Below are 56,746 nucleotides of genomic sequence, written 5' to 3' on the forward strand. Positions count from 1 at the left end.
AAGGGCAAGCTGAAGACCACGACCAAGGCCACGGCCGACGGCTACTTCCGCTACTCCTTCGCGGGCAACTCGGCCACCTCGGCGGTCGACTCCAAGGCCGACTTCGTCGACGTGAAGTAGGCGGCACCGGACCTGCCCCGGCGCGGAAGAGCGGCGGCCGGCCTCTTCCCTGGGAAGTCCGGGGCGGCCGCCGCCACGCCGCTCACAGGAAATCCAGATCTCCGTGCAACCTTCTTCAGGGATCAGGGATCTGATCATGTGAGTCAGACAGACTCCACGATCATTGGGCCGGCGCCGAGGACGAACCGCGAGGAACGGCCGGCGCCGGCCCCTTTCTCCACCTGGGGAACGCATGCGTATACGAGCCACTGTGGCCGTCGCGACCGGCGCACTCGCCCTGACCGCCCTCGCCGTCCCGGCCGCCCAGGCCGACGACGTGTCCGGAGACACCAAGATCTCCAACGTTGTGGTGAACGGCGGCAAGCCGGTCGTGGTCGGCGCTACGGCCGCCAAGAGCGTCACCGTCACGTTCACCGCCACGGACGACTCCGGCATCGACTGGGCACAGGCGATCCTGTTCCACGGCCCGAACGTCGACAAGGCCGACAGCGGGGCGGTGGCCAACAGCAGCGACGGCACCGCCAAGTGCACCAAGGTGGACGCGACGACGTCGAAGTGCACCTCCACCTTCACCCTCCAGCCGCGGTACAACCTCATCAACAAGGTCGCCGGCACCTGGAAGGTGTGGGCCGTGGCCGCCGCCAAGGACGGCGACTACCTCCAGAAGGACAACGCCAAGAGCTTCAGCGTCCAGCGTCTGTCCAAGCTGACCACCGGCGCCAAGCCCAAGCCGGTGAAGAAGGGCAAGAGCGTCACCGTGACCGGGAAGCTGTCGCGGGCCAACTGGGAGAGCGGCAAGTACTCGGGCTACAGCGGTCAGGCGGTGAAGCTGCAGTTCCGTAAGAAGGGCACCACCACCTACAAGACGCTGAAGACCGTCAAGACGAACTCCACGGGCAGCCTCAAGACCACCACGAAGGCCACCGTCGACGGCTACTACCGCTTCAGCTTCGCGGGCACCTCCAACACCCCGGCGGTCAACGCCCCGGGTGACCTGGTCCGTGTGACGAAGTAAGCCACTCGCCGGGTAGCCGGCCCGGACTCTCCCGGGCCGGCTTCGCGGTCCGGCGCCGCCGGGCACAGACACGCCGCTCACAGGAAATCCAGATCTCCGTGCAACCTTCTTCACGGATCAGGGATCTGATCATGTGAGTCAGACAGACTCCACGATCATTGGGCCGGCGCCGAGGACGAACCGCGAGGAACGGCCGGCGCCGGCCCCTTTCTCCACCGGGGGAAACGCATGCGTATACGAGCCACCGTGGCCGCCGTGACCGGCGCCCTGGCCCTCTCCGCCCTCGCCGTGCCCGCCGCGCACGCCGTCGGTCCCTCCACCTACCGCGCGGACATCGCGAAGGTCTTCCAGGCCGCCCAGACGCCCTCGACCGCCAAGGCCGGGATCAGCGCCCGCGTCGCCGCCGACGAGGGCATGCCGTACGACCTGGACGTCACCTTCTCCAACCTCAAGGTCGCCAAGGCCCTCAAGGTCGGCACCGCCGGCCACGTGGCCACCACGATCACCTACACCATGAAGTTCGGCGCCGACGTGGACGTGCGCGCCAAGGACTTCTTCACCGGCCCGTACCTCTACAAGGGCTCCTTCGACAGGCCGCAGAACGTGCTCTTCGGCGACGCCCCGGCCAGCTGCTCCGTCACCTCGGCGACCACGGCCAACTGCAAGGGCAAGATCGACATCTACCCGGCTGACGGGGAACTGCGGAACGCCGACGCCGGTTCCTGGCGCGCGGGCGCCGTGGCCGTCGCGTACAACGGCCAGGACCTCGAGTCCAACGACATCGACTGGAGCAAGGTCGGTATCGCCGAGAAGGGCGGCCTCGGCACCACGCTGGTGCAGCGCAACTCCAAGCTGACCACCGGCGCCAAGCCCAAGCCGGTGAAGAAGGGCAAGAGCGTCACCGTGACCGGGAAGCTGTCGCGGGCCAACTGGGAGAGCGGCAAGTACTCGGGCTACAGCGGCCAGGCGGTGAAGCTGCAGTTCCGTAAGAAGGGCACCACCACCTACAAGACGCTGAAGACCGTCAAGACGAACTCCACGGGCAGCCTCAAGACCACCACGAAGGCCACCGTCGACGGCTACTACCGCTTCAGCTTCGCGGGCACCACCACCACCCCGGCGGTCAACGCCCCGGGGGACCTGGTCCGCGTGAAGAAGTAAGCCACTCGGCCTCCCGGTCGCAGCACTGGGTAGTGCTGCGACCGGATAGGTTCACCGGCTCGCGACGCCCGGCACGGCTCCCCCAAGCTCTTCGAGCAGGGGGGACCCCCAGCCGCGTTGTCGCATCACCCGAGTACGTCCAGTACGAGAGTCATGCTCCGCCTTGCGATGTTCCCCCACTGCCTGAACGGCGTGGGAGGTGCCCCCAGCACCGGACGCCGCGAGCTTCCCGGCAAACCTTTCCGGTCACAGCATTAGACGGGAAAGCGGCGGCCGGTCCATTTCCACAGGAACTCCAGGACGGCCGCCGCCACCACCGCGATGCCCACCGCGAGCCACGGCATGGCCGTGCCCTCCAGCTTCAGGGCGAAGAAGTCCTGGAGCGCGGGCACGGCCATGACGACGAGGAACGCCGCGCCCATCGAGGCCACCAGCGCGATCCGCCACCAGGTGTAGGGGCGGGCGACGATCGCCAGGACCCACATCGAGACCAGGAACAGCGTCAGCGTGGCCGCGCTGGTCTCCGCGTCCAGGGCGCCCGGGCCCGTGTAGTGGTGGCGGGCGACCAGATACGTCACGAAGGTCGCCACGGCGGCCACCACTCCGCCCGGTACCGCGTAGCGCATGACCCGCCGTACGAAGTGGGGCCGGGCCCGTTCCGTGTTCGGGGCGAGGGCCAGGAAGAAGGCCGGGACGCCGATGGTCAGCGTGGACAGCAGGGTCAGGTGGCGGGGCAGGAACGGATACTCCACCTGCGAGCAGACCACCAGCACCGCCAGCAGCACCGAGTAGACCGTCTTCACCAGGAACAGGGTCGCGACCCGGGTGATGTTGCCGATCACCCGACGCCCCTCGGCGACCACGGACGGCAGGACGGCGAAGCTGTTGTTCAGCAGCACGATCTGCGCGACCGCCCGGGTGGCCTCCGAGCCCGAGCCCATCGCCACGCCGATGTCGGCGTCCTTCAGCGCCAGCACGTCGTTCACGCCGTCGCCGGTCATCGCGACCGTGCGCCCGCGTGACTGGAGCGCGCCCACCATGTCCCGCTTCTGCTGCGGGGTGACCCGCCCGAACACCGTGCCCTCGTCCACGTCCCGGGCCATCTCGTCCCGCTCGGCGGGTAGCCGGCGGGCGTCCACGGCCGTGCCGTTGAGGCCGACCTTCGCGGCGACCGCGCCGACGGACACCGCGTTGTCGCCGGAGATGACCTTGGCGCGGACGTCCTGCTCGGCGAAGTAGCGCAGGGTCTCGGCGGCGTCGGGCCGCAGCCGCTGCTCCAGCACGACGAGCGCGGCGGGCCGGACGGTCCGGGCCACCTCCGGGTCGTCCAGGTCGCGGGCGGCGCGGGCGAGCAGCAGCACGCGCAGGCCCCGCTCGTTCAGCCGCCCGGTCTCGGCCAGGGCGGGGGCCTCGGCGGGCAGCAGCACGTCCGGGGCGCCCAGCAGCCACGTACTGGAATCGCCGTCGCCCTCGCTGAAGCTGGCGCCGCTGTACTTGCGGGCCGAGGAGAAGGGCAGCGACTCCACGCAGCGCCACTCCTCGCTGTCCGGGTAGGCGGAGATGATCGCCTGGAGGGAGGCGTTGGGGCGCGGGTCGGACTCGCCGAGCGCGCCGAGGACCTTGCGCACGTACGACTCGTCGTAGCCGTCCAGAGACCTCAACTCGGTGACGTCCATGCCGCCCTCGGTGAGGGTGCCGGTCTTGTCCAGGCAGACCGTGTCGACGCGGGCGAGGCCCTCGATGGCGGGCAGCTCCTGCACGAGGCACTGCTTGCGGCCCAGCCGGATCACGCCGATGGCGAAGGCGACGGAGGTGAGCAGGACCAGTCCCTCGGGGACCATGGGGATGATGCCGCCGATGGTGCGGGCGACGGACTCCTTGAGGTCGTTGTTCTTCACCACGAGCTGGCTGATGACCAGGCCGATCGCGGTCGGGACCATCATCCAGGTCACGTACTTGAGGATGGTGGAGATGCCGGTGCGCAACTCGGAGTGGACGAGCGTGAAGCGGGAGGCCTCCTCGGCGAGCTGGGCGGCGTAGGCGCCGCGGCCGACCCTGGTCGCCTGGAAGGCGCCGCCGCCGGCGACGACGAAACTGCCGGACATCACACGGTCGCCGGGCCGCTTGACGACGGGGTCGGCCTCGCCGGTGAGCAGGGACTCGTCGATCTCCAGACCGTCGGTCTCGACACAGGTTCCGTCGACGACGACCTTGTCGCCGGGGCCGATCTCGATGAGGTCGCCGAGGACGATCTCGGAGGTGGCGATCTCGACGGCGGTGTCGTCGCGGCGCACCGTGGGGCGGGCCTCGCCTATGACGGCGAGCGAGTCGAGGGTCTTCTTCGCCCGCCACTCCTGGATGATGCCGATGCCCGTGTTGGCGATGATCACGAAGCCGAACAGGCTGTCCTGGATCGGGGCGGCGAACAGGGTGACCACCCACAGGACGCCGATGATCGCGTTGAACCGGGTGAAGACGTTGGCGCGGACGATGTCGGGGAGGGAGCGGCTGCTGCGCACCGGCACGTCGTTGATCTCGCCGCGGGCGATGCGCTCCGCGACCTCGGCCGAGGTGAGTCCGGTCGGCCGGACGGCCGGGAGGGGCACGGGGTGCACCGGGTCAAGCTCTGCGCCCGCGTCGATATGCGTCATGCATTCGACGGTACGTGCGGTTGTGCGGCTTCACTCGTCGAGGGGGCGGAAGATCCGACCTGGGGAGGAGAGGCCTCGTACGACGGTCGTACGGGCGGTGCACGACGGGACGGCCGTCCCCGGGGACCGGGCCCAAGGGGCGGCACCGGACGTGGTCGGGCGACGCGGCGGTCAAGCCGGCCGTGGTGGCGGAACATTGTGCAATGCAGAACTTCTCCTTGCAATGCACGGCGCATGCCTATGATGCTGCGTGCAATCGGCGCAAGGCCCAGCACGCCGATCTGGCAACCTACGACGACTCACGGCAGTTCGCGGACGGTGTGGACCACGTGGTGATCGGCGGCGCGTTCGCACTCCGCGACGGCCACCTGCGCAACGCCACGGCCGGCCGCGCGATTCGACGAGGAGGCTCGTCTTGACCGACCGGCTCGCCCCCACTCCGGGCGCACGCAACAACTCGGCCTCGCTGCGCCGGGCGCTCGGGATCCTCATCAGGCTCGGCGACGACGTCGAGGGCCGCGGCTGCACGCTCACCGAGCTGGCCGCACAGCAGGGCCTGAGCAAGTCCACGGTGCTGCGGCTGCTCCAACCGCTCATCGACGCCCGCTTCGTCCAGGTCCTGCCGAGCGGCGCGTACCGGCTCGGCTGGCGCAACGCCCAGCTCGGCCAGGTGTACCTGGCCGGGAACGACCCGCACCGCGACACCCGCGACGTGCTGAAGGGCCTGTCGGAGGCGACGAGCGAGACCGTTCACCTGGTCACGGCGGACTTCCCGCACGTGGTCTACGTCGACAAGGTCGACAGCCCGCTTCCCGTGCGGATGGCCTCGCGGGTCGGCAGCACCCAGTCGGCGTACTGCACCAGCGTCGGCAAGGCCATGCTGGCCCACGCCGATGACGCCGTGGTCGACGCGGTGATCGCGGCGGGCATGGCCCCGCGCACCGGGAACACCATCACCGACGGCGACGCGTTGCGCGCCGAGCTCGCCAGGTCCCGTGCCCGCGGCTGGGCGATCGACGACGTCGAGAACGAGGCGGGGGTGCGCTGCGTCGCCGCCCCGGTCTTCGACGTGACCGGAGCCGCGACCCATGCGATCAGCGTGTCGGCGCCCGAGGAGCGCATGCCACCGGAGCGGGTCTCGCAAGTGGTGCCCCTGGTGAGAGCGGCGGCCCGCGACATCTCGCAGCGGTGGGGAGGCCGCGGATGACCACGGCCGCCCCGGTGACGGACCCGGCCGGAGCCCGCTCGCGCGGCGCGGCACAAGCTCGACCGGGTCCCGCTGACCACACCCGACCAACGGCGTGTCCTGCCTCGTCGAAGGCGACCAGGCAGTCCGCCTCCAGCACCCTGTTGTGAGAAGGAGCTGTTCCGTGGCCCAATCGGCGGCCCCCCTGCCCCTGCCCGTGGCCCTGACCGAGACCCGTGTCGTGGCCGTCCTGCGTCCCGCGACGACCGAGCACCTCGCCACCACCGTGGCCGCGCTCATACGCGCCGGAGTGCGAGCGATCGAACTGACCGCCACCACCCCGGATTTCCCGGCGGTCCTGGAACGGACCGTCCGGCTGTTCTCGGCCGACGCGGTGATCGGCGCCGGCACCCTCACCGACGAGGCCCTCACCCGCGCCGCGATCGACGCCGGAGCCGCGTTCGCCGTGTCTCCCGGCCTGGTGGACGAGCTGCCCCGGATCGCGTCCGCACACGGGGTGCCGAGCATCGTCGGCGCCTGGACGCCGTCGGAGGTGATGCGGGCCCACGCCCTCGGCGCGGACGCCGTGAAGATCTTCCCCGCCGCGGCCGGCGGCCCCGGCCACCTGCGCAGCCTGCGCGAACCGTTCCCCGGCATCCCGTTCGTCCCGTCGGGAGGGATCACCGTGGAGACCGCCGGCTCGTATGTGGCCGCCGGGGCGGTCGCGGTCAGCCTGGGCGGCGCGCTCACCGGCAGCGCGCTGCGCGACGGCGACGTATCGGTGCCGGCCCGGCGCGCGGCCACCCTGTTCAAGTCGATCGAGGAAGCGGTGTGAGCGCGATGGGTCCCGAAGTCGTCACCCTGGGCGAGTCCATCGGGCTGCTCACCCAGTCGGCGAACGTGCCGCTGATCCGGCAGCCGACCCTGCGGCTCGGCTTCGGCGGCGCCGAGAGCAATGTGGCCATAGGGCTGGCCCGGCTCGGCCACGCCGCGCACTGGATCGGCCGGCTGGGCACGGACGAGGTCGGCGAGCTCATCGCCCGGGAACTGCGCGCCGAGGCCGTCTCGACCTCGATCGTGCGCGATCCCGCGCCGACCGGCCTGATGCTGAAGAACCGGCAGGCCTCGGGCCGGGTGCAGGTCAGCTATTACCGCACGCACAGCGCCGGCTCCCGCCTCGCGCCCGCCGATCTCGACGAGGCCGTGATCGGCGGCGCGAGGATCCTGCATGTCACCGGCATCACGCCGGCCTTGAGCGCGTCCGCGTCCGACGCGGTGCGCAGCGCCGTCACCATCGCCGAGGAGCACGGTGTCACCGTCTCCTTCGACGTCAACTTCCGCTCCCGGCTGTGGCCGCGGGACCGGGCCCGCCCGGTCCTGAGCCATCTGCTCGGCAAGGCCGGCATCTTCTTCGCGACCACCGAGGAAGCCCTGCTGTTCACCGACGAGAAGGACCCCGAGGGGCAGGCGAGGGCCATCGCCGCACTGGGTCCCGGCCAGGTCGTGATCAAGCTCGGCTCCGCAGGCAGCGTCGCGTGCGTCGACGGGGTCCTCCACCGGCAGCGGCCCCAGCCGGTCGCCGCGGTCGACCCGGTGGGCGCCGGAGACGCTTTCGCCGCCGGCTACCTCAGCGCGGTGCTCGCCGGAGAGGACGCGGCCGAGCGCCTTCGGATCGCCGGTCTGTGCGGAGCCCGTGCCGTCACCGTCGCCGGTGACTGGGAGGGCGCTCCGTTCGCGGCCGAGATCGACGACACCGCCCACGACACCGACGTCGTCCGCTGACGCAGGCGGCCCCGGTCCGAGGGCCTTCGGCCGGGGCAGGCGCAGCCTGCCTCGGTCCGCTCACGTCGGGTGCGCGGGGGCGCCTACTCCGCGGACGTCGGCTGCTGCGGCAGCCCCGCCCGCTCCGCAGCCCGCTTGATGGCGGCGTCCCGCTTGCGGACGTACCAGATGCCGATCAGGCCCAGGCCGCCGCCGGCCAGGCAGGTCCACAGCCACCAGGTGTGGCCGTGGTCGTGGAACCAGCCGTAGAAGGGGAGCTGGACCAGGAAGAGGACGAACCACACGATCGTGCCGCCGGTGATGGTGGCGACCACGGGGCCCTCCAGGGGCTCCGGCGCCTCGTGCTTGGGGGTCCACTTCGCCATGGGCATCAGCTTACGGGGCCCGGGTGAGAAGCGTCCCGCCCCAGGCAGGGCCATGGTCTACGCGCGGAGATGGTCTTTTCGGCTTCATATGTTCATACTGAAACGGTCCGAGTCTGGCCACTTCTCTTCGTAGGAATCACCAAACAGGGTCGCGACAGGGACCTGGGGGAACCTGTTGGTCGTCGGTTTGGTTCGATCCCCGGTCCGGCTCGGAACTCCGTACCCACCCGCACCCTTGAGGTCACCCGCATGTCCACCTCGGCCACCGCCAAGGCTTCCGCCCCCGAGCAGCCGGGAACGCCGCCCCCGTACGGCGCTCTCGACCGCTACTTCAAGATCTCCGAGCGGGGCAGCACCCTGTCCCGGGAGGTCCGCGGCGGTTTCGCCACCTTCTTCGCGATGGCCTACATCATCGTGCTGAACCCGATCATCCTGGGCAGCGCGAAGGACATGTACGGGCACCAGCTCGACAACGGCCAGCTGGTCACCGCCACCGTCGTGACCGCCGCGTTCACCACTCTCCTCATGGGTGTCATCGGCAACGTGCCGATCGCGCTCGCCGCCGGCCTCGGCGTCAACACGGTCGTCGCGCTCCAGCTGGCGCCGCGCATGTCGTGGCCGGACGCCATGGGCATGGTCGTCCTCGCCGGCATCGTGGTGATGCTGCTGGTCGCCACCGGACTGCGTGAGCGCGTGATGAACGCCGTGCCGCTCGGCCTGCGCAAGGGCATCGCCATCGGTATCGGCCTGTTCATCATGCTGATCGGGCTCGTCGACTCCGGCTTCGTCTCCCGTATCCCGGACGCCGCCCACACCACGGTCCCGCTCCAGCTCGGCGCCACCGGTCACCTCAACGGCTGGCCGGTCCTCGTCTTCATCCTGGGCGCGCTGCTCACGCTGGCGCTGATCGTGCGCAAGGTGCCCGGCGCGATCCTGATCTCGATCATCGCGATGACCGTCCTCGCGGTCGTGATCAACTCCGTCGCCAAGGTGCCGTCCTGGGGTCTGACCACCCCGAAGTGGCCGGGCAGCCCGGTGTCCACCCCCGACTTCGGCCTGCTGGGCAAGGTCAGCCTGTTCGGCGGCTTCGAGAAGGTCGGCGTGCTCACCGGCGTCCTCTTCGTCTTCACCGTGCTGCTGTCGACCTTCTTCGACGCCATGGGCACGATCATGGGCATCAGCGACGAGGCGAAGCTGACCGACGCCCAGGGGCAGATGCCCGGCATCAACAAGGTCCTCTTCGTCGACGGCATCGCGGTCGCCGCCGGTGGCGCCAGCTCCTCCTCCGCCACCACCTGCTTCGTGGAGTCGACGGCGGGCGTCGGCGAGGGTGCCAGGACCGGCTTCGCCAACGTCGTCACCGGTGCCCTGTTCGCCGTGGCGCTGTTCCTGACCCCGATCGCCACCATGGTGCCGTCCCAGGCGGCCACCCCGGCCCTGCTCGCGGTGGGCTTCCTGATCCTGTCCGGTTCGGTCAAGGAGATCGACTGGGCGGACTACACGATCGCCATCCCGGCCTTCGTGACGATGGTGATGATGCCGTTCACCTACTCGATCACCAACGGCATCGGCATGGGCTTCATCACCTTCGTGGTGCTGCGCCTGGCGGCCGGCCGCGGCAAGGACATCCCGGTGGCGATGTACGCGGTGGCGGCGGTCTTCGCCTTCTACTACCTGATGCCGGCCCTCGGCCTGACCTGATCCGACCCGGTTCGGCGCGGGTCATGTGACCCCGTAGAACCTCTCCGTCTCCTCGACGGCGGCCTGGAACCGCTCGTCGAAGTCATCCCGAATGAGCGTCCGGACGACATAGTCCTGGACGCTCATTCCTCTTTTCGCGGCATGGCACCTGAGCCGTTCGAGCAGCTCGTGGTCCATGCGCAGGCTGAGCACACTGGTCCCCATGGACACGAGGGTCGCGGGACCCCCGCCCGAGGCGTCATGTTCCGTGCGTGGATCACCCGAAAGAGTGATGTGATCTTCAGTGGCGGGAGTCACGGGCGTAGGGCGTGTTCGCGGTGGTATTTAGCGAGAGTAATGAGTTACGCTAAAGAACATGCCGGACCTCACCCATGGCGACGACGCTGCCGCCGTGAACTCCCTGCGCTCCGCCGTGATGCGGTTGTCCCGTCGGCTCAAGCACCAGCGCGTCGACGAGTCGCTGAGCCCCACCGAGATGTCGGTGCTGGGCACCCTGTCCAACTGCGGGAGCGCCACACCGGGCGAACTCGCCCGCAAGGAGCACGTGCAGCCGCCGTCGATGACCCGCATCGTGGCGCTGCTGGAGGCCAAGGGGCTGGTCAGCCTGGAGCCGCACCCCGAGGACCGGCGTCAGAAGGTGGTCACGAGGACCGCCCAGGCCGAAACCATGCTGGAGGAGAGCCGCCGCAAGCGGAACGCCTTCCTGGCCGGTCTGGTCGAGGGTCTGGACGAGGACGAGTGGGCCAAACTGAGCGCCGCCGCCCCCGTACTGGAGAAGCTCGCACACCTGTAAAACACGTACCACTCGGCGAGTGAGCAGCCGGGCAAGGAGGCGAACCCCTTTGAGTACGGGATCCGGAGCAGACTCCGCCCCCGCACCGACCACCCACGATTCCCGAACCGCCCCCGACACCCCCCGCAAGTCCTCGATGTTCAGCTCGCTGAGGGTCAGGAACTACCGCCTGTTCTTCCTGGGCCAGGTCGTCTCCAACACCGGCACCTGGATGCAGCGCATCGCGCAGGACTGGCTGGTCCTGAGCCTCACCGGCTCCTCGGCCGCCGTCGGCATCACCACGGCGCTCCAGTTCCTGCCGATGCTGCTCTTCGGCCTCTACGGCGGCGTCCTCGTCGACCGCCTGCCCAAGCGGCCCACGCTGCTCGTCACCCAGTCGGCCATGGCCGTCACCGGCCTCGCGCTCGCCGTGCTCACCCTCACCGGCCAGGTCCAGGTGTGGCACGTCTACCTCGCCGCGTTCGCGGTGGGCCTCGCCACGGTCGTCGACAACCCGGCCCGCCAGTCCTTCGTCTCGGAGATGGTCGGCCCGCAGCAGCTCCAGAACGCGGTCAGCCTGAACTCCGCGAACTTCCAGTCCGCCCGTCTGATCGGCCCCGCCGTCGCGGGCTTGATGATCACCGGCGTGGGCACCGGCTGGGCGTTCCTCGCCAACGGACTGTCTTTCGTCGCCCCCATCGTCGGCCTGCTGCTGATGCGCACCCGTGAACTGCACGTCGTCGAGCGCGCGCCGCGCGGCAAGGGCCAGCTCCGCGAGGGCCTGCGCTACGTCGCCGGCCGCCCCGAGCTGATCTGGCCGATCGTCCTGGTCGGCTTCATCGGCACCTTCGGCTTCAACTTCCCGGTGTGGCTGTCGGCCTACGCCGAGCAGGTCTTCCACGCCGGAGCCGGCGCCTACAGCCTCTTCAACACCGTGATGGCGGTCGGCTCCCTGATCGGCGCCCTGCTCGCGGCCCGCCGCGGCACGGCCCGGCTGCGCGTGCTCATCGCGGCCGCCGCGGCCTTCGGCGCGCTGGAGATCGTCGCCGCGCTGGCCCCGTCTTACTGGCTGTTCGCGCTGCTGATGGCGCCCATCGGCATCTTCGGCCTGACGGTCAACGTCACGGCGAACACCGCGGTGCAGATGGGCACCGACCCGGCCATGCGCGGCCGGGTGATGGCCCTGTTCATGATGGTCTTCATGGGCGGTACGCCGCTGGGCGCGCCCCTCGTCGGCTGGATAACCGACGCCTACGGTGCCCGTGTCGGCTTCGCCGTGGGCGGTGTCGTCTCGCTCGCCGCGGCCGCCACCATCGGTCTGGTCCTGGCCCGCGTCGGCGGACTGCGCCTGTCGTTCGGCTGGAACCGCGGACACCCCCGCGTGGACCTGGTCCCCCGCGAGCACCGAAAGGAACTGGCCGCCGCGGTGTAGCCCGGGTGCGGCCGGTCCACCGGGCGCGGGTCAGTCGCGGGGGAACTCGTCGGTCTTGAGGACGAGGCCCACCGGAGTGTCGTTCAGGTCGATCTCGTCACCGAAGTCGAGGCTGAGGGCACCGCGGTACTCGCCGTCCTTGGGCAGGGTGTGCAGGTGCCATGTGCCGGTGTACGGGTCCACGATCAGGTACACCGGCACTCCGGCGGCCGCGAACGCGTCCTTCTTCGGGCCGTAGTCGTTCCTGGCCGTGCCCTGGGAGATCACCTCGGCGACCAGCTCCACGTCCCCGGGACGCCAATGACCCTTCTCGTCCTTCCGGGCACCCTCAGCGAGGGCGACGACGTCGGAGGCGAAGCCGTTGAGGTGTCCGGGGTAGTCGATGCGGACGTCGGACTTCACGCGCTTGCGCGGGTACTTGGTGCGCAGCTGTTCGTAGATGTCCGCGATGATCTCCCAGTGGGTGTCCCGCTGCGGCGTCACGAAGATGCCCCCCTCGACGATCTCGGTCTTGAAACCTTCGGGGATGTGCATCTGCTCCAGCCACTCGAACATGTCGTCGAGTGTGGGCCCGTCGCTGTGGTCGGCCATCTCGATCCTGTCTGCCAGAACAGTCACTGTGCCGCTCCTCCCCGCTGCTGCCTGGTCGCATGCAGCCGCGCGGTACAACGATACGCACGGTGACCAGGTCACGTCCGGGAGCGCGGCGGGACACTGGGCCCATGAGACTGTTCGCCGCCGTACTGCCCCCGCGGGACGTGCTCAACGTGCTCGCGGACGAGATCGCCGGGTTGCGGAAGCTGCCGGGCGCGGACCGGCTGCGCTGGACGCAGCGGCCCGCCTGGCACTTCACGCTCGCCTTCTACGGTGAGGTCGGCGAGGAGGTCGTACCCGAGCTGTCGGCCCGCCTGGAGAAGGCCGCGCGCCGCACCGGGGCCTTCTCGCTCGCGCTGAGCGGGGGAGGGCAGTTCGGGCGCGGCAAGGCGCTGTGGACGGGGGCGGAGGGCGACCTCGCGACCCTGCGGCTGCTGGCCGAGCGCGCGGACGCGGCGGCGCGGAGGGCGGGCGTGCCGATGAGGGAGCACCGCCCCTACCAGGCCCACCTGACGGTGGCGCGCAGCCGGGACGGCCTGGACGTGCGGCCGTACGTCCAGGCGTTGCGGGACTTCGCGAGCGGTGCGTGGACCGTGGAGGAGCTGGTCCTCGTGCGCAGCCTGCTGCCGAGGTCCGGGGTGCAGGGGGAGCAGCCCCGCTACGAGCCGGTCGGCCGCTGGCCACTGCGGGCGGCCGGTTAGTCTCGAGTACGTGGACCCGAAAACCCGGAACCGGATCATGGCCGGTGCGCTCGTGCTGATGTTCGCCGTCGTCGCCCTGGCGTCCGCGCTCGGCAGGTGACGCGGAGCGCGGACGCCAGGGCCGGTACGGCCGCTCGGGCGGGGCGGGAGGTGCCTACCAGGCGAAGGCCTCCGGCGACGGACCCGGTCCCGGGAAGATCTCGTCGAGTCCGGCCAGCAGTTCCTCGCTCAGCTCCAGCTCGACCGCCCGCAGCGCCGACGCGAGTTGCTCGGCGGTGCGCGGACCGACGATCGGGCCGGTCACTCCGGGCCGGGTGAGCAGCCAGGCCAGCGCGACCTCGCCGGGCTCGAGACCGTGCTTGTCGAGCAGGTCCTCGTACGCCTGGATCCGGTCGCGCACGGCGGTGTCGGCGAGCGCGTCGGCGGACCGGCCGGAGGCGCGCCGGCCGCCCTCGACCTGCTTCTTGATCACACCGCCGAGCAGCCCGCCGTGCAGCGGCGACCAGGGGATGACCCCGAGGCCGTAGTCCCGCGCGGCCGGGATCACCTCCATCTCGGCGCGCCGCTCGGCGAGGTTGTACAGGCACTGCTCGCTGACCAGCCCGATGGTGCCGGAGCGCCGCGCGGCGATCTCGTTGGCCTGGGCGATCTTGTAGCCGGGGAAGTTGGAGGAACCGACGTAGAGGATCTTGCCCTGCTGGATCAGTACGTCGACGGCCTGCCAGATCTCCTCGAACGGGGTGTCCCGGTCGATGTGGTGGAACTGGTAGACGTCGATGTGGTCGGTCTGCAGCCGCTTGAGGCTGGCGTCGACGGCCCGCCGGATGTTCAGGGCGGAGAGCTTGTCGTGGTTGGGCCAGACGGTGGAGTTGTCCGGGGACATGTTCCCGTAGACCTTGGTGGCCAGGACGACCTTGTCGCGCCGGTCCCCGCCCTTGGCGAACCAGTTGCCGATGATCGACTCGGTGCGGCCCTTGTTCTCGCCCCAGCCGTAGACGTTGGCCGTGTTCAAAGATCAATTTTGACGCCATGATCCGAACCGCATACCGTCACCCCTTGTGCGCGATGCGTGACACAGGGGAGAGGGAGAACGAGCATGGCGAGAGTTCTGGGTGTGATCCGTCTGTCGAGGGTGTCGGACGAGACCACATCGCCGGAGCGTCAGCGTCGGTCCATCCAGCGATGGGCCGATCAGGAGGGGCACGTCGTCGTGGGGTGGGTCGAGGACATCGACGTGTCCGGCGGGGTAGAGCCGTGGAAGCGTCCGGAGTTCGGCAAGTGGCTTCCCTCGACCATCGGGAAGGAGGTCAGCGCGATCGAGCACCGGATCGCGGTGGAGGAGTCGCGCGCCGACGAGTACGACATCATCTGCGCGCTGAAGATCGACCGTCTCTCGCGACGCGTGCTCCACGTGCACGCCCTCCTGGAGTGGTGCGAGAAGAACGGCAAGGAGGTCGCCACCGTCGAGGACGGGATCAACCTCAACACGCAGATGGGGAAGCTCCTCCTCAGCCTGATCGCGTCCTTCGCGGAAGGGGAGCTCGAAGCCATCAAGGCGCGGGCCAAGTCCTCGTACAACCACCTGGTGAAGGAGGGGCGCTGGCGCGGCGGCCGCACTCCGTACGGTTACCGGGAGGAGAAACAGGAGACCGGCGACGGATGGAAGCTCGTCCCGGACGACTACGGGACCGACACGGCCGGGACGCTCCGTGAGATCGTCCGCCGTCTCATCGCGGGCGAGTCGGCGAACAGCATCGCGCAGTGGCTCAACGAGGACGTGTCGAAGACCCCGACGTCACTCGACGCCCAGATGATCCGTAACGGCAAGACCCCGAAGGGAAGCCGCTGGACCGCCGCGAACACGGCCAAGGTCGTACGTTCCCGCTGCATCCTGGGGCAGATGGAGGTGTCCGAGGAGGTGATGGTCGACAGGGAGAAGACGACACGACGCCGGGTCGTCCGGGACGCGGACGGCCAGCCCCTCCAGCGCGCGGAGCCTCTGATCACGCACGAGGAGTGGGAGCTGGCCAACAAGAAGCTGGACGAGAACACCAGCAAGCGCAACGGCAACCGCAAGGGTGGGTCGCCCTTGCTCCAGGTCGCGTTCTGCACATGTGGAGAGCCGGCGTATCTCGCCCCTGGCCGTAACTGGCCCTACTACCGCTGCGCCTCCCGTACCACGCACAAGCCGTGTCCGACCGGAAGCAAGGGCATCGCGGCGCACACGCTGGAGGACGCCGTGGGGAAAGCGTTCCTCCTCGCTGCCGGGGACGTCGAGATCGTCCGGAAGGTCTTCCGGCCGGGCGTGGACTACACGCGCGACATCGAGGAAGTGAACCGCGCCCTCTCGGACCTGAGGGAGGACCGCGAGGCGGGCCTCTACTCCAGTGAGCTGGGCAAGCAGGAGTACCGGGAGGCGTACAAGCGGTTGGACGCGCGACGTGAACAGCTCATCGCGCAGCCCACGCGCCCGGACACCTGGGAGGAGATCCCGACAGGAGAGACCTACCGGGAACGGTGGAGCACATTGTCGACCCAGCACGAAAAGGGCAGGGAGCTACGCGCCGCAGGGGTCAAGGCCGTCATCCATGCCGAGCCGATTCCCGGGATGACCGCCGCGCAGCTCATGGCTCCCGATGGCCATGACGGGATGTGGCAACACCCAGTCGGGAGGGTTCAGGTTCTGATCCCCATGGACTTCAAGCAGCGTCTGCGCAACATGGCGGCGGTCCACAGCGAAGGCTGACCGACAACTGCATGCGACGAGGAGGGCCCTGTGGTCGGGGCCCTCCTGCGCGTTTGTAGGATGCCCGGCAGGTCGCCGCCGTCGCTCCCGACCGCAAGAGACCGAGTCCAGGCCCGATGCCCTGGGCGCCCAACCTGTGAAGTGCCGTGCCTCCCGCACGGCACCCCCGCGAAGAAGGGAGACACATGTCCCGCCGTCCGGCGGGGTCGCCGGCGCACCCTCGTGCGCCTCACAGGAAGGAGCCGCGAACCAGTGGCCATCAGCTTCGGTCATGACCGCCCGTGGGGCGGAGTCTCCCAGCGCGAATACCAGCGCAAGGCGCAGGACCCTCTACACCCGCTGGCCTACCGTGTCCACTTCGCCGCCATCGGATGGGCCGACCGTCACGGGCACGCAGTCTTCGCCCCTGGGAAGCTGGCCACCCTCCTCGGCAAGGACGGCAAACCCCTGTCTGACCAGAGCACGAACAACGCGATCGCACGCGCCAAGAGGCTCGACCTTGTATCGCCCCGGTCGGGAGCCGCTTGCCTTGTTCTTGGTTCTCACCTCTTCCAGAAGGGGAAGGGCGCTCCGGTGCCGTGCCGCCATCAAGACCGGTGAACAACACACCGTACGTGTAGCCAGCACACGCCAGGCGTGTACCGGCATTGCCAGTGGCCTGCGGAAACGTTCACTTCCTCTCTCTTCTTCTTGTCCTCACTTGCGGCCCCGAAGGGGGCCGACAGAAGCCTCGTTCGATCTACGGCAAGCGCAGTAGGGGCGCGGTAGCGCCCCGAAGAGACGGGCATCGGCGAAGCGGTAGAGAGCATGGGCGGCCGAACGGCCGCCACAGTCTGAAGCCGCTACGACAGAGCGGCCCCGCCGGGGCCGACAGGAGCAAGACCAAGGGAGGCGCTGCCGCGCCCCCACAGGCAGGGCCGTCAGGCTCCGTTCCTTGCTCTCCCCCGCCGTCGCCAAGGAGGCAGCGCAAGTGGCTTCGACACCGTGAACCGGTCCCGCTTGACGGTGGGATTCGGCACCGCTCAGCGATCTTTCGGGCATGTTCCGCCGATGGAATTTACCCCCAGCCATCCGAGCGGGATGCTGATCCAACACACCGGGGTCCGACGCGCGGGCATGGCAACGGGGGAGAAGACCGCTTTGATCGTTTGGGTGAACGGTGCGTTCGGCAGCGGGAAGAGCACGCTGGTGGACGAGTTGCGTCCGCGCTGGCCGGAGGCGCTGGTCTACGACCCGGAGATGATCGGCTTTGTGCTGCGGGAGATCGTGGAGGTGCCGACCGGCGACTTCCAGGATCTTCGGTTGTGGCGACGGCAGGTGGCCGACCTGGCGGTGGGGCTGGTTGAGGAGTACCACCGTCCGATCCTTGTCCCCATGACTTTGGTCAACTCCGGGTATGCCGATGAGATCTTCAACGCTCTGGAGGATGCGGGCATCGGTGTTCACCACTTCTTCCTCAAGGTCCCCCGAGAGGTCCTGGAGAAGCGGATCGAGGGCCGGAGCTTCACTCCAGACAACCCCGAGCAGGATGAACGGGTACGGCGCTGGTGCAAGGACAGGATCGAGTCGTGCATGGCCGCAGTCGACGCCCTGCCCAGCGACACGGTTTTTCTGGACGGCGAGTTGACTCCGCAGGAGCTTGCCGACCAGGTGCTGGTCCGGGTCCGGTCCGGTGGGACGCGCGGTGCATGATCGCGGTGGTGGTCTGTGGTCAGCCACGTACTGCCTGGAGGAGGGGCCGACCTGAAGGACCCTGAAACCGTGGCAGGATTTGAGCCGGTAAGACCCGGCGGTCGGCAAGCGCCCGCCAAGGGGTCATACCCCACCCCTCTCCGCTGTTGGCCTCTCGCCTTGTCTCGGCCCTCCTCTTCACTGTCGATCCGGCAAGCGTGAGCCCCTGCCTTCGCTCCGCCGTCGACAGGCTGGCCCTGCATCCCATGGAAGGCGAACGGCTGTGCACCCGCGTGAGCGGTCGACAGGCTGTGCCCTTGGTAGTCGGCGAGAGCGAAGCGACAGACCGGCAGACAAGCCCACAGCCCCTTGCCGTGGCGACCGGGGCGCAGCACTGTCCGACACCGGGCAGAGGTGCGACACCCGACCGTGGCGCCGTGTGACCAGTAACGGCCGTCTCGAAAACCAAGGTTTGTGAGACGGGATGGCAAGCGTCCCTGAAGGGGGTGTGTAGCGCTGTTCAAAACCCGTCTCGAAACTCCAGTCTCAGGCTTGACGTATTGAGATGAGTTCTGAGACAGTCCCGGCCGTGACGACGAACACGATCATCGGTCAGCTCATCGGTTACGCCCGCGTCTCCACCGATGACCAGGAAGCGCAGTTGCAGCGCGACGCGCTGACGGCCGCAGGCTGCGCCCGGATCTTCGAGGACAGAGCATCGGGCAAGAACACCGACCGGCCGGAGCTGCGGTCAGCACTCGACTACGCCCGCGCCGGCGACACTCTGTGCGTGTGGAAGCTCGACCGCTTCGCCCGGTCGCTCATCGACCTTGTGACCATGGTCGACACGCTTCGGGAGCGTGGTATCGGGTTCAAGGTGCTCACGGGTGCACTGGCCAACATCGACCCCAGCACGGCCGATGGCCGTCTCATGTTCCAGGTGGTAGGAGCCATGGCGGAGTTCGAGCGCAGCCTCGTCATGGAGCGCACCCGCGCCGGACTCGACGCAGCCAAGGCGCAGGGGCGTACCGGCGGACGGCCGTCCGTCGTGAACGAGGACGTGCTGACCGTGGCCCGCGCGAGGAAGGCGAAGGGAGAGAGCGTCAGTGCCATCGCCAAGGCTCTGGGCGTCTCCCGGGCCACGCTGTACCGGCACCTCGGAGACGACTCCTGACGGCGGAACCTGATGCCCTTGCCTGGAGCGGACTCGAAGCAGTTGGCTTGTGGCCCATGAAGTACACCCAGCTCGGACGCACCGGACTCAAGGTCAGCCGACTCGTTCTCGGCACGATGAACTTCGGTCCGCAGGCAGACGAATCAACCAGCCACGGCATCATGGACGCCGCTCTCGACGCGGGTCTGAACTTTCTGGATACGGCCAACGTCTATGGGTGGGGTGAGAACAAGGGCCGCACCGAGGAGATCATCGGAACTTGGTTCGCCCAGGGTGGCGGGCGGCGCGACAAGGTCGTCCTCGCCACCAAGGTGTACGGGAACATGGCGGGCGACGGGGACGTCTGGCCCAACCACGACAAGCTCTCCGCGGTGAACATCCGACGGGCCGTCGACGCCTCCCTCAAGCGGCTGCAGACCGACTACATCGACATCTACCAGTTCCATCACATCGACCGGTCGACGCCGTTCGAGGAGATCTGGCAGGCGATCGACGTCCTGGTCCAGCAGGGCAAGATCCTCTACGTCGGGTCGTCCAACTTCCCCGGCTACAAGATCGCCCAGGCCAACGAGACCGCCGCCCGCCGCGGCACCATGGGCCTGGTCAGCGAGCAGTGCCTCTACAACCTCGCCGAGCGGCGCGCCGAGATGGAGGTCATCCCGGCCGCGCAGGACTACGGCCTCGGTGTCATCCCCTGGTCTCCGCTGCACGGAGGACTGCTCGGCGGCGTCCTCAAGAAGGAGGCCACACAGGGGCGCCGGGCGAGCGGCCGCGCTGCCGACGCGCTCAAGGACACCAAGACACGCGAGCAGATCCAGGCGTACGAGAACCTCCTCGACAAGCACGGCCTGGAGCCCGGTGAGGCGGCACTGGCCTGGCTGCTGACCCGCCCCGGCGTCACCGGCCCGATCGTCGGCCCTCGCACGCAGGAGCAGCTGGACTCGGCGCTGCGTGCCCTACAGCTGGAGCTGAGCGAGGAACTGCTGGCGTCTCTGGACGAGATCTTCCCCGGTCCCGGACCGTCTCCCGAAGCCTTCGCATGGTGAGGTAGCGGGTCTGTGTCGGAGCCGTCGCCTTCTGCTTGCGTTCGAGGCGAGTGGGAGGCGGCGGCTTCGTCGTTTCCACTCGGGGTCCGCAGGAGCGGTGAGCGTCAGCGATGCGCTGCTGCGGAACCTGGCGTCAAAATTGCCGGTTGGCGGTTTCGAAGAAGTTGATCCCCGCGTCCAGCGCCGCGTCCATGATCGCGTGGCTGTCCGCCTCGTCGGTCTGCGGACCGAAGTTCATCGTGCCGAGCACCAGTCGGCTGACCTTGAGTCCTGTGCGTCCGAGCTGTGTGTACCTCATGGTCCACAAGCCAACGTCTTGGAGTGCGCTCGACGCAAGGGGGGTTGTGGACGAGGGTGCCGGCGGTCGGTGGTCAGTCGCGGGGGAACTCGCCGGTCCTGAGGACGAGGCCGACCGGAGCGTCGGTGAGGTCCAGGTCCTCGCCGAAGGGGAGCTTGGTCTCGGTCGTGTAGTCGCCGTTCATGGGGTGGGTGTACACGCGGCATTCGCCTTCGTACGGATCGGCGATGAGGTAGACGGGAACTTCGGCGAGCGCGTAGGTGAGCTTCTTGGGGCCGTAGTCATTGGCGGCCGTGTTCTCGGAGATGACCTCGGCCACGAACTCGATGTCCCGGTAGTGCCAGCGGCCCTTGGCGTCCGGCGCCGAGCGGTCGGCCATCGCCGCGACATCACAGGCGAATCCGTTCAGGCGCCCGGGAAAATCGATCCGTACGTCCGAGGCCAGCCGCTTGGCCGGGTACTTGGCGCTCACCTGTCGGGCGATGTCGAAGATGATCTGCCAGTGGGTGTGACGGTGCGGTGACATGAAGATGTTCCCCCCGACGATCTCGACCTTCGTTCCCTCGGGGACGGGCATCTTCTCGAGCCACTCGAACATCATGTCCAGAGTCAGCTCGTCGCTCTCCTCGGCCATCGTGATCCTGTCTTCCAGGACGGTCATCGTGGCGCTCCTCCCCGGCTGCCCCGTGGACGAGCACAGCCGCGCAGTACAACGATACGCACAGTGACAGGGGCACGGGCGGCCGCGCATATGCCAAGAGGAGAAGCCGACGCGGCTCACCCTCCGTACTCCCCACCCCACCCCCACTCCTGGTGCAGCGCCCCTGCGAACGCCGCCGCGATCTTGTGTTCGCCGCTCTCGTTCGGGTGGGTGCCGTCGTAGGTGTCCGTGTGGATGTCGTACGTCGGCGGCGGCGGCGCCAGGAGCAGCGGGGAGCCGGGTTCGTCCAGGGCGGCCACCTTCTCGGCCAGCAGCTCGTTGAAGCGGTCCACGTCCGCGGCGAAGAGCGGGTCGGCCTCGGCGCGGATGTTCGTGATCACCGGGAGCAGGACCGCGCGGACACGCGCGTTGGCGGCCCGCGCCTGTGCCACGAAGGCCTCCACGTGCACCGCCGTCTGCTCGGCGTTCGTGTAGAAGCCCAGGTCGATCAGGCCGAGCGAGACCAGCAGCACATCCGCGCCGCACTCGCGTACCGCGTCGCCGACGAGCGGGACCATGTGCCCCCAGCCCTCGCCCCAGCCGGCCAGATGGGCGCGGGGGAAGTCCGGATCGGCGTAGGCGAGGGAGACCGGCGCGTCCGCCGACTTGTCGTAGAGCGTCTCGCGCGGGCCGACGAGGGTGAACGGGCCGCCGTACGTCGCGCACAGGTGCTGCCACAGACGGTGACGCCAGGTGTGGTCGCCCGCGCTGCCGATCGTCATGGAGTCGCCGACGGGCATGAACCTGAGCATCCGCTCATCATGGACGATGGGCGTCCGCGGTGCGATGTGAGGCCCACCACGCAGTGTGAACATCCGTGCGGGATGGCAGGCTTGGGGGATGCGCCGACCGTTCGCCCTGCTCGCCGGGGCCCTTCTCGCGGGTGCGCTCGCCGCGCCCGCCGCCCGCGCCGCCGACGGCGACGACGGGTTCACGATCAAGGACCCGCGGATCAAGGAGTCCAGCGGTCTCGCGGCCTCGCACCTGCATCCGGGCGTCTACTGGACCCACAACGACAGCGGCTACGGCCCGCAGATCTACGCCGTGGACAGCAGGACCGGCGAGACCGTCGCCACCGTCACCCTCAGTGGCATCGGCAAGCCCCGCGACGTGGAGGCCATCTCCATCGGGCCCGGCAACCAGATCTACGTCGGCGACATCGGCGACAACCTCGACGGCTCCTGGCCGTACGTGTGGATCTACCGGCTGCCCGAGCCGAAGGAGCTGAGGGACCAGACGATCCGGGCCACGCAGTACGTCGTGAAGTACGCGGACGGGCCGCGCAACGCCGAGTCGATGGTCGTGCACCCGAAGACGGGGCGCGTCTACGTCATCGACAAGAAGGAGGACGGCGGTCACCTCTACGAGGGCCCGGCCGAACTGTCCCCCTCGGGTACGAACGTCTTCAAGCCGATCGCCCCGGTCGACCTGTGGGCCACCGACGCCGCCCTCTCCCCGGACGGCACGCACCTCGCCGTGCGCGGCTACTTCGGCGGCATCCACTACGACTGGAACGGCGGCAGGATCAAGCGCGCGGGCCGGCTCGACGTGCCGCTTCAGGCACAGGGGGAGTCCGTCACCTACAGCGTGGACGGCACCAAACTGCTGTACGGCAGCGAGGGATCCGACAGCCCGGTGCAGGCGCGCGACGCGCCGGATGCCGACGGGTCCGCCAAGTCGCCGTCCCGGCAGGGCGGTTCGAACTCCGCCGAGGCAGGTCCGGACGGGGGCGGCCGCTTCGGCGCGGGCACCGTCGCCGCGGTGGCTGTCGTGGTGGCCGCGGTGTGGGGGTTGGGGCGTTTGTTGCGTCGACGCTCTTGACGGGCGGTCGCCACCTGACTTCCACTGGGAGGCGCGGGTGTGTGGGAGCGCTCCCACTCGTTCCGGTCCCGCGGTCCCCTCGGGAGGAAGCAGCACCATGTTCCGCACTTTGCGAAGAGCGCTCTGCGCTGCCGCGGCGGCGCTCCTGTTACCGCTGGGCCTGGGACTCGGCCTGCCGGCCACCGCGCACGCGGCCCCCGCCGCGGGCGGCGCCGGCTACTGGCACACCAGCGGACGCCAGATCCTGGACGCGTCCGGACAGTCCGTCCGGATCGCCGGCATCAACTGGTTCGGCTTCGAGACCAGCAACCAGGTCGTCCACGGTCTGTGGTCCCGCGACTACAAGAGCATGATCGACCAGATGAAGTCGCTGGGTTACAACACCATCCGGCTGCCCTACAGCGACGACATCCTCAAGTCCGGCGCGATGCCCTCGAGCATCGACTTCTCCGCCGGCAAGAACGCCGACCTGCAAGGGCTGACCTCCCTCCAGGTCATCGACAAGATCGTCGCGTACGCCGGCCAGGACGGGCTGAAGGTCATCCTCGACCGCCACCGGCCGGACTCGGGCGGCCAGTCGGCCCTCTGGTACACCGCCTCCGTCCCCGAGTCGACGTGGATCGCCAACCTCAAGTCGCTGGCGACCCGTTACAAGGGCAACGCCACGGTCATCGGCATCGACCTGCACAACGAGCCCCACGACCCGGCCTGCTGGGGCTGCGGGGACCAGGCGACCGATTGGCGGCTGGCCGCCGAGCGGGCCGGCAACGCGGTCCTCGCCGCCAACCCCGACCTGCTGATCTTCGTCGAGGGCATCCAGACCTTCAACGGCGTCTCCGGCTGGTGGGGCGGCAACCTGATGGGCGTCGGCCAGTACCCGGTGCGCCTCGACGTGGCCAACCGGGTCGTGTACTCCGCCCACGACTACGCCACCAGCGTCGCCCAGCAGAGCTGGTTCAGCGACCCGTCCTTCCCCAACAACATGCCGGACATCTGGGACAAGTACTGGGGCTACATCTTCAAGCAGAACATCGCCCCCGTCTGGGTCGGCGAGTTCGGCACCACGCTCCAGTCCACGGTGGACCAGAAGTGGCTGGCGGCGCTGGTGAGTTACCTGCGCCCGACCTCGACGTACGGAGGCGACTCCTTCCACTGGACCTTCTGGTCCTGGAACCCCAACTCCGGTGACACCGGCGGGATCCTGAAGGACGACTGGCAGACCGTGGACACGGTGAAGGACGGGTACCTGGCGACCGTCAAGGCACCGGGCTTCCCGAGCACCGGGGGCGGTGGCGACAACGGTGGCGGTGACGGCGGCGGCAAGGCCGCCTGCCGGGCCACCTACGTCGTCAGCAGCGACTGGGGCAGCGGCTTCAACGCCGATGTGACGGTGACCAACACGGGCCCCACCGCGATCAAGTCCTGGAAGGTGACCTGGACCTGGAGCGGGTCCCAGAAGGTCACCAACATGTGGAACGCGTCGTACACCCAGAGCGGGGCGACCGTGACGGCGGTCAACGCCGCCCACAACGGGGCGATCGCGGCCAATGGTTCGACCGCCTTCGGCTTCGGGGGCGCGCCCGGGGGCGGGGGTGTGCCGAGCGTGAGCTGCACGGCGTCCTGACGACCGCGAGGCGCCCGGTGGTCCACGCCGGGCGCCTCGCGGCTGCGGCACGTTGGCGGAACGGACGGCGTCCGGTCGTTCCGGCGCCCACGCGCGGATGGCGGAAACTGATCCACTCGGAGGAACGTCCTGGATGGCGAGGCCGAGTGGATGGGAAGCCAGGGTGGGTCGGGCACGGGCGGGTGGCGGTGCGGCAGCGGCGGTGAGGGCGGTGGTGCCCCCGTGGGTGCGGCGCCGGGCGGGGCGGCGTGCCCCTGACCGAGAGACGCAGGGGGACGCGGGGCACCGGTCGGCGTGGCGGCGGGGGCGGGTGCTCGCCGCGCTCGCGGCGCTGACGGCCGGGCTGCTGGCGTTCCACCGTGCCGTGCCCAACTCCGTGGGCCGTCTGGGCAGTCTGCTGGAGGCGTTCCTGCCGTGGCTCGGCCTGGTGGCCGTGGTGCTGTTCGCCCTCGCGCTGCTGCGCCGTTCGGCCGTGGCACTGGTGGCTCTGCTGCTGCCGGTGGCGGCCTGGACGTACCTCTTCGGCGGGCTGCTCCTGCCCGGGTCGGCGCCCGGAGCACGCCAACTGGTCGTGGTGCAGCACAACGTCAGCGACGAGAACGCCGATCCGGCGGGCACGGCCCGTGCCCTGGCCGACGCCGGACCCGACCTCATCGCGCTGGAGGAACTGGTGCCCCCGGCGCTGTCGGTCTACGAGAAGACCCTCGCCGCCGCCTACCCCTACTACGAGGTCCGGGGCACCGTGGGACTCTGGTCGAGGCATCCGCTCAGCGGCACCCGGCTCCTCGACATCAAACCCCGGGGGATCACGGAGGCCTGGAGCCGCGGGCTGCGGACCGTGGTCCACACCCCGCACGGCCGGATCGCGGCGTACGTGGCGCACCTGCCCTCCCTCCGCGTCCGGGCGAGCGGCCTCGCGTCCGGCCGGCGCGACGAGAGCGCCCTGTTGCTGGGTGAGGCCATCGCCGCCGAGGAGCTGAGCACGGTGATCCTGCTGGGCGACCTCAACGGCACGGTCGAGGACCGCGGGCTGGCCCCGCTGACCTCGCGGATGAACGTGGCGGAACGGGGCTTCGCCCTCAGCTTCCCCGCCGCCCTCCCGCTGGCCCGGATCGACCAGGTCATGGCCCGCTCGGCGGCCGTCGCCCACATCCGCACCCTGCCCGCCACCGGCAGCGACCACCTGCCGGTCGCCGCCAGGATCGAACTGGGCTGAAGCAGCGGACTCGGTGTCCGAGCCGGATTCACCAGGGGGCCGTTGTCCACGCCTCGGCCCTCGCATCGGCGGATGACGCGCTGAAGGGGCGGGGCGGCCGGATTCGAACCGACGTCCTCCGAGATGCTGTCGCGGCGCACTACCTCTGTGCTACGACCCCGCCTCGGCCAGGATCGTAGGCCCCAACTGCAGGGGCGCGCCACTGTATTGGGGCACGGTATCGCGCTCCCGGCCGAGCGGCTGAGCAACGTCACACACCGCGAAGGGCGCCCGGCGGGATCCGCCGGGCGCCCTTCCTCGTCGAGCGCTCAGAGTTTTTCGATCACGTAGTCGACGCACTTCGTCAGGGCCTCGACGTCCGCCGGGTCGATGGCCGGGAACATCGCGATGCGCAGCTGGTTGCGGCCCAGCTTGCGGTAGGGCTCGGTGTCCACGATGCCGTTGGCGCGCAGGACCTTGGCGACGGCGGCGGCGTCGATCTCGTCGGAGAAGTCGATCGTGCCGATGACCTGGGAACGCTTGGCCGGGTCGGTGACGAACGGGGTCGCGTACTTGGATTCGTCCGCCCAGGCGTAGAGACGGGAGGAGGAGTCCTTGGTGCGGGCCGTGGACCAGGCGAGGCCGCCCTGGCCGTTGAGCCACTCCAGCTGCTGGTCGAGCAGGAAGAGGGTGGCCAGCGCCGGGGTGTTGTACGTCTGGTTCTTGCGGGAGTTGTCGATCGCCGTGGGCAGCGAGAAGAACTCCGGGACATGGCGGCCGGAGGCGTGGACGCGCTCGGCGCGTTCGAGCGCGGCCGGGGAGAACACGCCGAGCCACAGGCCGCCGTCGGAGGCGAAGGACTTCTGCGGGGCGAAGTAGTAGACGTCGGTCTCGGCGATGTCGACCGGGAGGCCGCCGGCGCCGGAGGTGGCGTCGACCAGGACCAGGGCGCCCTCGTCGGCGCCGGCCACGCGCTTGATGGGCATGGCGACACCGGTGGAGGTCTCGTTGTGCGTGAAGGCGTAGACGTCGACGCCCGCCTCGGCCCGCGGCTCCGGGTGCGTGCCGGGGTCGGAGGAGACGACGGTGGGCTCGGCGAGCCACGGGGCGAGCTTGGCGGCCTTGGCGAACTTCGAGCTGAACTCGCCGAAGGTGAGGTGCTGCGACTTGTTCTCGATCAGTCCGTGGGTCGCGATGTCCCAGAACGCCGTGGAGCCGCCGTTGCCCAGCACGACCTCGTAGCCGTCGGGGAGCCGGAACAGCTCGCGGATGCCCTCGCGCACCCGGCCGACCAGGTTCTTGACCGGGGTCTGGCGGTGGGAGGTGCCCATGAGGGATGCGCCGGTGGCGGCGAGGGCGTCCAGCGCCTCCGTCCGCACCTTGGAGGGTCCCGCGCCGAAACGTCCGTCCGCGGGCTTGATGTCAGAGGGAATCTGGATCTCAGCCACGAACGGGAGAGTAGCGGGTCGGAGAAATCCGGGTGAAACGCATTCCGCCGGGTGAGACGGCCGTCGAATCGATCGCGTGCATGCTGGACGCATGACCGATCTCGCGGATCTTTCGGAGCTTCGGGCGGAGCTGCGCCGGGCCGTGCGCGGGGAGGTGGCGTTCGACGTCACCTCCCGGGCGCTGGTCACCATGGACGCGTCCAACTACCGGCGGGTTCCGCTGGGTGTGGTGGCTCCGCGGGACGCCGGCGACGTGGCGGCGGTGCTGGAGGTCTGCCGGGCGCGCGGAGTGCCGGTGGTCGCGCGGGGCGGCGGGACGTCGATCGCGGGCCAGGCGACCGGGACGGGGGTGGTGCTGGACTTCACCCGGCACATGAACCGGGTGCTGGCGCTCGACCCCGGGGAGCGGACCGCCGTCGTCCAGCCGGGCGTGGTCCTGGACCGGCTCCAGGAGGCCGCCGCGCCGCACGGGCTGCGCTTCGGCCCCGACCCCTCCACGCACAGCCGGTGCACGCTCGGCGGGATGATCGGCAACAACGCGTGCGGCTCCCATTCGGTGGCCTGGGGGACGACCGCGGACAGCGTGCGGGAGCTGTCGGTGCTCACCGCGCGCGGGCGGCCACTGCGACTGGGGCGCGAGTGGGCCGGGGCGCCGGACGGGCTGCGGGAGCTGGCGGAGAGCGAACTGGCCCGGCTGCGGACCGGTTTCCCGCGGCTGCCCCGCCGTATCTCCGGGTACGCCCTGGACGCCCTGCTGCCCGAGAACGGCGCGGACGTGGCGCGCTCCTTCTGCGGCTCGGAGGGCACCCTCGGCGTGCTGACGGAAGCGGTCGTACGGCTCGTCGAGACACCCCCCGCGCGCGTGCTGGCCGTGCTGGGATACGCCGACGAGGGAGCCGCCGCCGACGCCGCGGCCGGACTGCTGCGGTACCGGCCGCTGACGGTGGAGGGGATGGCGCGGGACCTGGTGCCGTCCGCGGCGGCGGGGCTGCCGCGCGGGGACGCCTGGCTGTTCGTGGAGACGGGCGGGCAGACGGCGGGGCAGGCACGCGCGCGTGCGGAGGCGATCGCTCGGGCGGCGGACGCCGTGGACGCCGCGATCGTCGAGGAGCCGGCCGCGCAGCGCGCGCTGTGGCGGATCCGGGAGGACGCGAGCGGTACGGCGACCCGGATGGCGGACGGCAGTGAGGCGTGGCCGGGGTGGGAGGACTGCGCGGTGCCGCCGGAGCGGCTGGGCGCGTATCTGCGGCGGTTCCGGGAGCTGCTGGCCGCCCACGGGCTGCGGGGCGCCCCGTACGGGCACTTCGGGGACGGCTGCATCCACGTCCGTATCGACTTCGACCTGCTGACCCCGGCCGGGATCGGCCGGTTCCGGCGGTTCTCGCAGGAGCTGGCCGAGCTGGTGGTGGCGCACGGCGGTTCGCTGTCCGGGGAGCACGGGGACGGGCAGGCCCGCGCCGAGCTGCTGCCGGCGATGTACGGCGAGAGGACGGTGGCCCTCTTCGAGCGGGTCAAGGGACTGTGGGACCCCGACGACCTGCTCAATCCCGGGATGCTGGTCCGTCCCGCGCCCCTGGACGCGAACCTGCGCTTCGCCGTGCTGCCGCGCCGCCCGGTCGACGTGGCCTTCGGCTACACGGCCGACCGAGGGGACTTCTCGGCGGCTATGCGCCGGTGCGTCGGGGTCGCGAAGTGCCGTACGACCGAGGTGTCGGGCGCCGCGGTCATGTGCCCCTCCTTCCGGGTCACGGGAGAGGAGGAGCACTCCACGCGCGGGCGTGCCCGGCTGCTGCACGAGATGCTCGCCGGTGAGCTGGTGACCGACGGCTGGCGGTCGGCCGAGGTCCGGGACGCGCTCGACCTGTGCCTGTCGTGCAAGGGGTGCCGGTCCGACTGCCCGGTCGGGGTGGACATGGCCACCTACAAGGCGGAGTTCCTGCACCACCACTACGCCGGCCGGCGCCGCCCGGCCGCCCACTACGCCCTGGGGTGGCTTCCGGTGTGGCTGCGCTGGGCCGCCCGTACGCGCACCGCGCCACTGCTGAACGCGCTCGCCGCCCTGCGGCCGCTCGCGTCGGCCGTGAAACGGCTCGGTGGAATCACACCCGAACGAGGGATCCCGCGACTGGCGCGCGAGCCGTTCACCCGATGGTGGCGCACGCGGGCGGACGCACGGGTGGCCGGCGGGGAGGGGGCGGGCGATCTGGTCGTCCTGTGGCCGGACACCTTCACCGAACACCTGTCGCCGTCCGTGGGCCGGGCGGCCGTACGCGTGCTGGAGGCGGCCGGGCTGCGGGTGGCGCTCCCGCCGACCCTGCGCCTGCGCCGCCCTCCGGTGGGCGACGGAAGTTCGGCGCTGCTGAACCCCGTGTCCGTCCTGCGGGGCCGGGGCCGCGTCTGCTGCGGCCTGACGTACGTCTCCACCGGCCAGCTGGAACGTGCCCGCGCGGTGCTGCGCCGCACCCTGGACCTGATGGAACCGGTGCTGGAGACCGACGCGCCGGTCGTCGTCCTGGAACCGAGCTGCGCCGCCGCCCTGCGCACCGACCTGCCGGAACTGCTGCCCGGCGACCCGCGGGCCCGCCGCCTGGCCGACCGCGTCCTGACCTTCGCCGAGGCCCTGCGGCGCCACGCCCCCGGCTGGACCCCGCCCCGCCTGGACCGCCCGGTCGCCGGCCAGACCCACTGCCACCAGCACGCCGTGCTCGGCGACGCGGCCGACCGGCGCCTGCGCGAGGCGGCCGGGATGACCGGCGAACTGTCCGGCGGCTGCTGCGGCCTGGCCGGGAACTTCGGCTTCGAGAAGGGCCACTGGGAGGTGTCCGCCGCCTGCGCCGAGGAACAGCTCCTGCCGTCGGTACGGCGGGCCCCGGCCGGCGCGGTGGTCCTCGCGGACGGCTTCTCCTGCCGCACCCAGCTGGACCAGCTGGCCGGAGTACGGGGACGCCATCTGGCGGAGGTGCTGGCGGAGGGACTTGAGGGGCCGGCGGAACCGGAGGGGCGCGGCGGCTCGTGACCGGGGGCTGCCGAGGCTGGAGGGACACCTGGAGGACCCGTGACCGGGACCGGACGGGCACGCGGTGTCGCCGCGGCCCTGGAGGGGTACGTCGGCCCGTGAACCGTGGGGACGGGCGGGGCATCGTGGACAGTGGTGTACGGGTTCACGCCCCTGACCGCGTCCATTACCCTGGACCCATCAGTACATCGCGATGAACAATCCCCTAGCCCCGTAACTGGACCGCCCGTGACCACGCCCAGCGCCGCCACCCCTTCCTCGCCGTCCCCGGTCGCCTCCGCGCCGGCCGCCGCGCCCACGCCCGGATCCCCGGGCCGCTTCGGCTCGCTCGGCCCGGTCGGGCTGGTCCTGGCCGGGGGCATCTCGGTGCAGTTCGGCGCCGCGGTGGCCGTGACGCTGATGCCGCGGGCGGGCGCGCTCGGCGTGGTGACCCTGCGGCTGCTGGTGGCCGCGATCGTGCTGCTGCTGTTCTGCCGGCCCCGGCTGCGCGGGTACTCGCGCGCCGACTGGGGCACGGTCGTCGTCTTCGGCATCGCGATGGCCGGGATGAACGGCCTCTTCTACCAGGCCGCCGCCCGCATCCCGCTCGGCCCCGCCGTCACCCTCGAAGTGCTCGGCCCGCTCGCCCTGTCGGTGCTGGCCTCGCGCCGCGCGATCAACTTCGTGTGGGCCGCCCTGGCCCTGGCCGGTGTCTTCCTGCTCGGCGGCGGGAGTTTCGACAGCCTCGACCCCGCCGGTGTCGCCTTCGCGCTGAGCGCGGGCGTGATGTGGGCGGCGTACATCGTCTTCAGCGCCCGTACCGGCCGGCGCTTCCCGCAGATGGACGGGCTGGCCCTGGCGATGGCGGTCGGCGCGCTGCTGTTCCTGCCGCTGGGGATCGCCGAGTCCGGGTCGAAGCTCGTCGTCCCGACGACGTTCGCCCTGGGCGCGGGGGTGGCGGTGCTGTCCTCCGTCCTGCCGTACACCCTCGAACTGCTCGCCCTGCGCCGGCTGCCCGCCTCCACCTTCGCCGTCCTCATGAGCCTGGAACCGGCCCTCGCCGCCACGGCCGGCTTCCTCATCCTCGGCCAGTCCCTCACCGCCCTCCAGGCCGTGGCGATCGTCCTGGTCATCGCGGCGAGCATGGGGGCGGTTCGGACCCAGGTCGCGCGGAGCAAGGCGCCGCTTCCGGAGGCGCACCCCTGACCGGTGCCGGTTTTCGGCGCCGCACGGCGGGACCATGAATTCATGCAAGCATGCTTGTTTGTTTCAGGGGTCGCTGCCATGCTCCACGCATGTCCGATCCGACGCTGGTGTTCGACGATCTGCGTGCCGAGAGTGACGAACTGGAGCGGCTTGTCGCCGGGCTGGGCCCCGGGGACTGGGGGCGCCCGACGCCGGCGCCCGGATGGAGCATCGCCCATCAGATCGCCCATCTCGCCTGGACCGACCGGTCCGCCCTCATCGCCGTCACCGACTCCGCCGGCTTCCGGGAACTCGTGGACCGGGCGCTGGCCGCGCCCGGTTCGTTCGTGGACGAGGGGGCCGCGGAAGGCGCGCGACTGGCCCCCGACAAGCTGCTGGAACGCTGGCGGGAGACGCGGGCCGCGCTCGACCGGGCGTTGCGAGCGGCGCCGCCCGGCTCCCGTTTCCCCTGGTACGGGCCGCCCATGTCGGCCGCCTCCATGGCGACCGGGCGGCTGATGGAGACCTGGGCGCACGGGCAGGACGTGGCCGATGCGCTCGGTGTGGTGCGCACACCGACCGACCGGCTCAAGCATGTGGTGCGCATCGGGGTGCGGGCGCGCAACTTCGCCTTCGGGGCGCGGGGGCTGTCCGTGCCCGAGGAGGAGTTCCGTGTGGAGGTCCGCGGTCCCTCCGGGGAGCTGTGGACGTACGGTCCCGAGGACGCCGGGCAGCGTGTCACCGGGCCCGCTCTCGACTTCTGCCTCCTGGTCACCCAGCGCGCCCACCGCGCCGACCTCGCGGTACGCGCCGAGGGTCCGGACGCCGACCGCTGGCTGGACATCGCCCAGGCCTTCGCCGGCCCGCCCGGCGCCGGCCGGGCGCCCCGGGGGGCGACCGGATGACCCTGCGCATCGGCAACGCCTCCGGCTTCTACGGCGACCGGTTCGACGCCATGCGCGAGATGCTCACCGGCGGTGAGCTGGACGTCCTCACCGGCGACTACCTCGCCGAGCTGACCATGCTGATCCTGGCCCGGGACCGGCTCAAGGATCCGGCGGCCGGCTATGCCCGCAGCTTTCTGCGGCAGCTGGAGGAGTGCCTCGGACTCGTCCACGAGCGGTCGGTGAAGATCGTGACCAACGCGGGCGGGCTCAATCCGGCCGGGCTCGCCGACCGGGTGCGGGAACTGGCCGAGCGGCTCGGGATCCCACTGCGCGTCGCCCATGTCGAGGGCGACGACCTCACCGCCGACCTCCCCCGGGCTCTCGGCTCCGCCCCCGAGGGAGGCGCTCCCCTCGCCGCCCACGCCTACCTCGGCGGCTTCGGGATCGCCGCCTGCCTGCGCGCGGGCGCCGACGTCGTGGTCACCGGGCGGGTCACGGACGCCGCCCTGGTCACCGGGCCCGCCGCCGCCCACTTCGGCTGGCGGCCGCAGGAGTACGACCGGCTCGCGGGCGCCGTCGTCGCCGGGCACGTGCTGGAGTGCGGCACCCAGGCCACCGGCGGCAACTACGCCTTCTTCGCCGACCACGCCCTCGACCGGCTGCGCCACCCCGGTTTCCCCCTCGCCGAGATCCACGAGGACGGCAGCTGCGTGATCACCAAGCATCCCGGCAGCGGCGGGGTGGTGGACGTCGGCACGGTGACCGCCCAGCTGCTGTACGAGACCGGCGGCGCCCGGTACGCCGGGCCCGATGTCACCACGCGGCTGGACACCGTACGGCTCGGTCAGGACGGACCCGACCGGGTACGCGTCGAGGGCGTGCGCGGGGAGGCCCCGCCGCCCGCCCTCAAGGTGGGCCTCAACCGCCTCGGCGGCTTCCGCAACGAGGTCACCTTCGTCCTCACCGGACTCGACATCGAGCGCAAGGCCGAGCTGGTGCGGCAGCAGATGCGGGACGCGCTCGGGGCCGCCGGGTCGCCTCCCGGCGAGGTGCGCTGGGACCTGGTGCGGACCGACCGGGCCGACGCCGGCACCGAGGAGACGGCGAGCGCCCTGCTCCGGCTGGTCGTACGGGACCGGGACCCGCGGGCGGTGGGGCGGGCGTTCAGCGGGGCCGCCGTGGAGCTGGCGCTCGCCGGATACCCGGGCTTCCACATGCCGGCGCCTCCCGGGAAGGGCGCGCCCTACGGCGTCTTCGAGGCCGTGTACGTCCCCCAGGACGCCGTCGAGCAGGTGGCCGTCCTCCACGACGGCCGCCGTGTCGCCGTGCCACCGCCCGAGCGGACGCGCGCGCTCGCGGACGTGGAGCGGCCACCGCTGCCCGAGCCCCTCCCGGCCGGACCCACCCGGCGGGCCCCGCTCGGACTCGTCGCCGGGGCGCGCAGCGGCGACAAGGGCGGCGACGCCAACGTCGGCGTGTGGGCGCGCTCGGAACAGGGCTGGCGGTGGCTCGCGCACGCGCTGACGACCGAGACGTTCCGGCAGTTGCTCCCGGAGTGCCGGACGCTGGCCGTGGAACGGCACGTACTGCCCGATCTGCGCGCCCTCAACTTCGTCGTCGAGGGGATCCTCGGCGAGGGCGCCGCCGCCCAGCACCGCTTCGACCCGCAGGCCAAGGCGCTCGGCGAATGGCTGCGCTCCCGCCACCTGGACATACCGGAGGCCCTCCTGTGACGGTCCTTTCCTCCGCGCTGGACACCGGATCCGCCGAGTACAAGGCCCACCGCGAGGCCATGCTCGGCAAGCTCGCCGCGCTCGACGCCGAGCACGCCAAGGCGCTCGCGGGCGGCGGCGCGAAGTACGTCGAGCGGCACCGGCGGCGCGGCAGACTGCTCGCCCGGGAGCGGATCGAGCTGCTGCTCGACCCCGACACGCCGTTCCTGGAGCTGTCGCCGCTGGCCGGGTGGGGCAGCGACTACACCGTGGGCGCCTCACTGGTCACCGGGATCGGGGTCGTCGAGGGCGTGGAATGCCTGATCACCGCCAACGACCCGACCGTGCGCGGCGGCGCCAGCAATCCGTGGAGCCTGAGGAAGGCGCTGCGGGCCAACGACATCGCGCTCGCCAACCGGCTGCCCTGCGTCAGCCTCGTCGAGTCCGGGGGCGCCGACCTGCCGTCCCAGAAGGAGATCTTCATCCCCGGAGGCGCCGTCTTCCGGGACCTGACCCGGCTGTCGGCGGCCGGCATCCCGACCGTCGCCGTGGTCTTCGGCAACTCGACCGCCGGGGGCGCGTACATCCCCGGCCTGTCCGACCACGTGATCATGGTCAAGGAACGGGCCAAGGTGTTCCTCGGCGGTCCGCCGCTGGTGAAGATGGCCACCGGCGAGGAGAGCGACGACGAGTCCCTGGGCGGCGCCGAGATGCACGCGCGCGTGTCCGGTCTCGCCGACTACTTCGCCCTCGACGAACCGGACGCCCTGCGGCAGGCCCGCCGGGTCGTCGCCCGCCTCAACCACCGCAAGGCGTACCCCGATCCGCCCGCCGCGGCGCCACCCGAGTACGACGAGGAGGAGCTTCTGGGGATCGTCCCCGGCGATCTGCGGATCCCCTTCGACCCGCGCGAGGTCGTCGCGCGGATCGTCGACGCCTCCGACTTCGACGAGTTCAAGCCGCTGTACGGGACGAGCCTGGCCACCGGCTGGGCCACCCTGCACGGCTATCCCGTCGGAGTCCTCGCCAACGCCCAGGGCGTGCTGTTCAGCGAGGAGTCGCAGAAGGCGGCCCAGTTCATCCAGCTCGCCAACCAGCGGGACGTACCGCTGCTGTTCCTGCACAACACCACCGGCTACATGGTCGGCCGGGAGTACGAGCAGGGCGGCATCGTCAAGCACGGCGCGATGATGATCAACGCGGTGTCCAACTCGCGCGTCCCGCACCTGTCCGTCCTCATGGGGGCCTCCTACGGCGCCGGGCACTACGGCATGTGCGGCCGGGCCTACGACCCCCGCTTCCTGTTCGCGTGGCCCAGCGCCAAGTCCGCCGTCATGGGGCCGCAGCAGCTAGCGGGTGTGCTGTCGATCGTGGCGCGGCAGTCGGCGGCCGCCAAGGGGCAGCCGTACGACGAGGAGGCGGACGCCGCGCTGCGGACGATGGTGGAGCGGCAGATCGAGTCCGAGTCGCTGCCGGTGTTCCTGTCCGGGCGGCTGTACGACGACGGCGTCATCGACCCGCGCGACACCCGCACCGTCCTCGGCCTGTGCCTGTCGGCCGTCCACACCGCGCCCTTCGAGGGCGCGCGCGGCGGCTTCGGCGTCTTCCGGATGTGAGGGATCCCCTTGATTTCTTCTCTGCTCGTCGCCAACCGGGGCGAGATCGCCTGCCGTGTCTTCCGCACCTGCGCCGAGCTGGGCATCCGGACGGTCGCCGTGCACTCGGACGCCGACGAGAACGCGCTCCACACGCGCGTGGCCGACACCGCGGTGCGCCTGCCGGGCGTGACACCCGCCGAGACGTATCTGCGCGGCGACCTGATCGTGAAGGCGGCGGTGGCGGCCGGCGCGGACGCCGTGCACCCGGGCTACGGCTTCCTCGCCGAGAACGCCGACTTCGCGCGGGCCGTCCTGGACGCGGGCCTGGTCTGGATCGGGCCGTCCCCGCGGGCCATCGAGGCGATGGCGTCCAAGACCCGCGCCAAGGAGCTGATGGGCGTGCCGCCCCTGCGCGAGGTCACCGAGGCCGATCTGCCGGTCCTCGTGAAGGCCGCCGCGGGCGGCGGCGGGCGCGGGATGAGGATCGTACGGCGGCTCGGGGACCTGGACGCCGAACTGGCGGCCGCGCGCGCGGAGGCGCTGAGCGCCTTCGGCGACGGCGAGGTGTTCGTCGAGCCGTACCTCGGGGGCGAGGCGGGTGGGCGGCACGTGGAGGTGCAGGTACTCGCCGACACCCACGGCACCGTGTGGACGCTGGGCACGCGTGACTGCTCCCTCCAGCGGCGCCACCAGAAGGTCGTCGAGGAGGCCCCGGCGCCCGGGCTTCCCGCGGCCACCGAGCGGGAGTTGCACGAGCTGGCCGTACGGGCCGCGCGGGCCGTGGACTACACCGGCGCGGGGACCGTCGAGTTCCTGGTGGCCGACGGCAGGGCGCACTTCCTGGAGATGAACACCCGCCTCCAGGTGGAGCACCCGGTCACGGAGGCCGTGTTCGGCGTGGACCTGGTCGCCCTGCAGATCCGTGTCGCCGAGGGCCACGCCCTGGACGCCGAACCGCCCGCCGCGCGCGGGCACGCGGTCGAGGCCCGCCTGTACGCCGAGGACCCGGCCCGCGACTGGGCCCCGCAGACCGGCACCCTGCACCGCCTGTCCGTCCCCGGCGTCCGCCTGGACACCGGCTACGGCGACGGGGACACGATCGGCGTCCACTACGACCCGCTGCTCGCCAAGGCCGTCGCCCACGCCCCCACGCGCGCGGAGGCGCTGCGCAAGCTCGCCGGCGCGCTGGAGCGGGCCGCCGTCCACGGCCCGGTCACCAACCGCGACCTGCTCGTGCGGTCCCTGCGGAACGAGGAGTTCGGACGTGGCCGTATGGACACCGGCTTCTACGACCGCCACCTCGCCGACTTGACCGCGCCCGCCCCCGACCCGTACGCGCCCCTGGCCGCCGCGCTCGCCGACGCGCACGGCCGCTCCCGCTTCGGCGGCTGGCGCAACGTGCCCTCGCAGCCGCAGGTCAAGCGGTACCTGATGGCGGGCGAGGAGCACGAGGTGCGCTACCGGCACACCCGCGCGGGTCCGGCCGCCGACGCCGTAGGGGTGCGGGTGGTGCACGCGGACCCGTGCCTGGTCGTCCTCGAAGCCGGCGGCATCCGGCGCCGGTACGAGATCGCCCGGTACGGCGAGCGGGTGTACGCCGGACCGACCGCGCTCACCGTCCTGCCCCGCTTCCCCGACCCCGTCGCCCAGCGTCTGCCCGGCTCACTGCTGGCGCCCATGCCCGGCACCGTCGTGCGCGTCGCCGACGGACTGACCGTGGGCGCCGCCGTACGGGCCGGACAGCCGCTGCTGTGGCTGGAGGCGATGAAGATGGAGCACAGGATCGAGGCCCCGGCCACGGGCACACTCACGGCCCTGCACGCGACCCCCGGACAACAGGTCGAGCCCGGCGTGCTGCTGGCGGTAGTGGCAGCAATCTAGTGACCCGACAGGCAACGTTTGCCCCGTCGCGACGCCCGGCACGCTCCCCCAAGCTCTTCGAGCAGGGGGGACCCCCACTCGCCGCACCGGCCGGAAGCCCAAGTACGTCCAGTACGAGGACTTCCGGCCGGCACTCCCCAAGCTCTTCGAGCAGGGGGGACCCCGGAGCACGCACCGGACGCCGCTCCTTTACGGGCAAACGTTGCCTGCCGCGGCACTAAGGGCGCGGGGCGGCATCGACGTGCGGCTCCGCCGCGTGAGCGCGAGCAACCACACACCACTCGCACCCGGGAGACGACAATGACCCCCGTCACCGAATCCGAAGAACACAGGGACCTGCGCGCCGCCGTGGCGGCCCTCGGCAAACGCTACGGCCGCGACTACCTCACCCGGACCGTCGCCGAGGGACGCCACCCCACCGAACTCTGGTCCGAGGCAGGCCAACTCGGATACCTCGGCGTCAACCTGCCGGAGGCGTACGGCGGGGGAGGCGGTGGCATCACCGAACTGTCCATCGTGCTGGAGGAGTTGGGCGCGGCCGGCTGCCCCTTGCTGATGATGGTCGTCTCGCCCGCCATCTGCGGCACCGTCATCGCCCGGTTCGGCACGGAGGAGCAGAAGCGGGCGTGGCTGCCCTCGCTGGCGAACGGCACCCGCACCATGGCCTTCGGCATCACCGAACCCGACGCCGGCTCCAACTCCCACCGCATCACCACCACCGCCCGCCGCGACGGCGCCGACTGGGTGCTCACCGGCCGCAAGGTGTTCATCTCCGGAGTCGACATCGCCGACGCCGTCCTGGTCGTCGGCCGCACCGAGGACGCGCGCACCGGCCGCCTCAAGCCCTGCCTGTTCATCGTCCCGCCGGACGCGGACGGCTTCCAGCGGCATCCCATCGACATGGAACTGACCGCCGCCGAGAAGCAGTTCGAGCTGGTCATGGACGATGTGCGGCTGCCCGCCGACGCGCTCGTCGGTGGGGGCACCTCCCACGCTCTCGGCAGTGGGGGAGAGGACGCGGGCCTGCTGCAACTGTTCGCCGGACTCAACCCCGAGCGCATCATGACGGCCGCCTTCGCGATCGGCATGGGGCGTCACGCGCTCGCCCGGGCCGTGGAGTACGCGCGCGAGCGCACCGTCTGGAAGGCCCCCATCGGCTCCCACCAGGCCATCGCCCACCCGCTCGCCCAGGCCCACATCGACCTGGAACTCGCCCGCCTGATGACGGGGAAGGCGGCCCACCTGTACGACGCGGGCGACGACGTGGGCGCGGGAGAGGCCGCCAACATGGCCAAGTACGCGGCCGGTGAGGCCTGTGTGCGGGCCGTCGACCAGGCCGTGCACACCCTCGGCGGCAACGGCCTCACGCGCGAGTTCGGGCTCGCCTCGCTGATAACGGCCGCGCGCGTGGCCCGTATCGCCCCGGTGAGCCGGGAGATGATTCTCAACTACGTCTCCCACCAGACCCTGGGCCTGCCCAAGTCGTACTGACCCGCCCGCCGTGTGCGAGGAGGAACCGTGTTCCGCAGCGAGTACGCAGACGTCCCGGCCGTAGAACTGCCCATCCACGAGGCCGTCCTGGGCCGAGCCGCCCGGTTCGGCGGGGCCCCCGCGCTGATCGACGGCACGGACGGCACCACCCTCACGTACGACCAGGTGGGCACGCACGTCGTTCCCCTGGACGCCATGCACGACGTGCCCCCCGGCACGGTCGGCCGGCTCATCGCCGGCACCGAGATGCGGGTCGTCTCCCTCGTCGACCCGGACAAGGACCTCGGCATCGGCGAGCCGGGCGAGATCCTGATCCGCGGGCCCCAGGTGATGAAGGGCTACCTGGACCGGCCCGACGTCACCGCCGCGATGATCGACCCCGACGGCTGGCTGCACACCGGCGACGTCGGGTACGTGGACGGCGACGGCTGGCTGTTCGTCGTCGACCGGGTCAAGGAACTGATCAAGTACAAGGGGTTCCAGGTGGCGCCCGCCGAACTGGAGGCCCTGCTGCTGACCCACCCGGACATAGCCGACGCCGCCGTCATCGGTGTGCACGACGCCGACGGCAACGAGACACCGCACGCGTACGTGGCGGGCCGGCCGTCCGCCGACGGCCCGTCGGAGGCGGAGGTGATGCTGTACGTCGCCGAACGCGTCGCCCCCTACAAGCGCGTCCGGCACGTCACCTTCCTCGACGCGGTGCCCCGCGCCGCCTCCGGGAAGATCCTGCGGCGGCGGCTGCGGGACCAGGGGCCCGGGCAGCCGCGGGAAGCGGGGGAGCGGCCGTGACGACGATCGCACGCACGCGCGCGCGTGCCGTCGAAACCCTCGGCCTCGACTCGCCGGGCAACCGCAACGCCCTGTCGGCGGCGCTCGTCGGGGAACTCACCGCCGCTCTCGCCGACTGCGCCGAGGACGCCGCCGTGCGCGCCGTCGTCCTCACCCACACCGGCAACACCTTCAGCGCGGGCGCCGACCTGCGCGACCCTCCCCGGCCCGACGCGCTGGTCGCCCTGCTGCGGCAGATCGTCGAACTGCCCAAGCCGGTCGTCGCCCGGGTCACCGGGCACGTCCGCGCGGGCGGTCTCGGCCTCCTCGCGGCCTGCGACATCGCCGTCGCCTCGCACCGGGCCACCTTCGCGTTCACCGAGGTGCGCATCGGGGTGGCCCCCGCGGTCATCTCGCTGCCGCTGCTGCCCCGCGCCGACCCGCGCGCGCTGGCCCGCCACTGCCTCACCGGGGAACGGTTCGACGCGGCCGAGGCGGTCCGGACCGGGCTGGTGACGGCGGCCGGGGACGACGCCGACGCCGTACTGGAGCCGATCCTCGACGGTCTGCGCCGCTCCTCCCCCCAGGCTCTGGCCGAGACGAAACGGCTGCTCACGGCTAGGGTGCTGGAAGCCTTCGACCGGGACGCGGCCGGCCTGACCGCGCTCTCGGCCCGGCTGTTCTCCTCCGCGCAGGCGCGCGAGGGCATGGCGGCCTTCCTCGAACGACGGGATCCGGAATGGGCGGTGTGACCCCACACGACCGCGCGGAACGCGCCCCCAAGCAGGACCGCAGCCGGGCCACCCGGCAGCGGCTCCTCCAGGCCGCCGTGGCCTGCCTCGCCGAACACGGCTGGGCCGGGTCCACGGTCTCGGTGGTCGCCGAACGCGCCGGCGTCTCCCGCGGTGCCGCCCAGCACCACTTCCCCACCCGCGAGGACCTGTTCACCGCCGCCGTCGAGTACGTGGCCGAGGAACGCTCCACCGCCCTGCGCGCCCTCTTCCCCGAGGGCGCGGCCGGCGACCGGCGGGCCGTGGTCGGCGCCCTCGTCGACCTCTTCACCGGGCCTCTCTTCCGGGCCGCGCTCCATCTGTGGGTGGCCGCCTCCAGCGAGGACCAACTGCGCCACCGCGTTACCGAGTTGGAGGCCCGTGTGGGCCGCGAGACGCACCGCATAGCGGTCGAGCTGCTGGGCGCGGACGAGGCCCGCCCCGGCACCCGCGAAACCGTCCAGGGCTTCCTCGACATGGCCCGCGGCCTCGGCCTCGCCAACCTCCTCACCGACGACGCAGCCCGCCGCGAACGCGTGGTGGCCCAGTGGGCGGCCCTGCTGGAGGAGGCACTGGGCCGCGGCCCGGCGACCGCGTGAACCGGGCCACACCCGTATCGCGCGCCCCGCAGTACCCTGTGCGCATGCTTCTGCTGCTCGTGCGACGCCGCCACGTGGACTACGTGCGCGTCACGAGCATGGGCTGTCGGCGCTCCGCCTGACCCCGGCCCTTCCGCGGCGACCCGATCGCCCGCACCTCTCACCCGGTTCCTCTCATCCGGCACCCGCGCCGCGCGCCCACCCATGGCGGCTGCCCGGGACCCGTACACCCTGCGGACGTGACCCATGACGAACACGGCGACGACCCCGTCGTACGACCAGCTCCCCATCATCGACCTCGCCGCGGCCGACCGCGGCCCCCGTGAACGGGGGCTGCTGCACGAGCAGTTGCATGGCGCCGCCCACGACGTGGGCTTCTTCCAGCTCGTCGGGCACGGCGTTACCCGGGCCGAGACCGACGCGCTGCTCGACGCGATGCACGCCTTCTTCCGGCTCCCCGAGGCCGACCGCCTCGCCCTGGACAACGTCAACTCGCCCCACTTCCGCGGCTACACGCGCACCGGGGACGAGCGCACCGGCGGCGCCCGGGACTGGCGCGACCAGCTCGACATAGGCGCCGAGCGCCCGGCCCGCTTCCCCGGGCCGGGCGAGCCCGCGTACTGGTGGCTCCAGGGCCCCAACCAGTGGCCGGCCGCCCTGCCCGAGCTGCGCACCGCCGCGCTCGCCTGGATCGACCGGCTCGGCGCCGTCGCCCGCAGGCTGCTGCACGAACTGCTCACCGCCATCGGCGCGCCCGCCGACTTCTACGACCCGGTCTTCGGCGCGCACGCCCACCCGCACCTCAAGCTCGTCCGCTACCCCGGCAGCGCCGGCGACGGCACCGACCAGGGCGTCGGCGCCCACAAGGACTACGGCTTCCTCACCCTGCTGCTCCAGGACCGGATCGGCGGGCTCCAGGTGCAGCGCGCGGACGGGCTCTTCCACGACGTGCCGCCGATCGAGGGCGCGTTCGTCGTCAACCTCGGAGAGCTGCTGGAGGTGGCCACCAACGGCTACCTCGTGGCCACCAACCACCGGGTCGTCTCCCCGCCCGGCGCCACCGAGCGGTTCTCGGTGCCCTTCTTCTACAACCCGCGCCTGGACGCCCGCGTCGCCCCGCTGCCCTTCCCACACGCCTCCACCGCGCCCGGCGTCACGGACGACCCGGGCAACCCGCTGTTCGCGGAGTACGGGTTGAACGAGCTCAAGGGTAAGCTGCGCGCCCACCCGCTGGTCGCCCAGCGGCATCACGCGGAGCTGCTGAGCCCCGCGTGACGCCGGTTGTGACGCCGGATGCGCCGACCGGGTGCGGTGAAGCGCTCGGTCAGCGCGCGATGCCGTCGTAGCCCGGGATCTCCCGCGGGCTGCGCGGGCCGGGACCGACGTAACGGGCGGAGGGGCGCACCAGCCGGCCGGTGCGCTTCTGCTCCAGGATGTGCGCGGACCAGCCCGCGGTACGCGCGCACGTGAACATCGACGTGAACATGTGCGCCGGCACCTCGGCGAAGTCCAGCATGATCGCCGCCCAGAACTCGACGTTCGTGGCCAGCACCCGGTCCGGGCGGCGGCTGTGCAGCTCCTCCAGTGCGGCCTTCTCCAGGGCCTCGGCGACCTCGTACCGCGGGGCGCCGAGCTCCCGGGCGGTACGGCGCAGCACGCGCGCGCGTGGGTCCTCGGCCCGGTACACCCGGTGGCCGAACCCCATCAGCCGCTCACCGCGGTCCAGGGCGCTCTTGACGTAGCCCTGCGCGTCCCCGGTCCGCTCGATCTCCTCGATCATGCCCAGGACCCGGGAGGGCGCGCCGCCGTGCAGCGGGCCGGACATGGCGCCCACCGCGCCCGACAGGGCGGCCGCCACGTCGGCGCCGGTGGAGGCGATGACGCGGGCGGTGAACGTGGAGGCGTTCATGCCGTGCTCGGCGGCGGACGTCCAGTACGCGTCGACGGCCGCCACGTGCTTGGGATCCGGCTCGCCCCGCCAGCGGATCATGAACCGCTCGGTGATGGAGCGGGCCTTGTCGATCTCCTGCTGCGGCACCATCGGCACGCCCTGCCCGCGCGCCGACTGGGCGACGTACGACAGCGCCATGACGGCGGCCCGCGCCAGATCGTCGCGCGCCTGCTCCACGTCGATGTCCAGCAGTGGTTTCAGGCCCCACACCGGGGCGAGCATCGCCAGCGCCGACTGGACGTCCACGCGGATGTCCCCGGAGTGCACGGGGATCGGGAACGGCTCGGCGGGCGGCAGGCCCGGATCGAAGGCGCCGTCGACCAGCAGCCCCCAGACGTTGCCGAAGGAGACCTGACCCACGAGTTCCTCGATGTCGACGCCCCGGTACCGAAGGGCGCCGCCCTCCTTGTCCGGTTCGGCGATCTCCGTCTCGAACGCGACGACTCCTTCGAGACCGGGTACGAAGTCGGACATCAGGCGGCTCCTTGTGGTCTGTGCGACAGAGGGTGTGCCAGGGACGACTGGGGCTACTGGGACGGTGTGGCGACTGTGAAGGTGTGACGGCTGTGACGGCTGTGACGGCTGTGACGAGGGGGGACTGGGACGGCGATCAGGTGAGGGACGTCGGGAATCGGGCCGTCCGCCGGCGGATCCACGGTCGCGTCCCGTGACTCGCGGTCCATGGCGGGCATCCCTGTGGGCATCCCTGTGATGCCCCGTACGGCCGGCTGTCACCCCATCGGAGCGACAGCAGCACCATAACCCCGAGTGCCACAAAAGGGGAGTGGAGCGGCACTCAGTGCCACCCGGGGCCGTGGTGGAGGGCGAGGGTACCCCGCGAAGGCGCCCGGTGGATACGGCAAGATGACCGCGTGACCGACCGAGAAGCCGGTGAAACCGCCCCCTTCGACCTCGCCTCCATGCGCATGCACTACCGGGCCGAGGGGCTGACCGAGGCCGACCTGGCCGCCACCCCCGTCGCCCAGTTCGCCCACTGGTTCCAGCAGGCCGCGACCGAGGCCCGGCTGTTCGAGCCCAACGCCATGATCGTCTCCACCGCGGACACCGACGGCCGGCCCAGCTCCCGCACGGTGCTGCTGAAGTCCTTCGACGAGCAGGGCTTCGTCTTCTACACCAACTACGGCTCCCGCAAGGGCCGCGACCTCGCCGGGAACCCGTACGTCTCCCTGCTCTTCCCCTGGCACCCCATGGCCCGCCAGGTCATCGTCCAGGGCGTGGCCCGCCGCACCGGCCGCGACGAGACCGCCGCCTACTTCCGCACCCGCCCGCACGGCTCCCAGCTCGGCGCCTGGGCAAGTGCCCAGTCCACGGTGATCGCCGGCCGCGCGGAACTCGACGCCTCCTACGCCGACCTGGCCGCCCGCTACCCCGAGGGCGAGCAGGTGCCCGTGCCGCCGCACTGGGGCGGCTTCCGGGTCGCCCCGCGGTCGGTGGAGTTCTGGCAGGGCCGCGAGAACCGCCTGCACGACCGCCTGCGGTACGTCGCCGAGCCGGACGGCGGCTGGCGCGTGGAGCGGCTGAGCCCCTGACGCACCCCGGTCGCGGGTGCCGTATTGACACGGCTCTGGTCCAGACCTCACCGTGATCCGCGACACACAGTCGCCCCGAAGGGACGGACCTCGCATGAGCGACCGCACGCCGGCCGGCCAGTTCCTCGACGCCGCCATCGGCCTGCTCCAGCGGGTCCGGGACGAGGAGGCCGAGCGGATCGCGGCCGCCGGGACGCTCCTCGCCGACACCGTGGCCGCCGGCGGCCGCCTGTTCGCCTTCGGCGCCGGCCACTCCTCCCTCGCCGCCCAGGACCTCGTCTACCGTGCCGGCGGCCTGGCCCTGATGAACCTGCTCGCCGTTCCCGGCGCCGTCGGCGTCGACGTCGTGCCCGCCACCCTCGGCTCCGCGCTGGAACGCGTCGACGGCCTCGCCTCCGCGGTCCTGGACACCTCCCCCCTCCGCTCCGGCGACGCCCTGATCGTCGTCTCGCTGTCCGGGCGCAACGCCCTGCCCGTGGAGATGGCCGCGCACGCCCGCGCCCTCGGCGTGCGGGTCATCGGCGTGACCTCGGTGGCCTACGCGACCGGGACCACCTCCCGGCACGCCTCGGGGACGTTCCTGAAGGACCACTGCGACATCGTCCTCGACTCCAAGATCGCGGTCGGTGACGCCGAACTCACCCTCGACACCGTCGCGGCCCCCTTCGCCCCCGCGTCCACCGTCGTCACCTCCGCCCTCCTCCAGGCGGTCATGGCCACCACCGCCGGCGTCCTCGCCGACCGCGGCATCGAACCCCCGCTGCTGCGCTCCGGCAACGTCGACGGCGGCCACGAGTGGAACGGCCGGATCTTCGACCGGTACGCCGACCGGATCTTCTACCGGCACTGACCCGGACCGCGCGCGCGTACCGATCGGCTCGGCCCGACCCACCCGGACCGCACGCGCGCGTCCACGGCGTCGGTCCCGGCACACGGGAATTTCCCCGGACGGCAATTCCTTCAATGTTCTGGGAACCCGGTGTGTGCTGGGTCACGTTCCAGTTGAATGATGGGCAGTGAGCGAAACGACGCGCCGTATGTGCGGACGCAGCCTGCAGGGGGTCCAGGTGAGTGCTTCCCGGCGTAGTGGGACCACCGACGAGCTGGGGCCGGACGAGCCCGAGCCGGAGAGGGACGGTCCGCGGGGCTCCGACACCCACGACGGCTCCGACCTGCTGGCCGCCCTCCTCGACGGCATGGACGCGGCTCTGTGCGCCTTCGACGCCGACGGCGTCCTCACCCACTGGAACCGCGAGGCCGAGCGCATCCTGGGCTGGACCGCCGCCGAGGCCGTCGGACGGCACGGCTTCGCCGGCTGGGCCGTGCGCAGCGCGGACGCCGAGGAGGTCGAGGGACGGCTGATGTCCGCCATGCACGCCCCCGGACGCCAGGTGCACGAGTTCGCGCTGCTCACCAAGGACGGCGGCCGCGTCCTGGTGCGGACCCAGTCCGCGGTCGTGCACGGACCCGACGGCAAGCCCGCCGGCCTGTACTGCGCCTTCAGCGAGGTGCACGCGCAGATCGACCTGGAGCGCTCCATCGCGCTCAGCGAGGCCCTGTTCGAGGACGCCTTCTGGGGGGTCGTCCTCGTCGACGCCGACCTGCGGCCCGCCGTCGTCAACGCCTACGCCGCCCAGGCCCTCGGCACCGGCCGCACCGTCGCGCTGGGCCGCCCGCTCGGCGAACTGCTCACGCAGGGCCTGGAAGAACTGGAGAGCGCGCTCACCCACGTCCTGGCCGAGGGCGCCCCGCCCGCCCCCGCCGAGTTCTGGGTGGGCGTACGCACCCCGGAGGGCGACCGGCGGCGCTGCTGGCGCAGCGGATTCGTCCGGCTCGCCTCCCCGCTCGCCGAGGAACCGGTACCGCTCGGCGTCGCCTGGCTCTTCGCCGACGTCACCGAGGCCAAGCACGGCGAGCAGGAGGCCGCGCTGCTGCGGTTCCGCACCAACCAGCTGCACCGGGCCGCCCACGCCGCCGCCGAGTGCGAGGACCCGGCCGAGGCCGCCACCGTCCACCTCGACTTCGCCCTCGCCGGCTTCGCCGACCACGCTCTGATCGACCGTGTGGCGGGGGGCACCGCCCCGGCCGACCACGAGACGGCGGCCCCGGTCCGGCTGGTCCGCGTCGCGGCCACCCCCTCCGGCGGCCCCGGGCCCAGCCTGCTCACCGGGCAGGCCGGGCTGCCGGTCCGCTACGGAACGGGACACCCCGCCCTCCAGTGCGTCGACCGCATCGGCTCCGTACGGGCCTCCGCCGGGGCCGTACCCGCCGACCGGGCGCGCGAGTGGGCCGAGACCCGGCAGTGGCCGGGCGACGCCGTGCACGCCCTGTGCGCGGTGCTGCGCAGCCGCGGCCGCACCCTCGGCGTCGTGACCTTCCTGCGCGGCTCCGGCCGCACCCCCTTCGAGCGCGCCGACGCGGCCTACGCCGAGGACGTGGCCGCACGCATCGCCGCGAGCCTGGACCTGGCGCTCCTGGCGAGGGACGGCCACGCCTGACCGCACGGGGGCGGCCCCGCCGCGACGGCACACGCGTCCCGCAAAAAAACCTGTTGAGTATCGCCGGTCCGCTTCCTAGGGTGTTGTGCACACACGAAGGGAGGTGATCCGGTAGATGAGTGAGACCCGGACGCGTGAGGTGGCTGCGGGCTAGCGGCCCGTCACCCCACCCTGTGCGGTGCCGGACCAGCGCGTGACAGAGACGTGCGGCCGGCCCAAACCCAAGCAGTCACCCGACCCGCGAGCTGCCGGTACGTCCGGCCGGCTCCTCCGCCGAGGCGGAGGGACCCAGCTCGCGGGTCGTTCGCGTTTCGCGCGGGCCGCCCGGTTGTCAGTGGGATGCGTCAGAATTGACTCCAGGGCCAGCGCACGCGCCGGGGAGCCGCCGGGCCTCCGGCCGAGGTAATCGAGGGGCACGTATGTCCGGACTGATCGACACCACGGAGATGTATCTCCGCACCATCCTCGAGCTGGAGGAGGAAGGCGTCGTCCCCATGCGCGCCCGGATCGCGGAGCGCCTGGACCAGAGCGGGCCGACGGTGAGCCAGACGGTCGCGCGGATGGAGCGCGACGGACTGGTCTCGGTCGCCCCCGACCGGCATCTGGAGCTCACGGGCGAGGGGCGCCGGCTGGCCACGCGCGTGATGCGCAAGCACCGGCTCGCCGAGTGCCTGCTGGTCGACGTGATCGGCCTGGAGTGGGAGCAGGTGCACGCCGAGGCCTGCCGCTGGGAGCACGTGATGAGCGAGGCCGTCGAGCGCAGGGTGCTGGAGCTGCTGCGGCACCCGACCGAGTCGCCGTACGGCAACCCGATCCCGGGTCTGGAGGAGCTGGGCGAGAAGGACGGCGCCGACCCGTTCCTGGACGAGGGGATGGTGTCGCTGGCCGACCTGGACCCGGGGGCCGACGGCAAGACGGTGGTCGTCCGCCGGATCGGCGAGCCGATCCAGACGGACGCGCAGCTGATGTACACGCTGCGCCGCGCGGGTGTCCAGCCCGGCTCGGTGGTCAGCGTGACGGAGTCGGCGGGCGGTGTGCTGGTCGGCAGCAGCGGCGAGGCGGCGGAGCTGGACGCGGAGGTCGCCTCCCACGTCTTCGTCGCCAAGCGCTGAGCGGGTCGCCGGTCCGGGCCGCCCTTCCCCCGTCCGTGGTTCAGCGCGTCGAAGCGCAGCGCGCGGGCGCCGGGCGTGCGAGGCTGTCGCGAGAGGCATAGGGCTTGAAGGGGTGGGGGAGAATGTGGCGGAGATGTGGGGAGAGCCCCGGCGCCTTGCGGCGCCGGGGCCTGTCCTCCCCTTCAACGACCCGGAGCCCCGAGCTCTCAGGGTCGTCCCCCTCGGACCCCTTTTCCCCGAGTGGTCCGCCTCCCGTTGAAGATCTCCCCAGGGGGGCGGCGATCAATCCTGGCCAGGTGTCACTCGAACGAGGGGTGTTGGTGGCGGAGCCACAATTTTCGAATAAGTATTCGATAGCCTGAGTGTCTGCGCATATGGGCCCCGGGCCCGCGCTACAGGAATGTGCACGACGGCATACGGAAGCTGAACACGGTTCCAGGGGGGTGCCAGGACCAATGGTGCGGCGCATCGACGTGACCGGGTCGGGCGGTGTACGGCTCGCGGCCTGGGAGTTCGCCGAGCCCCCGAAGGCCGTGCCGGGGCAGGTGAGGGAGCGGGCAGCGGGGCGGTCCGGCACCGGACCCGACCGGACCGACGGGGTGCTGTTACTGCACGGCCTCATGGGCCGTGCCTCGCACTGGGCCGCCACCGCCCGCTGGCTCTCCGGGCGGCACCGCGCCGTCGCCCTCGACCAGCGCGGGCACGGCCAGAGCGAGAAGCTGCCGCAGGCCGCCTACAGCCGTGAGGCCTACGTGGAGGACGCCGAGGCCGCCCTCGAACAGCTCGGGCTCGGCCCGGCCGTCGTCATCGGGCACGCGATGGGCGCGCTGACCGCCTGGCAGCTCGCCGCCCGCCGCCCCGACCTGGTGCGCGCCGTGATCATCTGCGACATGCGGGCCTCCGCGCTCGGCGCCGCCTCCCAGCGGGAGTGGGAGGACTGGTTCCGGGCCTGGCCGGTGCCGTTCGCCGCCCTCGCGGACGTACGGAAGTGGTTCGGCGAGGACGATCCCTGGGTGGAGCGCCCGAACCCGGCACGCGGCGAGTTCTACGCCGAGGTCATGCACGAGAGCGCGGACGGCTGGCGTCCCGTCTTCGAACCGCAGCAGATGCTGACCTCCCGCGAGGCCTGGGTGTACGACGCCCACTGGGAGGAGCTGGCCCAGGTCCGCTGCCCGGCCCTCGTGGTCCGCGGCCTGGACGGCGAACTCGGCCGGGCCGAGGCCCAGGAGATGGTCCGCGTCCTGCCGCGCGGAGAGTACGCGGAGGTGGCCGACGCCGGTCACCTCGTCCACTACGACCAGCCGGAGGCCTGGCGCATGGCCATCGAGCCGTTCCTGGACGCGGTGCTCACCGGATGAGCGCCGCCCCCACGTCCCCCGCCGTGCCGACGGCCGTCCAGGAGGCCTTCCTGAAGGCCTTCCACGCCGAGCGCCCGGCGGTCACCGCGGACGCCTTCCTCGCCGGGCGGGCGCCCGACGGGCGCTCCAGCTACGAGATCCTGAGCGACCGCGTGGCCGGAGCCCGGCGGGTTCTGGACCTCGGCTGCGGCGACGGCGTACTGCTGGACCTGCTGGCCCGCACCGAGGGGCGGCGGCTCGCCGGCGTGGACCTCTCGCCCGAGGCGCTGGCCCTGGCCCGGCGCCGCCCGTCCCTGCGTGCCACCGCGCTGGCCCAGGCCAGGGCGCAGGGGCTGCCCTTCGCCGACGGGGCCTTCGACTCCTGCGTCTGCCACATGGCGCTGATGCTGATGGGCGACGTCGACCGGGTCGCGGCGGAGACGGCCCGGGTGCTGTCGCCCGGCGGCGTCCTGGCCTGCGTGGTCGGCGGCGGTCCTCTCGGCGGGGAGGCGTACGAGCTGTTCAGCGGCCTGCTGAAGGCCGCCGTCCAGCGGGCGCCCGCCGAGCAGCGCATTCCGCCGCTGGGGGACCGCAGGACCCGCAGCCGCGAGGGGCTCGGCGCGATCCTGGAGCCGGCCGGATTCGAAGCTCCGGACCGGGAGACCGTCCCGATCGACCTGAGCGGACCGGTGGACCGGGTCTGGGTGGCTCTTTCCGGCATCTACGACGTCGGACCGCTCGACCCGGCCGCCGTCTCCCGGCTGCGGGAGAGCTTCGTGCGGGAGGCGGCCGGGCTCGTCGGGCCGGACGGGCGGGTTCCGTGCGGCTTCACCGTCCACGTGGTGACCGCGCGCCTGCGTTGAGCGGCCCGCGCCTCAGCCCTTGCTGACCGCCGTGAGGATCTCCGGCAGCCGGGCCGCCGTGCGCGGAGCCGCCAGACGCAGGCCCAGCAGGGTGATCGCCGCCCCGTATGCCGCGCCCACCGGCAGCAGCAACCAGCTCCAGCTGTCGCCGGTGGCGCTGACGTTCGACCAGATGACGAGGACGATGAACGGCGCGCACAGCAGGGCCGCCGCGACCATGCCGCCGAAGATGGAGACGAAGGCGAGACCGGCCTGACCGGGGGCCACGTTCTTGTGGCCCTCCTGCGGGATGGAGTACGGGAAGCGGGCCGACGTCCACGCCCCGGTCGCCAGCATCGCGCCGAGCAGGGCGAAGGACAGGCCGAGCACCTCGGGCAGCCGGCGCCACTCGCCGAGCAGGCCCGTCGTCAGCACCGTGACCAGGGTGGCGTACGGCAGGGTGATCAGCAGCAGGGCCAGTGCCCGCGCGCGCAGCTCGACGTAGGCGTCCCGCGGGGCCGAGATCGTCAGCGCGACCAGCCAGAACGCGGAGGTGTCCTGGCCGAACTGGTTGTACATCTGGATGCCGAGCATGCCCGCGGCGAAGCAGGCGAAGTACGGCGAGCCGGTGCCCTGGACCGCGTTGAACACCGGCACGATCAGCCCGATGGCCAGCGAGGTCACCCAGGCCGCCTTGGTCTTCGGATCGCGCCAGACGTAGCGCAGGCTGCGCTCCATGACGGTGCCGGTGCGGCCGGCCGGCAGCCATCGCGCCAGGCCGCCGCCCTCCCGGGCCCGACCGCGCGTGGGAGCGTCGACGGCCTGGAGGGTCGAGGAGTCGGGCGAGGTCATCAGCCCGGTCAGGCTGCGCGCCCACACCGCCAGCAGGGCGGCCAGCGCGGCCGCGGTCAGCGCGAGCTGGGCCACCGCGACGCCGTAGGAGCCCCTGCTCGCCGAGTCCACCGCGCCCACCGCCGAGGCGGGCGGCAGCCACCGCAGCACGTCCGCCACCGGGTCGAGCCGGCCCAGGCCCGCCGAGCCCAGGCGCTGCATGCCGAAGTTGACGACCTGCGCCCCGATCGCGATGACCAGTCCGCTGAGCACCGCGAGGTCCCGTCCCTTGCGGCTGGTCAGCAGCCGGACGTTGGCGGTCGCCACGGCCCGCGCGAGGGCCACGCACACCAGCAGCGTGAGGACGAGGGCGAGGACCGCGACGGCGGACGCGGCCGCCCCGCGCGCCACCGAGATCACACAGCCCACCAGCAGCAGCACCGTGAACAGGGGCCCGATGCCGACCAGGGACGCCGCCAGCAGCGCGCCGACCAGCGGCCGCGGCCGCAGCGGCAGCATCACCAGGCGGGTCGGGTCGAGGGTCTCGTCGCCGCTCGGGAAGAACAGCGGCATCACGGCCCAGCCCAGCGCCAGCACGGCCACGCCCAGGACGGCCACGGAGGCGATGTGGGCGTGGCCGCGCAGCGCGATCAGGCCGGTCGTCTGCAACGCGGCGAACAGCAGCGCGACGACGGCCGAGGCGATGAACGCGGCACGCCGCCCGGCGGACTGCCTGAGCCCGTTGCGCAGCAGCGACAGCTTCAGGCGTACGACGACGGGCGTGATCGAGGGGGCCCGGGTGCCGGGGCTCACCGGAGACCGCCGCCCAGCCAGTCCAGGTCGGAACCGGCGTCCCGGCTCCGCGCGCCGACGAGTTCGAGGAAGGCCTGCTGAAGGGTGGGAGCGTCGCCGCGCACCTCGGCGAGGGTGCCCTGGGCGCGGATGCGGCCGGCGGCCATCACGGCCACCCAGTCGCACAGGGACTCGACCAGTTCCATGACGTGCGAGGAGAACACGACGGTGGCGCCGGAGCCGGTGTACCGCTCCAGGACGCCGCGGATGGTCTGCGCGGACACCGGGTCGACGCCCTCGAACGGCTCGTCGAGGAAGAGGACTTCCGGGTTGTGGAGAAGAGCGGCGGCGAGTCCTGTCTTCTTGCGCATGCCGGTCGAGTAGTCGACGACGAGCTTGTGCTGGGCGCCGGCCAGGTCCAGCACGTCCAGCAGCTGCGTGGCCCGCCGGTCCACCTCGTCCCCCGGCAGCCCGCGCAACCGCCCGGAGTACGACAGCAGTTCGCGGCCCGACAGCCGCTCGAAGAGCCGCAGCCCCTCGGGCAGCACGCCGATCCGCGCCTTCACCGCCACCGGGTCCCGCCACACGTCGTGCCCGACGACCTCGACGGTGCCCTGGTCGGGTCGGAGCAGCCCGGTCATCATGGAGAGCGTGGTGGTCTTCCCGGCCCCGTTGGGCCCGACCAGCCCGATGAACTTCCCGGCGGGCAGTTCGAGATCCATCCCGGCGACGGCGACCTGCTGCCCGAACCGCTTCCAGAGCCCCTGCACGCGTACGGCGCTTGTACCCATCACGACTGCTCCCTCCGTCAGCACGAACCCTACGGGGGGACACCCTGCCCGAGGGGTGCGGGACCGCGCTGATCTGCGGCTCCGCCGGGCCGGGGCGGGCCGCCGCACGGGACCGGCGGGTGCCGGGGAGCGCGTACCGGAACGGCTACCGGTCCCTGCCGCACGCGTACGCCAGCGGCGGGACCAGTTCCTCGACGTCCGGCAGCCAGCGATTGGCCGTCGTCGGCCGGCAGGCCCACTGCACCGCCCGCGAGCCGTACCGCGTGGGCGGCGCCACCACGTACGCGCCCTCTCCGAGGGCGGTCAGGTCGAGCGAGGCCGGCGACCAGCCCAGCTTCCGTACGAGGTGCGGCAGTTTCACGGACGTGCCCGGCAGCACGAAGAACTGCATCCGCCGCTCGGGGGTCAGGATCACCGGCCCCAGTGCCGACCGCATCCGCTCCAGCCGGGCCAGCGCGAGGAACCCGGCCGTCTCCGGCACGGAGACCGCGTCGAACGTACGGCCCGTGGGCAGCAGGACCGACGCCGTCGGCTGCTGCTCCCACATCCGGCGCGCCGTGCTCGCGCTGCCGGTGGCCAGGGACGCCCAGCCCTCGCGCGCCGGGTGCGCGCCGGGCGCGGTGCACCGGGGGTCCCCGCAGGAGCAGCCCTGCACCCCGCCGACCGCTACCAGCCAGGTGCCGGGGAACACGTCCCAGTGGCGTTCCTCGGTGTAGCGAACGGCTGTCTCCAGCAGCGACTCCCCGCGCTGCTGGGGAACGTGACCGGCCACCCGACCGGCGCTCTGTGCGGCTTCCGCGCCCGCGATCGTCTCTTCCACGCCCCACTCAACTGCCGCGCCCACCTGGAGTTACGGGCGGGTCTCGTGGTCGGACGCGCCGGAGAGGAGCACCCTCTCGGTGCCCGGGGCGCATGGGTGCACGGGTGGGGGCGCGCAGGAGGATCTCCGGCGGCCGCTGGGTAGTTCGGAGGGGGGGCGGCATTCGCCTTCACCCCGGCAATCCTCACATGTCCCGCATTTTCGGTATGTCCACGGGGCATCGATCTTCACGGCCGGAGTTTTCCGCCGGGGCGCGGATCGCGTCCGGCCGCGCAAGAGCCGTCAACTCGGTGCGCGGGCAGGCACCGCAGCTTCAGGGGGTTAACGCCATGGCCGCCAGGCCTCTCGTCGCGCGGCAGCCGAACGAACGGCTGCAGGCGCTCATCCAGGAAGCGGGCTGCTCGAACGCCGGGCTGGCCCGCAGGGTCAACATGTGCGGCGCCGAGCACGGTCTCGATCTGCGCTACGACAAGACGTCGGTGGCACGCTGGCTGCGCGGACAGCAACCGCGCGGCCGGGCCCCGGCGATCATCGCCGAGGCGCTCGGCCGCAAGCTCGGCCGTACGGTCACGATCGACGAGATCGGCATGGCCAACGGCAAGAACCTCGCCTCGGGCGTGGGTCTCCAGTTCTCGCCGACGGTGCTGGGAGCCATCGAGCAGGTCTGCGAGCTGTGGCGCAGCGACGTGGGCCGCCGGGACTTCCTGTCCGGCTCCGCCGTCGCCGCCTCCGCGCTGGTCGAGCCGAGCCGCGACTGGCTGATCTCCGCGCCGGACCCGCAGGTGGCGCGGGCGGCGGGGTCGCGGGTGGGCCAGTCCGACGTGGCCGCCGTACGGGCCATGACGCAGGCGCTGGTCGACCTGGACCACAGTCACGGCAGCGGGCATGTGCGCCCGGTGGTCGTGCACTACCTCAACAGCGTCGTCTCCGGGCTGCTCGCCGGCTCCTACCGGGAGGCGGTGGGCCGCGATCTGTTCGCCGAGGTCGCCCGACTCACCGAGCTGGCCGGGTACATGGCCGTCGACACCGGCCAACCGGGCCTGGCCCAGCGGTACTACATCCAGGCGCTGCGGCTCGCCCAGGCGGCCGGGGACCGCGGCTACGGCGGCTATGTGCTGGCCGCCTCCATGAGTCATCTCGCCGCGCAGCTCGGCAACCCGCGGGAGATCGCGCAGTTGGCGCGTGCGGCGCAGGAGGGCGCGCGCGGTCGTGTGACGCCGCGCGCGGAGGCGATGTTCCACGCGGCCGAGGCGCGCGGACACGCCCTCATGGGCGACGCGCGGGCGGCCCAGCTGTCCGCCGGGCGGGCGGTGAGCGCGCTGGAGGCCGCCCAGCCGCACTCCGGGGACGACCCGGCGTGGATCGCGCACTTCGACGAGGCTTATCTCGCCGACGAGTTGGCGCACTGCCACCGGGACCTGGGGCAGGCGGAGGCGGCGGCGCGGGCGGCGGAGGAGTCGCTGTCCGGGCATCCCGCGTCGCGGGCGCGGCGGCGGGCCATCGGCTATGTGCTGCTCGCCACAGCGCAGGTGCAGCAGCGGGAGGTCGAACAGGCTTGCAGCACCGGCCTGAAGGCGGTGGAGCTGCTGCGGTCGCTGCGGTCCAACCGGGGCGCGGAGTACCTGGAGGACTTCCAGCAGCGCCTGGAGCCGTTCCGGGACGAGCCGGTGGTACGGGAGTTCGGGGCACGGCTGGAGACGCGGGTGGCGGCGTGACCGTGCGCTCGTGTTCTCCCTTCTCGCGTTCCTCGTGAGACCTGGGACATGAACAGCGTGCCGCAGGCGGGTTTTGTTACTGCCGTCACAGGGAAGGAGGTCTCGTCCCCTGCTGCGTGGCACGGGGCTCGGGGGACCCGGTAGCGTGAGCCGACGATTCCGAAGGTCCCCCATTCGTAGGAGTCCCGGTGACGCAGAGTGGACAGGGCGAGGAGCCCTCGGCGCGACCCGCGCACGAAGGCATCGTGCTGCCCTCCGACGGCGGTGAGCCCTTGCTGCCGGGCATGACCGGCGGTTCGGGCGGCCATCCGACCGGAGCGCGGCCGGGCGGTCAGGCCCCGGCGGCGGCCCCGGCCGGTGGTCAGGCCTGGGGCCAGCCGTGGGGTCCCGACCAGCAGCAGCCCCCGCAGCAGGACCAGGGCTGGCAGCAGGGCTGGGGCTCTCCGGAGCCGTACCAGCAGCAGGGCCAGTGGGATGCGCAGGGCCAGGCCCCCCAGCACCCGGGCGCGGGCCCCCTGCCCCCGGAGAACGCCCCGTCCCACGGCGCCCCGTCGTACCAGCAGCCCGGCACCGACCCCTACGGCGCCCCCGCGCACCCCGGGCACGGGCTGCCGCCCGCCGGTGCCGACCCGTACGGCGTCTCCGGCCACTCCGTACCGCAGGGCGCTCCCGGGCACGGGCTGCCGCCCGCCGGCGCCGACCCGTACGGCGCCTCCGGCCACTCCGTACCGCAGGGCGCTCCCGGGCACGGGCTGCCGCCCGCCGGCGCCGACCCGTACGGCGCCTCCGGCCACTCCGTACCGCAGGGCGCGATGCACGGGATGCCGGGCGCCGACGAGGGAGCGACGCAGTACATCCCGCCGGTCCCCGGTGGATCCGCGGACGAAGGGGCCACCCAGTTCCTGCCGCCCGTGACAGCCGCGGCGGTGGACGAGGGGGCGACGCAGTACATCCCGCCGGTGGGGCCGGGTGCCCTGCCGCCGGAGGCGTCCGGCGGCGGGCCGGCCCCGTACCCGGGCCAGATACCCCAGGGCGCCGCGCCCGGTCACCACCCCGACGCCGAGGCGACGCAGTTCATCGCGCCCGTGGACGCCCAGGGGGGCGGGCGGCAGACGCCCGCCGAGTTCGACAACCTCTTCCGCAGCGACGCCGGCGGCGCGGCCCCGGCGACCCAGCAGCTGCCCCTGATCCAGCAGGGCCCGCCCGACCAGCCCCACGCCCGGCCCGCGTCCGCCCCGCCCGGCGGGTACGACGGCGACGGCGGCCGTGGAGGCCGCCGCACCGGCTCGCGCGTGCCGGTGATCGCGGCCGTGGGCGTCGGGATCGCCGTCCTCGGCATCGGTGCCGGGGCACTGCTCAGCGGCGGCGACGGGGACGGCGACAGCGGCGACAAGAACACCACCGTCGCGGCCACC

The 56,746-nt window shown here is 71.9% G+C and carries 49 protein-coding genes, 1 tRNA gene and 2 pseudogenes (2 of these 52 running past the window's edge); 38 read left to right on the plus strand and 14 right to left on the minus strand.

Annotation, left to right across the window (positions count from 1 at the left end; all coding sequences use genetic code 11):
* The 3 genes from ACFY3J_RS11205 to ACFY3J_RS11215 form a co-directional block, all read left to right on the plus strand.
* A protein-coding gene (locus tag ACFY3J_RS11205; RefSeq protein ID WP_384177682.1) for a calcium-binding protein crosses the window boundary here: on the plus strand, positions 1–120 show its 3' portion. 639 nt of this gene lie to the left of the window's left edge; the window shows 120 of its 759 coding nt (coding positions 640–759); the start codon falls outside the window, past its left edge; the stop codon is at positions 118–120.
* Positions 121–352: 232 nt separating this feature from the next.
* A complete protein-coding gene (locus ACFY3J_RS11210) occupies positions 353–1,135 on the plus strand; it encodes a DUF5707 domain-containing protein (protein ID WP_384177684.1) in 783 nt (260 codons plus the stop codon).
* Positions 1,136–1,363: 228 nt separating this feature from the next.
* Entirely contained in the window at positions 1,364–2,296 is a 933-nt protein-coding gene (locus ACFY3J_RS11215; protein ID WP_384177686.1) for a hypothetical protein, read from the plus strand.
* A gap of 254 nt (positions 2,297–2,550) precedes the next feature.
* Here ACFY3J_RS11215 and ACFY3J_RS11220 read toward each other — a convergent pair whose 3' ends face one another.
* Complete coding sequence (locus ACFY3J_RS11220) at positions 2,551–4,947, minus strand: HAD-IC family P-type ATPase (RefSeq protein ID WP_384177688.1); 2,397 nt, start codon at positions 4,945–4,947, stop codon at positions 2,551–2,553.
* A 203-nt stretch (positions 4,948–5,150) separates the two neighbouring features.
* Here ACFY3J_RS11220 and ACFY3J_RS11225 point away from each other — a divergent pair, with 203 nt between their 5' ends.
* The 4 genes from ACFY3J_RS11225 (at position 5,151) to ACFY3J_RS11240 (ending at position 7,915) form a co-directional block, all read left to right on the plus strand.
* Complete coding sequence (locus ACFY3J_RS11225; RefSeq protein ID WP_384177690.1) at positions 5,151–5,366, plus strand: hypothetical protein; 216 nt, start codon at positions 5,151–5,153, stop codon at positions 5,364–5,366.
* A complete protein-coding gene (locus ACFY3J_RS11230) occupies positions 5,363–6,154 on the plus strand; it encodes an IclR family transcriptional regulator (RefSeq protein WP_384177692.1) in 792 nt (263 codons plus the stop codon). Before ACFY3J_RS11225 ends, ACFY3J_RS11230 begins: the two co-directional genes overlap by 4 nt.
* Before the next feature lie 163 nt (positions 6,155–6,317).
* On the plus strand, positions 6,318–6,968 hold the full coding sequence (locus tag ACFY3J_RS11235) for a bifunctional 4-hydroxy-2-oxoglutarate aldolase/2-dehydro-3-deoxy-phosphogluconate aldolase (protein ID WP_384177694.1): 651 nt from the start codon (positions 6,318–6,320) through the stop codon (positions 6,966–6,968).
* A gap of 5 nt (positions 6,969–6,973) precedes the next feature.
* Positions 6,974–7,915 carry a sugar kinase gene (locus tag ACFY3J_RS11240; protein ID WP_390840790.1) on the plus strand — a complete coding sequence of 314 codons (942 nt, stop codon included), beginning with the start codon at positions 6,974–6,976 and terminating at the stop codon, positions 7,913–7,915.
* An 83-nt stretch (positions 7,916–7,998) separates the two neighbouring features.
* Here the strand turns inward: ACFY3J_RS11240 and ACFY3J_RS11245 are convergent, their stop codons facing one another.
* A complete protein-coding gene (locus tag ACFY3J_RS11245) occupies positions 7,999–8,280 on the minus strand; it encodes a DUF2530 domain-containing protein (protein ID WP_384177696.1) in 282 nt (93 codons plus the stop codon).
* A 249-nt stretch (positions 8,281–8,529) separates the two neighbouring features.
* Between ACFY3J_RS11245 and ACFY3J_RS11250 the strand changes: the two genes are divergently transcribed.
* Complete coding sequence (locus ACFY3J_RS11250) at positions 8,530–9,981, plus strand: NCS2 family permease (protein WP_384177698.1); 1,452 nt, start codon at positions 8,530–8,532, stop codon at positions 9,979–9,981.
* Between the two features lie 21 nt (positions 9,982–10,002).
* Here the strand turns inward: ACFY3J_RS11250 and ACFY3J_RS11255 are convergent, their stop codons facing one another.
* Positions 10,003–10,185, minus strand: coding sequence for a ribbon-helix-helix protein, CopG family (locus ACFY3J_RS11255; RefSeq protein ID WP_141360185.1), 183 nt, complete (start codon positions 10,183–10,185; stop codon positions 10,003–10,005).
* A 151-nt stretch (positions 10,186–10,336) separates the two neighbouring features.
* Here ACFY3J_RS11255 and ACFY3J_RS11260 point away from each other — a divergent pair, with 151 nt between their 5' ends.
* Entirely contained in the window at positions 10,337–10,774 is a 438-nt protein-coding gene (locus tag ACFY3J_RS11260; RefSeq protein ID WP_100568981.1) for a MarR family winged helix-turn-helix transcriptional regulator, read from the plus strand.
* A 49-nt stretch (positions 10,775–10,823) separates the two neighbouring features.
* On the plus strand, positions 10,824–12,185 hold the full coding sequence (locus ACFY3J_RS11265) for an MFS transporter (protein WP_384177701.1): 1,362 nt from the start codon (positions 10,824–10,826) through the stop codon (positions 12,183–12,185).
* Positions 12,186–12,215: 30 nt separating this feature from the next.
* Here the strand turns inward: ACFY3J_RS11265 and ACFY3J_RS11270 are convergent, their stop codons facing one another.
* Entirely contained in the window at positions 12,216–12,803 is a 588-nt protein-coding gene (locus ACFY3J_RS11270) for a Uma2 family endonuclease (protein ID WP_384177703.1), read from the minus strand.
* Positions 12,804–12,907: 104 nt separating this feature from the next.
* Here ACFY3J_RS11270 and thpR point away from each other — a divergent pair, with 104 nt between their 5' ends.
* Complete coding sequence (thpR, locus tag ACFY3J_RS11275) at positions 12,908–13,480, plus strand: RNA 2',3'-cyclic phosphodiesterase (protein ID WP_384177705.1); 573 nt, start codon at positions 12,908–12,910, stop codon at positions 13,478–13,480.
* A 154-nt stretch (positions 13,481–13,634) separates the two neighbouring features.
* Here the strand turns inward: thpR and ACFY3J_RS11280 are convergent, their stop codons facing one another.
* Entirely contained in the window at positions 13,635–14,492 is an 858-nt protein-coding gene (locus ACFY3J_RS11280; RefSeq protein WP_384177707.1) for an aldo/keto reductase, read from the minus strand.
* 84 nt (positions 14,493–14,576) lie between these two features.
* Here ACFY3J_RS11280 and ACFY3J_RS11285 point away from each other — a divergent pair, with 84 nt between their 5' ends.
* From ACFY3J_RS11285 to ACFY3J_RS11305, 5 genes are all read left to right on the plus strand, one after another.
* The gene (locus ACFY3J_RS11285; protein ID WP_384177709.1) at positions 14,577–16,226 is read left to right on the plus strand and encodes a recombinase family protein; all 1,650 of its coding nucleotides are present in this window, start codon (positions 14,577–14,579) and stop codon (positions 16,224–16,226) included.
* 252 nt (positions 16,227–16,478) lie between these two features.
* Complete coding sequence (locus ACFY3J_RS11290; protein WP_390840759.1) at positions 16,479–16,826, plus strand: hypothetical protein; 348 nt, start codon at positions 16,479–16,481, stop codon at positions 16,824–16,826.
* Positions 16,827–17,366: 540 nt separating this feature from the next.
* Positions 17,367–17,918 (plus strand): AAA family ATPase, encoded by a 552-nt coding sequence (locus ACFY3J_RS11295; protein WP_319170534.1) that lies wholly within the window; start codon positions 17,367–17,369, stop codon positions 17,916–17,918.
* 544 nt (positions 17,919–18,462) lie between these two features.
* Positions 18,463–19,071 carry a recombinase family protein gene (locus tag ACFY3J_RS11300; RefSeq protein WP_390840760.1) on the plus strand — a complete coding sequence of 203 codons (609 nt, stop codon included), beginning with the start codon at positions 18,463–18,465 and terminating at the stop codon, positions 19,069–19,071.
* A gap of 56 nt (positions 19,072–19,127) precedes the next feature.
* Positions 19,128–20,117, plus strand: a complete 990-nt coding sequence (locus tag ACFY3J_RS11305) for an aldo/keto reductase (RefSeq protein ID WP_390840761.1) — start codon at positions 19,128–19,130, stop codon at positions 20,115–20,117.
* Between the two features lie 145 nt (positions 20,118–20,262).
* On the opposite strand, the pseudogene ACFY3J_RS11310 reads toward ACFY3J_RS11305, so the two are convergent.
* From ACFY3J_RS11310 to ACFY3J_RS11320, 3 genes and pseudogenes are all read right to left on the minus strand, one after another.
* Positions 20,263–20,415: pseudogene (locus ACFY3J_RS11310) on the minus strand (aldo/keto reductase); the annotation flags it as partial.
* Positions 20,416–20,488: 73 nt separating this feature from the next.
* Positions 20,489–21,076: a Uma2 family endonuclease gene (locus ACFY3J_RS11315; RefSeq protein WP_384177717.1), complete on the minus strand. Its 588-nt coding sequence runs from the start codon at positions 21,074–21,076 to the stop codon at positions 20,489–20,491.
* 116 nt (positions 21,077–21,192) lie between these two features.
* Positions 21,193–21,867 carry a GDSL-type esterase/lipase family protein gene (locus tag ACFY3J_RS11320; protein WP_390840762.1) on the minus strand — a complete coding sequence of 225 codons (675 nt, stop codon included), beginning with the start codon at positions 21,865–21,867 and terminating at the stop codon, positions 21,193–21,195.
* An 88-nt stretch (positions 21,868–21,955) separates the two neighbouring features.
* On the opposite strand from ACFY3J_RS11320, the gene ACFY3J_RS11325 reads away from it, so the two are divergent.
* The 3 genes from ACFY3J_RS11325 (at position 21,956) to ACFY3J_RS11335 (ending at position 25,776) form a co-directional block, all read left to right on the plus strand.
* Positions 21,956–22,936 carry a WD40 repeat domain-containing protein gene (locus ACFY3J_RS11325; RefSeq protein ID WP_384177721.1) on the plus strand — a complete coding sequence of 327 codons (981 nt, stop codon included), beginning with the start codon at positions 21,956–21,958 and terminating at the stop codon, positions 22,934–22,936.
* A gap of 97 nt (positions 22,937–23,033) precedes the next feature.
* Positions 23,034–24,560, plus strand: a complete 1,527-nt coding sequence (locus ACFY3J_RS11330; protein WP_384177722.1) for a cellulase family glycosylhydrolase — start codon at positions 23,034–23,036, stop codon at positions 24,558–24,560.
* A gap of 310 nt (positions 24,561–24,870) precedes the next feature.
* Positions 24,871–25,776 (plus strand): endonuclease/exonuclease/phosphatase family protein, encoded by a 906-nt coding sequence (locus ACFY3J_RS11335; RefSeq protein WP_390840763.1) that lies wholly within the window; start codon positions 24,871–24,873, stop codon positions 25,774–25,776.
* Positions 25,777–25,863: 87 nt separating this feature from the next.
* Here the strand turns inward: ACFY3J_RS11335 and ACFY3J_RS11340 are convergent.
* Positions 25,864–25,938, minus strand: a tRNA-Leu gene (locus tag ACFY3J_RS11340).
* Between the two features lie 146 nt (positions 25,939–26,084).
* Positions 26,085–27,203 carry a phosphoserine transaminase gene (gene serC / locus ACFY3J_RS11345; RefSeq protein ID WP_390840764.1) on the minus strand — a complete coding sequence of 373 codons (1,119 nt, stop codon included), beginning with the start codon at positions 27,201–27,203 and terminating at the stop codon, positions 26,085–26,087.
* 91 nt (positions 27,204–27,294) lie between these two features.
* On the opposite strand from serC, the gene ACFY3J_RS11350 reads away from it, so the two are divergent.
* The 11 genes and pseudogenes from ACFY3J_RS11350 to ACFY3J_RS11400 all read left to right on the plus strand — a co-directional run bounded on the left by ACFY3J_RS11350 (position 27,295) and on the right by ACFY3J_RS11400 (position 42,367).
* Entirely contained in the window at positions 27,295–30,219 is a 2,925-nt protein-coding gene (locus tag ACFY3J_RS11350; RefSeq protein WP_390840765.1) for an FAD-binding and (Fe-S)-binding domain-containing protein, read from the plus strand.
* A gap of 228 nt (positions 30,220–30,447) precedes the next feature.
* The gene (locus ACFY3J_RS11355) at positions 30,448–31,404 is read left to right on the plus strand and encodes a DMT family transporter (protein WP_384177728.1); all 957 of its coding nucleotides are present in this window, start codon (positions 30,448–30,450) and stop codon (positions 31,402–31,404) included.
* Positions 31,405–31,493: 89 nt separating this feature from the next.
* Positions 31,494–32,288 (plus strand): TIGR03084 family metal-binding protein, encoded by a 795-nt coding sequence (locus ACFY3J_RS11360; protein ID WP_384177730.1) that lies wholly within the window; start codon positions 31,494–31,496, stop codon positions 32,286–32,288.
* Complete coding sequence (locus tag ACFY3J_RS11365) at positions 32,285–34,003, plus strand: acyclic terpene utilization AtuA family protein (RefSeq protein ID WP_390840766.1); 1,719 nt, start codon at positions 32,285–32,287, stop codon at positions 34,001–34,003. Before ACFY3J_RS11360 ends, ACFY3J_RS11365 begins: the two co-directional genes overlap by 4 nt.
* Positions 34,000–35,598 (plus strand): acyl-CoA carboxylase subunit beta, encoded by a 1,599-nt coding sequence (locus tag ACFY3J_RS11370; protein WP_384177734.1) that lies wholly within the window; start codon positions 34,000–34,002, stop codon positions 35,596–35,598. Before ACFY3J_RS11365 ends, ACFY3J_RS11370 begins: the two co-directional genes overlap by 4 nt.
* A gap of 9 nt (positions 35,599–35,607) precedes the next feature.
* Positions 35,608–37,461, plus strand: a complete 1,854-nt coding sequence (locus tag ACFY3J_RS11375) for an acetyl/propionyl/methylcrotonyl-CoA carboxylase subunit alpha (protein WP_390840767.1) — start codon at positions 35,608–35,610, stop codon at positions 37,459–37,461.
* Positions 37,462–37,761: 300 nt separating this feature from the next.
* Positions 37,762–38,952 carry an acyl-CoA dehydrogenase family protein gene (locus ACFY3J_RS11380; protein WP_390840768.1) on the plus strand — a complete coding sequence of 397 codons (1,191 nt, stop codon included), beginning with the start codon at positions 37,762–37,764 and terminating at the stop codon, positions 38,950–38,952.
* Positions 38,953–39,120: 168 nt separating this feature from the next.
* Positions 39,121–39,744, plus strand: a pseudogene (locus ACFY3J_RS11385) (AMP-binding protein); the annotation flags it as partial.
* Positions 39,741–40,475, plus strand: a complete 735-nt coding sequence (locus ACFY3J_RS11390; protein WP_390840769.1) for an enoyl-CoA hydratase family protein — start codon at positions 39,741–39,743, stop codon at positions 40,473–40,475. The pseudogene ACFY3J_RS11385 and the gene ACFY3J_RS11390, both read left to right, overlap by 4 nt.
* Positions 40,463–41,092, plus strand: a complete 630-nt coding sequence (locus tag ACFY3J_RS11395) for a TetR/AcrR family transcriptional regulator (protein WP_390840770.1) — start codon at positions 40,463–40,465, stop codon at positions 41,090–41,092. The genes ACFY3J_RS11390 and ACFY3J_RS11395 overlap by 13 nt, the downstream gene beginning before the upstream one ends.
* Positions 41,093–41,338: 246 nt before the next feature.
* Positions 41,339–42,367 carry an isopenicillin N synthase family dioxygenase gene (locus ACFY3J_RS11400; RefSeq protein ID WP_384177744.1) on the plus strand — a complete coding sequence of 343 codons (1,029 nt, stop codon included), beginning with the start codon at positions 41,339–41,341 and terminating at the stop codon, positions 42,365–42,367.
* Between the two features lie 49 nt (positions 42,368–42,416).
* On the opposite strand, the gene ACFY3J_RS11405 is transcribed toward ACFY3J_RS11400, so the two are convergent.
* Positions 42,417–43,517, minus strand: a complete 1,101-nt coding sequence (locus ACFY3J_RS11405) for a citrate synthase 2 (protein WP_384177746.1) — start codon at positions 43,515–43,517, stop codon at positions 42,417–42,419.
* A gap of 398 nt (positions 43,518–43,915) precedes the next feature.
* Between ACFY3J_RS11405 and pdxH the strand changes: the two genes are divergently transcribed.
* The 6 genes from pdxH (at position 43,916) to ACFY3J_RS11435 (ending at position 50,403) form a co-directional block, all read left to right on the plus strand.
* Entirely contained in the window at positions 43,916–44,593 is a 678-nt protein-coding gene (pdxH, locus tag ACFY3J_RS11410) for a pyridoxamine 5'-phosphate oxidase (protein ID WP_225074639.1), read from the plus strand.
* 94 nt (positions 44,594–44,687) lie between these two features.
* Positions 44,688–45,443 (plus strand): SIS domain-containing protein, encoded by a 756-nt coding sequence (locus ACFY3J_RS11415; protein ID WP_384177748.1) that lies wholly within the window; start codon positions 44,688–44,690, stop codon positions 45,441–45,443.
* 217 nt (positions 45,444–45,660) lie between these two features.
* Positions 45,661–47,091 (plus strand): PAS domain-containing protein, encoded by a 1,431-nt coding sequence (locus ACFY3J_RS11420; protein WP_390840771.1) that lies wholly within the window; start codon positions 45,661–45,663, stop codon positions 47,089–47,091.
* A gap of 419 nt (positions 47,092–47,510) precedes the next feature.
* Entirely contained in the window at positions 47,511–48,203 is a 693-nt protein-coding gene (locus tag ACFY3J_RS11425; protein WP_365417278.1) for a metal-dependent transcriptional regulator, read from the plus strand.
* 455 nt (positions 48,204–48,658) lie between these two features.
* Positions 48,659–49,561 (plus strand): alpha/beta fold hydrolase, encoded by a 903-nt coding sequence (locus tag ACFY3J_RS11430; protein ID WP_384177752.1) that lies wholly within the window; start codon positions 48,659–48,661, stop codon positions 49,559–49,561.
* Complete coding sequence (locus ACFY3J_RS11435) at positions 49,558–50,403, plus strand: class I SAM-dependent methyltransferase (protein WP_390840772.1); 846 nt, start codon at positions 49,558–49,560, stop codon at positions 50,401–50,403. Before ACFY3J_RS11430 ends, ACFY3J_RS11435 begins: the two co-directional genes overlap by 4 nt.
* A gap of 12 nt (positions 50,404–50,415) precedes the next feature.
* On the opposite strand, the gene ACFY3J_RS11440 is transcribed toward ACFY3J_RS11435, so the two are convergent.
* The 3 genes from ACFY3J_RS11440 to ACFY3J_RS11450 all read right to left on the minus strand — a co-directional run bounded on the left by ACFY3J_RS11440 (position 50,416) and on the right by ACFY3J_RS11450 (position 53,616).
* Positions 50,416–52,047 carry a transporter gene (locus ACFY3J_RS11440; protein ID WP_390840791.1) on the minus strand — a complete coding sequence of 544 codons (1,632 nt, stop codon included), beginning with the start codon at positions 52,045–52,047 and terminating at the stop codon, positions 50,416–50,418.
* Positions 52,023–52,796, minus strand: a complete 774-nt coding sequence (locus tag ACFY3J_RS11445) for an ABC transporter ATP-binding protein (protein WP_384177758.1) — start codon at positions 52,794–52,796, stop codon at positions 52,023–52,025. Before ACFY3J_RS11445 ends, ACFY3J_RS11440 begins: the two co-directional genes overlap by 25 nt.
* Positions 52,797–52,941: 145 nt before the next feature.
* Complete coding sequence (locus ACFY3J_RS11450; RefSeq protein WP_390840773.1) at positions 52,942–53,616, minus strand: bifunctional DNA primase/polymerase; 675 nt, start codon at positions 53,614–53,616, stop codon at positions 52,942–52,944.
* 329 nt (positions 53,617–53,945) lie between these two features.
* Between ACFY3J_RS11450 and ACFY3J_RS11455 the strand changes: the two genes are divergently transcribed.
* Both ACFY3J_RS11455 and ACFY3J_RS11460 read left to right on the plus strand, forming a co-directional pair.
* Positions 53,946–55,331 carry a transcriptional regulator gene (locus ACFY3J_RS11455; RefSeq protein ID WP_384177762.1) on the plus strand — a complete coding sequence of 462 codons (1,386 nt, stop codon included), beginning with the start codon at positions 53,946–53,948 and terminating at the stop codon, positions 55,329–55,331.
* A gap of 188 nt (positions 55,332–55,519) precedes the next feature.
* On the plus strand, positions 55,520–56,746 hold the 5' portion of the coding sequence (locus ACFY3J_RS11460; protein WP_390840774.1) for a hypothetical protein. It continues 498 nt past the right edge of the window; the window shows 1,227 of its 1,725 coding nt (coding positions 1–1,227); its start codon is at positions 55,520–55,522; its stop codon lies off the right edge, out of view.

Source organism: Streptomyces sp. NPDC001231 (assembly GCF_042896885.1).
In the GTDB taxonomy this organism is placed as follows: domain Bacteria; phylum Actinomycetota; class Actinomycetes; order Streptomycetales; family Streptomycetaceae; genus Streptomyces.

Excerpts from the sequence above, each read along its gene's own strand:
- ACFY3J_RS11225 (WP_384177690.1), top strand. The coding sequence starts at position 5,151 with ATGCAGAACTTCTCCTTGCAATGCACGGCGCATGCCTATGATGCTGCG.
- ACFY3J_RS11255 (WP_141360185.1), bottom strand. The coding sequence starts at position 10,185 with ATGGGGACCAGTGTGCTCAGCCTGCGCATGGACCACGAGCTGCTCGAA.
- ACFY3J_RS11455 (WP_384177762.1), top strand. The coding sequence starts at position 53,946 with ATGGCCGCCAGGCCTCTCGTCGCGCGGCAGCCGAACGAACGGCTGCAG.
- ACFY3J_RS11245 (WP_384177696.1), bottom strand. The coding sequence starts at position 8,280 with ATGGCGAAGTGGACCCCCAAGCACGAGGCGCCGGAGCCCCTGGAGGGC.
- ACFY3J_RS11445 (WP_384177758.1), bottom strand. The coding sequence starts at position 52,796 with ATGGGTACAAGCGCCGTACGCGTGCAGGGGCTCTGGAAGCGGTTCGGG.
- ACFY3J_RS11365 (WP_390840766.1), top strand. The coding sequence starts at position 32,285 with ATGACCCTGCGCATCGGCAACGCCTCCGGCTTCTACGGCGACCGGTTC.
- ACFY3J_RS11415 (WP_384177748.1), top strand. The coding sequence starts at position 44,688 with ATGAGCGACCGCACGCCGGCCGGCCAGTTCCTCGACGCCGCCATCGGC.
- ACFY3J_RS11405 (WP_384177746.1), bottom strand. The coding sequence starts at position 43,517 with ATGTCCGACTTCGTACCCGGTCTCGAAGGAGTCGTCGCGTTCGAGACG.
- ACFY3J_RS11325 (WP_384177721.1), top strand. The coding sequence starts at position 21,956 with ATGCGCCGACCGTTCGCCCTGCTCGCCGGGGCCCTTCTCGCGGGTGCG.
- ACFY3J_RS11305 (WP_390840761.1), top strand. The coding sequence starts at position 19,128 with ATGAAGTACACCCAGCTCGGACGCACCGGACTCAAGGTCAGCCGACTC.
- ACFY3J_RS11395 (WP_390840770.1), top strand. The coding sequence starts at position 40,463 with ATGGGCGGTGTGACCCCACACGACCGCGCGGAACGCGCCCCCAAGCAG.
- ACFY3J_RS11210 (WP_384177684.1), top strand. The coding sequence starts at position 353 with ATGCGTATACGAGCCACTGTGGCCGTCGCGACCGGCGCACTCGCCCTG.
- ACFY3J_RS11260 (WP_100568981.1), top strand. The coding sequence starts at position 10,337 with ATGCCGGACCTCACCCATGGCGACGACGCTGCCGCCGTGAACTCCCTG.
- ACFY3J_RS11285 (WP_384177709.1), top strand. The coding sequence starts at position 14,577 with ATGGCGAGAGTTCTGGGTGTGATCCGTCTGTCGAGGGTGTCGGACGAG.
- ACFY3J_RS11250 (WP_384177698.1), top strand. The coding sequence starts at position 8,530 with ATGTCCACCTCGGCCACCGCCAAGGCTTCCGCCCCCGAGCAGCCGGGA.
- ACFY3J_RS11435 (WP_390840772.1), top strand. The coding sequence starts at position 49,558 with ATGAGCGCCGCCCCCACGTCCCCCGCCGTGCCGACGGCCGTCCAGGAG.
- ACFY3J_RS11300 (WP_390840760.1), top strand. The coding sequence starts at position 18,463 with ATGAGTTCTGAGACAGTCCCGGCCGTGACGACGAACACGATCATCGGT.
- thpR (WP_384177705.1), top strand. The coding sequence starts at position 12,908 with ATGAGACTGTTCGCCGCCGTACTGCCCCCGCGGGACGTGCTCAACGTG.
- ACFY3J_RS11350 (WP_390840765.1), top strand. The coding sequence starts at position 27,295 with ATGACCGATCTCGCGGATCTTTCGGAGCTTCGGGCGGAGCTGCGCCGG.
- ACFY3J_RS11220 (WP_384177688.1), bottom strand. The coding sequence starts at position 4,947 with ATGACGCATATCGACGCGGGCGCAGAGCTTGACCCGGTGCACCCCGTG.
- ACFY3J_RS11400 (WP_384177744.1), top strand. The coding sequence starts at position 41,339 with ATGACGAACACGGCGACGACCCCGTCGTACGACCAGCTCCCCATCATC.
- ACFY3J_RS11240 (WP_390840790.1), top strand. The coding sequence starts at position 6,974 with ATGGGTCCCGAAGTCGTCACCCTGGGCGAGTCCATCGGGCTGCTCACC.
- ACFY3J_RS11330 (WP_384177722.1), top strand. The coding sequence starts at position 23,034 with ATGTTCCGCACTTTGCGAAGAGCGCTCTGCGCTGCCGCGGCGGCGCTC.
- ACFY3J_RS11320 (WP_390840762.1), bottom strand. The coding sequence starts at position 21,867 with ATGCTCAGGTTCATGCCCGTCGGCGACTCCATGACGATCGGCAGCGCG.
- ACFY3J_RS11430 (WP_384177752.1), top strand. The coding sequence starts at position 48,659 with ATGGTGCGGCGCATCGACGTGACCGGGTCGGGCGGTGTACGGCTCGCG.
- ACFY3J_RS11315 (WP_384177717.1), bottom strand. The coding sequence starts at position 21,076 with ATGACCGTCCTGGAAGACAGGATCACGATGGCCGAGGAGAGCGACGAG.
- ACFY3J_RS11425 (WP_365417278.1), top strand. The coding sequence starts at position 47,511 with ATGTCCGGACTGATCGACACCACGGAGATGTATCTCCGCACCATCCTC.
- ACFY3J_RS11380 (WP_390840768.1), top strand. The coding sequence starts at position 37,762 with ATGACCCCCGTCACCGAATCCGAAGAACACAGGGACCTGCGCGCCGCC.
- ACFY3J_RS11215 (WP_384177686.1), top strand. The coding sequence starts at position 1,364 with ATGCGTATACGAGCCACCGTGGCCGCCGTGACCGGCGCCCTGGCCCTC.
- ACFY3J_RS11360 (WP_384177730.1), top strand. The coding sequence starts at position 31,494 with ATGTCCGATCCGACGCTGGTGTTCGACGATCTGCGTGCCGAGAGTGAC.